The 47,999-nt window shown below is 46.6% G+C and carries 50 protein-coding genes, 3 tRNA genes and 2 pseudogenes; 46 read left to right on the plus strand and 9 right to left on the minus strand.

Features of this window, described 5'->3' with window-relative positions; translation table 11 throughout:
- From Q0G26_RS09800 to Q0G26_RS11485, 7 genes and pseudogenes are all read left to right on the plus strand, one after another.
- On the plus strand, positions 1-1,990 hold a 1,990-nt coding region (locus Q0G26_RS09800), incomplete at its 5' end, for an ATP-binding protein (protein WP_293830229.1).
- Positions 1,990-2,598 carry a hypothetical protein gene (locus Q0G26_RS09805; protein ID WP_293830231.1) on the plus strand — a complete coding sequence of 203 codons (609 nt, stop codon included), beginning with the start codon at positions 1,990-1,992 and terminating at the stop codon, positions 2,596-2,598. The genes Q0G26_RS09800 and Q0G26_RS09805, both read left to right, overlap by 1 nt.
- Positions 2,591-3,220, plus strand: coding sequence for an HNH endonuclease (locus tag Q0G26_RS09810; RefSeq protein WP_293830233.1), 630 nt, complete (start codon positions 2,591-2,593; stop codon positions 3,218-3,220). The genes Q0G26_RS09805 and Q0G26_RS09810 overlap by 8 nt, the downstream gene beginning before the upstream one ends.
- Before the next feature lie 170 nt (positions 3,221-3,390).
- Complete coding sequence (locus Q0G26_RS09815) at positions 3,391-4,464, plus strand: NAD-dependent epimerase/dehydratase family protein (protein ID WP_366517769.1); 1,074 nt, start codon at positions 3,391-3,393, stop codon at positions 4,462-4,464.
- Positions 4,465-4,492: 28 nt separating this feature from the next.
- The gene (locus Q0G26_RS09820; protein ID WP_293830237.1) at positions 4,493-5,728 is read left to right on the plus strand and encodes a nucleotide sugar dehydrogenase; all 1,236 of its coding nucleotides are present in this window, start codon (positions 4,493-4,495) and stop codon (positions 5,726-5,728) included.
- Positions 5,729-5,951: 223 nt separating this feature from the next.
- Positions 5,952-7,226, plus strand: a complete 1,275-nt coding sequence (locus tag Q0G26_RS09825) for a hypothetical protein (protein ID WP_293830239.1) — start codon at positions 5,952-5,954, stop codon at positions 7,224-7,226.
- Between the two features lie 158 nt (positions 7,227-7,384).
- Positions 7,385-7,609: pseudogene (locus Q0G26_RS11485) on the plus strand (hypothetical protein).
- 62 nt (positions 7,610-7,671) lie between these two features.
- On the opposite strand, the gene Q0G26_RS09830 reads toward Q0G26_RS11485, so the two are convergent.
- A complete protein-coding gene (locus Q0G26_RS09830) occupies positions 7,672-8,580 on the minus strand; it encodes an Rpn family recombination-promoting nuclease/putative transposase (protein WP_293830241.1) in 909 nt (302 codons plus the stop codon).
- 466 nt (positions 8,581-9,046) lie between these two features.
- Between Q0G26_RS09830 and Q0G26_RS09835 the strand changes: the two are divergent.
- Positions 9,047-9,337: pseudogene (locus Q0G26_RS09835) on the plus strand (UDP-N-acetylglucosamine 2-epimerase); the annotation flags it as partial.
- A gap of 155 nt (positions 9,338-9,492) precedes the next feature.
- Here Q0G26_RS09835 and Q0G26_RS09840 read toward each other — a convergent pair.
- Together Q0G26_RS09840 and Q0G26_RS09845 are read right to left on the minus strand one after the other, a co-directional pair.
- A complete protein-coding gene (locus Q0G26_RS09840) occupies positions 9,493-9,735 on the minus strand; it encodes a DUF2442 domain-containing protein (protein ID WP_293830245.1) in 243 nt (80 codons plus the stop codon).
- A 14-nt stretch (positions 9,736-9,749) separates the two neighbouring features.
- Positions 9,750-10,004 (minus strand): DUF4160 domain-containing protein, encoded by a 255-nt coding sequence (locus tag Q0G26_RS09845; RefSeq protein WP_293830247.1) that lies wholly within the window; start codon positions 10,002-10,004, stop codon positions 9,750-9,752.
- Positions 10,005-10,401: 397 nt separating this feature from the next.
- On the opposite strand from Q0G26_RS09845, the gene Q0G26_RS09850 reads away from it, so the two are divergent.
- From Q0G26_RS09850 to Q0G26_RS09860, 3 genes are all read left to right on the plus strand, one after another.
- Positions 10,402-11,883 carry a capsule assembly Wzi family protein gene (locus Q0G26_RS09850; RefSeq protein WP_293830249.1) on the plus strand — a complete coding sequence of 494 codons (1,482 nt, stop codon included), beginning with the start codon at positions 10,402-10,404 and terminating at the stop codon, positions 11,881-11,883.
- Between the two features lie 72 nt (positions 11,884-11,955).
- Positions 11,956-14,082, plus strand: a complete 2,127-nt coding sequence (locus Q0G26_RS09855; RefSeq protein WP_293830251.1) for a RecQ family ATP-dependent DNA helicase — start codon at positions 11,956-11,958, stop codon at positions 14,080-14,082.
- 2 nt (positions 14,083-14,084) lie between these two features.
- A complete protein-coding gene (locus Q0G26_RS09860; protein ID WP_293830253.1) occupies positions 14,085-15,314 on the plus strand; it encodes a DNA-processing protein DprA in 1,230 nt (409 codons plus the stop codon).
- A 685-nt stretch (positions 15,315-15,999) separates the two neighbouring features.
- On the opposite strand, the gene Q0G26_RS09865 is transcribed toward Q0G26_RS09860, so the two are convergent.
- Positions 16,000-16,953, minus strand: a complete 954-nt coding sequence (locus tag Q0G26_RS09865) for an L-lactate dehydrogenase (RefSeq protein ID WP_293830254.1) — start codon at positions 16,951-16,953, stop codon at positions 16,000-16,002.
- Between the two features lie 118 nt (positions 16,954-17,071).
- Positions 17,072-17,281, minus strand: coding sequence for a DUF1858 domain-containing protein (locus Q0G26_RS09870; RefSeq protein ID WP_021719814.1), 210 nt, complete (start codon positions 17,279-17,281; stop codon positions 17,072-17,074).
- Between the two features lie 237 nt (positions 17,282-17,518).
- Between Q0G26_RS09870 and mraZ the strand changes: the two genes are divergently transcribed.
- From mraZ to Q0G26_RS10030, 32 genes are all read left to right on the plus strand, one after another.
- Complete coding sequence (mraZ, locus tag Q0G26_RS09875) at positions 17,519-17,950, plus strand: division/cell wall cluster transcriptional repressor MraZ (protein WP_021719813.1); 432 nt, start codon at positions 17,519-17,521, stop codon at positions 17,948-17,950.
- A 14-nt stretch (positions 17,951-17,964) separates the two neighbouring features.
- Positions 17,965-18,897, plus strand: a complete 933-nt coding sequence (gene rsmH, locus Q0G26_RS09880; RefSeq protein ID WP_293830257.1) for a 16S rRNA (cytosine(1402)-N(4))-methyltransferase RsmH — start codon at positions 17,965-17,967, stop codon at positions 18,895-18,897.
- Between the two features lie 45 nt (positions 18,898-18,942).
- Complete coding sequence (locus Q0G26_RS09885) at positions 18,943-19,347, plus strand: septum formation initiator family protein (protein WP_293830259.1); 405 nt, start codon at positions 18,943-18,945, stop codon at positions 19,345-19,347.
- 165 nt (positions 19,348-19,512) lie between these two features.
- The gene (locus tag Q0G26_RS09890; protein WP_293830261.1) at positions 19,513-21,000 is read left to right on the plus strand and encodes a UDP-N-acetylmuramoyl-L-alanyl-D-glutamate--2,6-diaminopimelate ligase; all 1,488 of its coding nucleotides are present in this window, start codon (positions 19,513-19,515) and stop codon (positions 20,998-21,000) included.
- Positions 20,994-22,358, plus strand: a complete 1,365-nt coding sequence (gene murF / locus Q0G26_RS09895) for a UDP-N-acetylmuramoyl-tripeptide--D-alanyl-D-alanine ligase (protein ID WP_293830262.1) — start codon at positions 20,994-20,996, stop codon at positions 22,356-22,358. The genes Q0G26_RS09890 and murF overlap by 7 nt, the downstream gene beginning before the upstream one ends.
- 25 nt (positions 22,359-22,383) lie before the next feature.
- Entirely contained in the window at positions 22,384-23,346 is a 963-nt protein-coding gene (gene mraY / locus Q0G26_RS09900; RefSeq protein ID WP_293830264.1) for a phospho-N-acetylmuramoyl-pentapeptide-transferase, read from the plus strand.
- Between the two features lie 86 nt (positions 23,347-23,432).
- A complete protein-coding gene (gene murD, locus Q0G26_RS09905) occupies positions 23,433-24,806 on the plus strand; it encodes a UDP-N-acetylmuramoyl-L-alanine--D-glutamate ligase (RefSeq protein ID WP_293830266.1) in 1,374 nt (457 codons plus the stop codon).
- Positions 24,803-25,906, plus strand: a complete 1,104-nt coding sequence (gene murG, locus Q0G26_RS09910) for an undecaprenyldiphospho-muramoylpentapeptide beta-N-acetylglucosaminyltransferase (protein WP_293830268.1) — start codon at positions 24,803-24,805, stop codon at positions 25,904-25,906. The genes murD and murG overlap by 4 nt, the downstream gene beginning before the upstream one ends.
- Before the next feature lie 13 nt (positions 25,907-25,919).
- Positions 25,920-27,314, plus strand: coding sequence for a UDP-N-acetylmuramate--L-alanine ligase (gene murC, locus Q0G26_RS09915; RefSeq protein ID WP_293830270.1), 1,395 nt, complete (start codon positions 25,920-25,922; stop codon positions 27,312-27,314).
- Positions 27,304-28,251: a D-alanine--D-alanine ligase gene (locus Q0G26_RS09920; protein WP_293830272.1), complete on the plus strand. Its 948-nt coding sequence runs from the start codon at positions 27,304-27,306 to the stop codon at positions 28,249-28,251. The genes murC and Q0G26_RS09920 overlap by 11 nt, the downstream gene beginning before the upstream one ends.
- Before the next feature lie 35 nt (positions 28,252-28,286).
- A complete protein-coding gene (locus tag Q0G26_RS09925; RefSeq protein WP_293830274.1) occupies positions 28,287-29,075 on the plus strand; it encodes a cell division protein FtsQ/DivIB in 789 nt (262 codons plus the stop codon).
- 50 nt (positions 29,076-29,125) lie between these two features.
- Positions 29,126-29,824, plus strand: a complete 699-nt coding sequence (locus tag Q0G26_RS09930; RefSeq protein ID WP_021719802.1) for a DUF881 domain-containing protein — start codon at positions 29,126-29,128, stop codon at positions 29,822-29,824.
- Positions 29,821-30,153, plus strand: a complete 333-nt coding sequence (locus Q0G26_RS09935; protein ID WP_293723366.1) for a small basic family protein — start codon at positions 29,821-29,823, stop codon at positions 30,151-30,153. Before Q0G26_RS09930 ends, Q0G26_RS09935 begins: the two co-directional genes overlap by 4 nt.
- Positions 30,154-30,264: 111 nt before the next feature.
- On the plus strand, positions 30,265-31,335 hold the full coding sequence (ftsZ, locus tag Q0G26_RS09940) for a cell division protein FtsZ (RefSeq protein WP_293830276.1): 1,071 nt from the start codon (positions 30,265-30,267) through the stop codon (positions 31,333-31,335).
- An 18-nt stretch (positions 31,336-31,353) separates the two neighbouring features.
- Complete coding sequence (gene nrdR / locus Q0G26_RS09945; RefSeq protein ID WP_293830278.1) at positions 31,354-31,821, plus strand: transcriptional regulator NrdR; 468 nt, start codon at positions 31,354-31,356, stop codon at positions 31,819-31,821.
- A gap of 11 nt (positions 31,822-31,832) precedes the next feature.
- Positions 31,833-32,084, plus strand: coding sequence for a hypothetical protein (locus Q0G26_RS09950; RefSeq protein WP_293830280.1), 252 nt, complete (start codon positions 31,833-31,835; stop codon positions 32,082-32,084).
- Positions 32,085-32,208: 124 nt separating this feature from the next.
- Positions 32,209-33,030: a peptidoglycan editing factor PgeF gene (gene pgeF, locus Q0G26_RS09955; protein WP_293830282.1), complete on the plus strand. Its 822-nt coding sequence runs from the start codon at positions 32,209-32,211 to the stop codon at positions 33,028-33,030.
- Positions 33,031-33,166: 136 nt separating this feature from the next.
- Positions 33,167-33,913 carry an alpha/beta hydrolase gene (locus Q0G26_RS09960; protein WP_293830284.1) on the plus strand — a complete coding sequence of 249 codons (747 nt, stop codon included), beginning with the start codon at positions 33,167-33,169 and terminating at the stop codon, positions 33,911-33,913.
- A gap of 49 nt (positions 33,914-33,962) precedes the next feature.
- Positions 33,963-34,523: a peptidylprolyl isomerase gene (locus Q0G26_RS09965; protein WP_293830286.1), complete on the plus strand. Its 561-nt coding sequence runs from the start codon at positions 33,963-33,965 to the stop codon at positions 34,521-34,523.
- A gap of 53 nt (positions 34,524-34,576) precedes the next feature.
- Entirely contained in the window at positions 34,577-35,563 is a 987-nt protein-coding gene (locus tag Q0G26_RS09970; RefSeq protein ID WP_366517770.1) for a PhoH family protein, read from the plus strand.
- On the plus strand, positions 35,553-36,059 hold the full coding sequence (ybeY, locus tag Q0G26_RS09975) for an rRNA maturation RNase YbeY (RefSeq protein WP_293830290.1): 507 nt from the start codon (positions 35,553-35,555) through the stop codon (positions 36,057-36,059). The genes Q0G26_RS09970 and ybeY overlap by 11 nt, the downstream gene beginning before the upstream one ends.
- A 56-nt stretch (positions 36,060-36,115) precedes the next feature.
- The gene (locus Q0G26_RS09980; RefSeq protein ID WP_293391813.1) at positions 36,116-36,523 is read left to right on the plus strand and encodes a cytidine deaminase; all 408 of its coding nucleotides are present in this window, start codon (positions 36,116-36,118) and stop codon (positions 36,521-36,523) included.
- Between the two features lie 63 nt (positions 36,524-36,586).
- The gene (era, locus tag Q0G26_RS09985) at positions 36,587-37,456 is read left to right on the plus strand and encodes a GTPase Era (RefSeq protein ID WP_268257877.1); all 870 of its coding nucleotides are present in this window, start codon (positions 36,587-36,589) and stop codon (positions 37,454-37,456) included.
- Positions 37,457-37,585: 129 nt separating this feature from the next.
- A complete protein-coding gene (locus tag Q0G26_RS09990; protein ID WP_293830292.1) occupies positions 37,586-38,350 on the plus strand; it encodes a hemolysin family protein in 765 nt (254 codons plus the stop codon).
- On the plus strand, positions 38,343-39,104 hold the full coding sequence (gene recO, locus Q0G26_RS09995; RefSeq protein ID WP_293830294.1) for a DNA repair protein RecO: 762 nt from the start codon (positions 38,343-38,345) through the stop codon (positions 39,102-39,104). The genes Q0G26_RS09990 and recO overlap by 8 nt, the downstream gene beginning before the upstream one ends.
- A 25-nt stretch (positions 39,105-39,129) precedes the next feature.
- Positions 39,130-39,363 (plus strand): hypothetical protein, encoded by a 234-nt coding sequence (locus tag Q0G26_RS10000; RefSeq protein ID WP_293830296.1) that lies wholly within the window; start codon positions 39,130-39,132, stop codon positions 39,361-39,363.
- A 536-nt stretch (positions 39,364-39,899) separates the two neighbouring features.
- Complete coding sequence (locus Q0G26_RS10005; RefSeq protein WP_293830298.1) at positions 39,900-40,091, plus strand: hypothetical protein; 192 nt, start codon at positions 39,900-39,902, stop codon at positions 40,089-40,091.
- A gap of 51 nt (positions 40,092-40,142) precedes the next feature.
- Positions 40,143-40,346, plus strand: coding sequence for a hypothetical protein (locus Q0G26_RS10010; protein ID WP_293830300.1), 204 nt, complete (start codon positions 40,143-40,145; stop codon positions 40,344-40,346).
- A gap of 96 nt (positions 40,347-40,442) precedes the next feature.
- Positions 40,443-40,598 (plus strand): hypothetical protein, encoded by a 156-nt coding sequence (locus tag Q0G26_RS10015; RefSeq protein WP_293830302.1) that lies wholly within the window; start codon positions 40,443-40,445, stop codon positions 40,596-40,598.
- A gap of 480 nt (positions 40,599-41,078) precedes the next feature.
- Positions 41,079-41,255: a hypothetical protein gene (locus tag Q0G26_RS10020; RefSeq protein ID WP_293830304.1), complete on the plus strand. Its 177-nt coding sequence runs from the start codon at positions 41,079-41,081 to the stop codon at positions 41,253-41,255.
- 128 nt (positions 41,256-41,383) lie between these two features.
- A complete protein-coding gene (locus tag Q0G26_RS10025) occupies positions 41,384-41,620 on the plus strand; it encodes a hypothetical protein (RefSeq protein WP_293830306.1) in 237 nt (78 codons plus the stop codon).
- Between the two features lie 79 nt (positions 41,621-41,699).
- Entirely contained in the window at positions 41,700-41,903 is a 204-nt protein-coding gene (locus Q0G26_RS10030) for a hypothetical protein (RefSeq protein ID WP_293830308.1), read from the plus strand.
- 301 nt (positions 41,904-42,204) lie between these two features.
- Here the strand turns inward: Q0G26_RS10030 and Q0G26_RS10035 are convergent.
- From Q0G26_RS10035 to nadE, 4 genes are all read right to left on the minus strand, one after another.
- Positions 42,205-42,281 (minus strand) — tRNA-Arg (locus Q0G26_RS10035).
- 9 nt (positions 42,282-42,290) lie between these two features.
- Positions 42,291-42,364, minus strand: a tRNA-Gly gene (locus tag Q0G26_RS10040).
- Positions 42,365-42,369: 5 nt separating this feature from the next.
- A tRNA-Pro gene (locus Q0G26_RS10045) sits at positions 42,370-42,446 on the minus strand.
- 119 nt (positions 42,447-42,565) lie between these two features.
- The gene (gene nadE / locus Q0G26_RS10050; RefSeq protein WP_293830310.1) at positions 42,566-44,458 is read right to left on the minus strand and encodes an NAD(+) synthase; all 1,893 of its coding nucleotides are present in this window, start codon (positions 44,456-44,458) and stop codon (positions 42,566-42,568) included.
- 97 nt (positions 44,459-44,555) lie between these two features.
- Here nadE and ybaK point away from each other — a divergent pair, with 97 nt between their 5' ends.
- From ybaK to larB, 3 genes are all read left to right on the plus strand, one after another.
- Complete coding sequence (gene ybaK, locus Q0G26_RS10055; protein ID WP_293830312.1) at positions 44,556-45,041, plus strand: Cys-tRNA(Pro) deacylase; 486 nt, start codon at positions 44,556-44,558, stop codon at positions 45,039-45,041.
- A 156-nt stretch (positions 45,042-45,197) separates the two neighbouring features.
- Entirely contained in the window at positions 45,198-46,688 is a 1,491-nt protein-coding gene (gene thrC / locus Q0G26_RS10060) for a threonine synthase (protein WP_293830314.1), read from the plus strand.
- 135 nt (positions 46,689-46,823) lie between these two features.
- Positions 46,824-47,567: a nickel pincer cofactor biosynthesis protein LarB gene (gene larB, locus Q0G26_RS10065; RefSeq protein WP_293830316.1), complete on the plus strand. Its 744-nt coding sequence runs from the start codon at positions 46,824-46,826 to the stop codon at positions 47,565-47,567.
- Positions 47,568-47,999: the final 432 nt, after the last annotated feature.

The following is a 47,999-nucleotide window of genomic DNA, read 5'->3' on the forward strand; positions in this document are numbered from 1 at the left end:
AATGTTAAAAATTATTGATGATGGAATTGGTCTCAATGAAAATGATATTCGTAAATTATGGATGCATGTTGGAAAAAGTGAAAAAAAATATGATATATTAGATGCTAATAATCATCAACGTGTCTTAGCCGGTTCAAAAGGTGTTGGTCGTTTTGCGATGGCTAGGATTGGTGGCAAGATTTCTATTTATAGCAAAAAAGAGAATAGTGAAGCGATTATTTGGGAAACAGATTGGAACGTTTCTCAAATCAAAAAAGATATTCATAATACAACAACAGGAACGACTATAATTATTGAGCAGTTAAGAGAGAAGTGGGGAAAATCGAAAATAAATAACTTAGTTGATTATTTATCTAGAACATATAATGATAATGCTATGAAAATTTTTATAGAGCATTCTGATTACAATGGAATAGTTTCCTCATACTTACCTAAAGCAGAGTTAGGAATTAATTGTCTGTCTTATATTAGAATTAAATATGATAGCATTAATCATATTTTAACTACGGACATTGATTCAGATGAGTTCGAAAATAGCGCTCAGCAATATTGTCCTGGTGTTAATTTGAATAGGCAAACTATAGTAACTAACATCTTCAATGAATTTGATGGATCCAAAGAATATGATTTAAATGATGATGAACTAAAATCTAGATTAACAGATTTAGGGGATTTTTCAGGTGAATTTCTTTTTTCTGTAAAGCCCAATCGACTAGAAATTGAGAAATTCTTATATAAACATCGTGGACCTCAACAAACCATCTCCGGTGGTGTGGTGCTGTATAGGAATGCTTTTAGTATTGCATTATATGAGGGAAAAAAAGATTGGCTCCAGTTTGGAAAAAGGTCTAGAATTTCTCCGGCTGCAGCATCCCATCCAACAGGAGCTTGGCGTGTACGCGAAAACCAAATAGCTGGAAAGGTTGAAATTGATAAAGAACGGAATGCTGTACTATTGGATTTATCTAATAGACAAGGTTTAGACGAGAATATATACTATGAGTTATTTGTTAGAATAATTCTTACGGGAATTGCGGAATTTGAACGATATAGGCAAGGTATTATACGCCTCATTGATAAAAAAAATAAAAAGGAATCTAAGGTTGTAGAAACGCCTGTATCTGATAAGATTGCAAAAAATCCTAAAGCAATTCCGCAACTATCAGAGAAAGAGACGCATCAGCTTATAGCTGAAATAAAAACATTCAGACAAGAACAACAAGTGGCACGTCAAGAAAAAGAAGACGTTGAAAAACAATATAAATATGATGTGCAAATTCTAAATGTATTGGCAACTGTCGGGCTTAAAGCATCGGCGATTGCACATGAAATGAAAAATGATCGTAATATAATTTCAGGAAACATAGATTCTATCATTACTGCTTTAAAGGATTACGAGATGTGGGAAAAACTTAATTCTCCGGAATGTACAGATAAAGCTTATAAAAATGTTCCTGATTTACTTAATAAAAATAAAGAAAAATGTATCAAGATTTTACGCTTTATGAATATCATGCTTTCTCAAATTGAAAAGAATCAATTTAATCCTCAGACATATTGTGTAAAAAGTATATTGGATAAAATAAATAATACTTGGAAAACAGATTATGCTTGGGTTGAGATTCACTTAGATGTAGACGCAAATATAAATTATTTAATATCTGAAGATGTTTTTCAAGTAATTTTTGATAATTTAATATTAAATAGTATACAACAGAATGACAGAAAAGATCATTTGGATATTTATGTAAAGGTTGCACTAGATAATAATATCTTGCATTTATCTTATTCGGATAATGGAAAGGGACTTGATAAAAAATATAAAGATAATCCTATGAAAATATTAGAGGTTCATGAAACAACAAGACAAAATGGTCATGGACTTGGAATGTGGATTGTCAATAACACAATAAAAATGGCCAAAGGAGAGATAAAAAATATAGATGGTAGTGATGGATTTCAAGTAACGTTTACTATTGGAGGTGTATAATGGTGAAAAAATATCGGCTGGTGTACATTGATGATGAAATGGAAATATCACTTAGTCATTATTTAGATAAACATCTTAAGGATGAATTAGATGGTACTATTGAATTAGAATGTGAAGAAATTAAATTTGATCCAAGTTTAGGATATAATAGTTTAATAAATGATATAAGAGTAAGAAGAGCTAATATAATTTTGATAGATTCAAGACTTTTTGAGGATAGAAATGCATCAAAAGGTAAGTTTTCTGGTGAGGAGTTTAAATTTATAATAAAACGGTCGTATCCTTATATTGAAGTACTCGTGATTAGTCAAAACAAAATGGATGCGTCACTTCAAATAATACCAAAGTATAATTGTGATTGTGGTATGTCGCCAGAAGAATATTATGATGCTAATTTACTACAGCATATAAAGAATGCAATTGCCCAAGTAGATCTTTACAGAACATTAGCTAATTGCTTTGAAGAAAATGATAATTGGGAACCACTAATAAAAGAAAGAGCGATAAGTAACCTTAAGGGAACTGAATCATATACTGAATTGACGAAAGAGGATATTGATAGACTTGTTATTGGATTTAAAGAATTAACGGAGAAAGTAAATGGATGATGATTACAGATTAACGAAGAGTTGTGAATCATTTGGTAATATAAGTGAGAAAAAGAAAGTATTAATGAATGAAATCAAATCTGCTCATCCTAGAGCTAAAGATATTCATAAGATAGTTTCAGAGAATGCTAGTGAGTTTAAATCTAAATTTCTAAAAGTTTATTGTTATCGGTGTGCTTATTGTGGAACTTCAATACGAATAAATGTAAAGTCACAATTTGAAATTGATCATTTTATTCCTAAAACCTCAAAGAGATTTAGAAGTGAAACTGATGCTGGATTTATTGGAAATCTTGTTTTAGCTTGTCATACTTGCAATCATAACAAAAGCAACTTTGAGTTATCGGAGAGTTCTCAAGAAATATTAAATCCGGATCTTGAAAAAATTAAAAAGATTTACTATAGAGATAACATGTTTTATATAAGAGTTTCGCAAGATGCTTCCCAGGAAGCGATAGATTTTTATAAGAAATTAGAACTTGGAAGAGAGACTTGTCGAATAGATTATTTGTTGTTAAGTATGATGGAATTACGTGATAAAATAGAGAACAATGATAGTTTAAAATGTCAGCTAAATGAAAAGATAGATTTCTTATGTATGAAGCGTAATATCATGACATAGAATTTGGGCTATTTGAATTATTAATTTAATGTATAATTCAAAATTAAGAATAATGTATGGCAAATATCTTAAAACATATATAACAATCGCTTACTAGTAGAATTTTTGTAAGTATTATAATAGTATTGCCGCAATATCAAACAGTATTCTGTATGCTAACAAAAGGAGATATGTATATCATGCAAACAATCTTAGTAACTGGTGCTGCCGGCTTCATTGGCAGCAACCTCGTCCTGGAGCTGCTGCGCTCCCTGTCACCGGTGCAAATCATCGGTCTGGACAACATGAACGACTACTACGACATATCCATCAAGGAATACCGTCTGGAGCAGATTGCTGCCACCGCTGCCGAGCACAGCGACTCACAGTGGACCTTCATCAAAGGCAACCTGGCTGACAAAGCACTCATCGACAAAATATTTGCCGACTACCAACCGGAAATAGTAGTAAACCTGGCAGCACAGGCAGGCGTGCGCTATTCCATCACCAACCCGGATGCCTATATCGAAAGCAACCTGATTGGCTTTTACAACATACTGGAAGCCTGCCGTCACTCCTATGACAACGGCGCCAAGGGCGTAGAGCATCTTGTATATGCTTCCAGCTCCAGCGTATATGGCTCCAACAAAAAAGTGCCGTATTCCACCGATGACAAGGTAGACAACCCTGTATCGCTGTACGCTGCCACCAAAAAATCAAATGAGCTGCTGGCACATGCCTACAGCAAACTGTACAACATTCCCTCTACCGGACTGCGCTTCTTCACCGTATATGGTCCTGCAGGCCGCCCGGACATGGCCTACTTTGGCTTCACCAACAAGCTGTTGGCAGGAAAAACCATTGAAATCTTTAACTACGGTAATTGCAAGCGTGATTTTACCTACGTAGACGATATCGTAGAAGGCGTAAAGCGCGTAATGCAGGTACCGCCTGAGCGTAAGGTAGGCGAGGACGGACTGCCGCTGCCGCCGTATAAGGTATATAACATAGGCAACAGCCATCCCGAAAATCTGTTGGACTTTGTGACCATCCTGCAGGAAGAGCTGTTGCGCGCAGGAGTACTGCCTGCTGATTATGACTTTGAAGCACACAAAAAGCTTGTACCCATGCAGCCTGGTGATGTGCCTGTGACATATGCCGATACAACGCCGTTGGAGCGAGACTTTGGCTTTAAACCGAGCACACCGCTGCGCGAAGGACTGCGCAAATTTGCTGAATGGTACAAGAAATTTTATAACTGCTGATTATATAAATAAAAGGAGTATGATGAACATGAAAATTGCCGTTGCTGGTACTGGTTACGTTGGACTTTCCCTGGCTACGCTGCTTGCGCAGCACAATGAAGTAAAGGCCGTTGATATTATCCCGGAAAAGGTTGAACTGATCAACAACAAAAAATCCCCGATTCAGGATGATTATATTGAAAAATATCTGGCTGAAAAGGACCTCAACCTTGTTGCTACGCTGGATGCAGAAATGGCTTATAAAGACGCAGAATTTGTTATTATCGCTGCACCGACCAACTACGACAGCAAAAAGAACTTTTTCGACACCAGCGCTGTAGAAACAGTAATCAAGCTGGTTATGCAGTACAACCCCAATGCCATTATGGTAATCAAATCCACCATTCCCGTTGGCTACACCAAAAGCATCCGTGAAAAAACCGGTAGCAAGAACATCATCTTCAGCCCGGAATTCTTGCGTGAAAGCAAGGCGCTGTACGATAACCTGTATCCGAGCCGCATTATCGTGGGCACTGACCTGGAGGACGAGCGCCTGGTGAAGGCTGCGCATACCTTTGCCGGCCTGCTGCAGGAGGGTGCAATCAAAGAGAACATCGACACCCTGTTCATGGGCTTCACCGAAGCAGAGGCTGTTAAGCTGTTCAGCAATACCTATCTGGCACTGCGCGTTTCCTACTTCAACGAGCTTGATACATATGCAGAAATGAAGGGACTGGATACCCAGCAAATTATCAACGGCGTTTGCCTTGATCCGCGTATTGGCAGCCATTACAATAACCCCAGCTTTGGCTATGGTGGTTACTGCCTGCCGAAGGACACCAAGCAGCTGCTGGCTAACTATGCAGACGTACCGGAAAACATCATTGAAGCGATTGTTGAAAGCAACAGAACACGTAAAGACTTCATCGCTGAGCGTGTGCTGGAAATTGCCGGTGGCTATGAAGCTAATGCTGAATATGATGCACAGAAGGAAGGCAAAGAGCCTGTAATCGGCGTATACCGCCTGACCATGAAATCCAACTCCGACAACTTCCGTCAGAGCAGCATTCAGGGCGTAATGAAGCGTATTAAGGCTAAAGGAGCGAAGGTTATTGTTTACGAACCTACGCTGGAAGATGGCACTACCTTCTTTGGTAGCGTTGTGGTAAACGACCTGGAGAAGTTTAAGGCTGAAAGCCAGGCGATTATTGCAAACCGCTATGATAGCTGTTTGGATGATGTGCAGGAAAAGGTATATACTAGAGATTTGTTCAGAAGAGATTAAATGGAATAAAGTGAAACACCGCCAAGCGTGCGCTTGGCGGTGTTTGTTGTTGGTGGGGGAGAGGGGAAGATGACTGTTAGTGCTTGCGTGATTGTAATCGCAATGTAATGGTGCTATAATTAAATTATGTACTGTTGTTTGGTAAATACAAGGTATGGTTTTTGGAAAAGTATTAGAATGCATTGATAAAAGAATTTTGTAAACGATTGGAGGATACGTAAACATGCAAAGTCATAAAGAAAAAATTAGTACGCACAGAGTTTATAATACGCTTGACGATTTCTTGGCTCAACTTAGAGAAGCATTGGGGGAAAGTTCTTATTCGCAAGAAGTTATAGAGGAACTTAATCGGGAAGTGCTCATTTACGAAACAATAAGACATAAATTGAATTCTGAGGATAAACAGTGGTTTTCTGTTAACTTTTTGGATAAAATCAGCGGAACAATAAATGATCTCCAAAGAGAATTAAATAATTTTAAATCTTCTAAGAACGAAGATTATATAAATAACATGATGTTATATACTGACGGTGTCTTAGATTTATTTAGGGGTACTGTAATAAGTGAAAGAGAAGAATGCGATATAACAAGAAAATATATATCAGATATGCAGTATGCTGTAGGAAAATTAAATACTCAAGTACATACTACTCAAGCAAATAGCATAGAATTAGAAGAACTTGTAGAAAAACAGAAAAAAGAAATAGAGAGTTTAAAGAATGATATCATTCAGAAAGAAAATGATTTTAAAGCTAATAATGAAAGGCGTCTTACGCAATTAGATGAAAGTATTAATAATTTCAAGAACAGGATGGAAGAAGTTGGTGATAGGCTTAAAGAGAGAAATGAAAGTACATTAACAGAAACTATGACTTCGATTAAGGTGCAACTAGATACTAAAATACAAGAATTTAATAAGTTGTATAAAGAACAGGAAGAAAAACTCTCAAAGTTACGTGAAGCAAAAGATGAGGAACTTACACGATACATAGATACAGCAAAAACTATTGTTGGACAAGTAAATACAACAATGTTTTCATACAAGTATAAACAAGTTGCTGATAATGCTAAAAATAGAGGTCATTTATGGAATGCGATTTGTTTCTTTTCTTTAGTAGCTGCTGCAATTACTGCCTATTATACAATGACATATATGACGGAAAAAATGAATGTAGATTTGTTTTGGTATGGTGCTATAGCTAGGTCCATCGTTATAATGATTGCATTAGCAGCTTCAGGATATGCAAGTAAACAAGCCAATGCTCAAGGAAAAATAGAACGTTATGCTAGGAAAATTGAAATGGAATTAGTTGCGTTTGATACATTTGTCGAAAATATGCCTGAAGACGTAAAGAAAGAATTGAAGTCCGAAGTTGTAAAAAGGATATTTATTAATAGAGAAGATATCATTGATGAAAATATTGATAACAGTAAAGATAAGTCTGAGATTCTTCAGTTAATATTAGATAAAATTAGTGCTTTGGCAAAAAAAGAATGAAAAGAATAGCGAAAAAGCCAACACTTAATTTATATTCTGTAATTCCAATAATTTAATGGTAAATCATCTTCACGGGTATTATTTTGTGCAGATTTATTATTGAGATTAATGGTTGCAGCTAGTAATGTAATATTATTTGAATCAACTTTAATGTATAAATGTATAAAGAGTATATTTTTGTATTACTTGTTGGTTTATTAAAGAGTACGGATTATATTGATGTTAGATTTTAAAAAAATCCTGTCATCTATCGCTATAGCTATATAAAAATCGGACAAGCACATGTAGAAGAAATGAAAAGGTTAGCCATAGTCGGTGAGGGATTAAATTCTTATATAGGGAAGAATTTTGGGAAACCAGGTTTGTTTGATAAAATTTACTAATACAGTATAAAACAAATACCGCCGCACGCTGATGCGCACGGCGGTGTTAAAACTAAACAATTTTATGCAGACTTGATTTCAGTCTGCAGCTCTTGAATTTTACTCATGGGTAAATCAGTAATCAGCATAATGTCTTGAAGGCTTTTGCCAAGAGCAAGCATACGCTTAGCGGTAGCAAATTTTTCTTGAGCCTCGCCTTCAGCTAAACCGGCAGCTCTTGCTTCAGCTCTAGCTTCATCAAAACCAAGCGATACAATCTTTTTCATAGTGATTTCATCTCCTTTGAGTTTGTTCTGCTTAAGATTATTTGTTGTCTGTTTTAATAATTGTTCATATTCGTCGTTGTCGCTCATAACGCGCATAAGCTGTAGGAGCTCATGTACATGCTTGAGCTGGATAGGGGAGTATTGTGGCTTTCGGCCAAGGCGCGTATCACGCAGTAGCTCAACGAAATTTCGGAACTCTGTTTTGAACTTCATAATCTGCTCGTCACTTAGCCAGGCAAGCTCTACAACGTTAATCTTATAATTGCTGATAAACTTGCTTAGTCTTTCATCACATTTAAAGCAATCGGTGAGCTGTTTAGGGGCAGTCCAGTGCTTTTCTGTACCCATGTAAAGCACGAGCGTAATTACAGGATAAGTTTTCTTAGATTCCTCTGCGTTAAGCTGTGCTCTGTAGGAAGCGCCGTCATAGCAGATGACGCGTAGCGGCATTTTGTAATCGGGATTAGTTTGATTCTCCAAGCCGATTAAAGAGATGTGCAGAGAGTGGTACCGCCACCTTTTAGCTACATCGCGTTCCACCTCGTGGATTTGTTGTTCAACAGTGTAGGTGTCTTTAGCAGTGACGGTTTCAAGCTCGTTTTCCTTAATAACGTCTTCACCGTCATAGAGAAGAACGTTACTGATATCCGCAAAGATATCCTCAAAGTCTTCTAAACGCTTTTGAGTAGTGTCTTTGGTTCCCATAGAAGAACTCCTTTCTTTAATTATAACATATTTGTGCTTGAAAATATATAAACTGACAGTTAGTCAGGATATATCGCGTGCAAGAAATATGCCAAAAAACAAAAACGCAGTACTTATAGCGCTCGGAATCTCCGAGCACTATAGGTACTGCAGCTTAATTCTAACGACGTAAGTCGAGAGGTCCTGCTTATTTAGTTGTAAATGTTACATTTGTAGTTGAGTATACAGGAGAAATCATATAAAGTCAAGTAAAATTCTGACAATAATAGCTGAGGTGACAACTAATGAACCCAAAACTTCTTATAGTAGGCGCGGGTGGCTTTGGCCGCGTGACGCTGGAGCACGACAGCAGGCAGTTGGTGCAGCAGTCGATGGCGTGGAGGTAGTAGGCGGCAGCAGCGATTTGCAGCGCCTGCATATCCCCATCTTCCATATGGAAGCAGGAAAACGCTGCAAGGACGAGTGCCTGCCGGAAGAAAGCAGCTTCTTCACCAGTGTGGGGCATCCGTTCCCGGCGGTGTGCATCCGTACCTCTACGGAGCGCCCGGAAGCGCTGGACAAAGGCTGCTTTGTGCTCGCAGGCATTGACGAAAAAAGCCTGCTGCAGGCTGTAGATACAGCGGTGCAGATGAACCTTGATGGCGATGACGGACTGCCGGTGCCTGATTATGTAGATGAGAACGTATCTACTAAGGTTGTGAAGATTATCCAAAGCTACACAGGTGTGGTTAATAAGATGGTCTGGAGAAAAGGGTAAGGGGAGCAACTTAGAGTTAAATATCGTGCAATAGAAAAAGCGCTTGCCAAATGGCAGGCGCTTTTTGAACAGGCGGAGCTTACTGCTCCTTAGCTAACAGATCCTTGAAGTACTGGTGTTCTTCGGGTGGAGTTTTTAAAATATTCATGGCTTGGTCAGTAGCCGTTTTCCCAAAGTTCCTCACAGCTCAAATCAAGCTCATCATTCCAACTGATACCATAACCACCAACATCAACCTTAACCAAGTTAAAAAGACCGTTGGTATATTCTAAAGCTTTAAAGGGCTGCCATATTTTCCAAAGCGGTTTTACATCATAATACTTGCAAATACCATTAATAAAGTCAACCTTTAAAATAAAATCTGGCATTGCTTTTACATCTTGAACTTTATGAAACATGGTAGCACCTCCTGTTATTTTAATGGTGGCAGTTTAATAAATTCCTGTGTTTCCCAAATATGCATCAGCGCAGTTTGGTGCAATGCAGCCCACTCTTTGACAAGCTCCAGTGCTTTAGGTGGTAAATCTCCTTCTAGCATTTTTAATGATTTGATTTCGATTTCGCCTGTGTATTCACCGTATATGACGTGAAAATGTGGTTGGTTGTGTTCTTTTCTTTGAAAATACATCTTGATGTACATACCGTAAAAAGAAGATATTAACGGCATACTGTTTTTTTCCTTTAATTATAATATTTGCTTCAGTACAATACAACATGAGGTGCTTAAGAAAAAAAGCAGTACACATAGCATCCAAAATTTTCGGATACCGTAGGTACTGCTAAATACTACCGACATGAGCCGGTAGGCCCTGCTTATTTTGTTGTAAATGTGAAGCTAAGCTAAGTATAAATAAAAGGACAGCAGAAGTCAAGTGAAGATTCTGAAAAATCACATAACATATGACGAGGTTGCAATATACAGGTTTAGCCAGCAATATATAAAATAATCTTGAAAGATAGAATCTAGTTTGCTACAATATATTACTGTAGACTGTTTTCAATAAGCAAGCGATATAATATACACTTGTAATGAGCAAATTTATAAGCATAGGAGATGCTGCCTGATGAAAAAAATACTTAGTGCAATAGCAATTGCCGCGGCCCTTGGCTGCAGCTGCGCCGCAGCCAGCCCGCTAGTTACGGCTGACGTGCCGCTTGATAGCAGCTATTACGGTTATCTTGATAAGCTGGAGGGCATGGGTTATATTCAGGACATGCCTGCCAACACCAAGCCTTACAGTCGCCTGGACATGGCCAAATGGGTGCTGCAGGCTGACGCGATTGCCAAGAGTAAACCATTGCCGCCATACCTGCAGACCAGGCTGGATGCAATGCGTGAGGGCCTGGCAGAAGAGATTGCCTACCTGCAGGGTGCAGGCAAGATTAATAATGTGAAGCTGCGCGGCGCCAGTGTTGACCTGTCGTACCTGCAGCAGGATAGTGCTGCCTATAAGTATAACAATGCCAAGGCACAGTGGCAGCTGCTGAACCACAATAACAATGGCTATCTTTATGGCGATGGCTTTAATGCTGTGGGCGCGCTGCACATCAGCGGCAGCCTGAACAAGGACCTGGCTGTGGGCGTTACGCCGCGCTTTAGCTGGGATAAGGACGAGCATGGCGATGCCAGCCTTGTTGAGGGCTATGCCAAAACGCATTTGGGCGTGTGGGGGATTACTGCCGGCAGGCAGCCGATGTCCTGGGGCGTAGGGCGCGCAGGACAGCTGGCCTTTGGCAGCAATGCAACGCCGCAGACAGCAATTAAGCTGAATTTGCTGGAGCCGCACACCTTTGAGCATGGTGCGTTGAAGTTTTTGGGCAAGGCGAATGTCAATGTTTTTGCCAGCAGGCTGGAGGGTAACAGGGTTGCAACTTCCGGTTCGGCGCTGGAAAAGGACCATGCAGCTCTTGTTGGCATGCGTGTGGATTTTATGCCGACGGATACGTTTACAATTGGGCTGGAGCGCATGTCGATGCTGAAGAAGTTTAATAAGCATTGGCTGCTGGGCGATAATGCTGATGCTGCCGAAAAGGATAATTGGAACGATATGGCTGGCCTTGATTTTAAGTATCGCTTCCCGGGCGTGCAGGTTTATGCTTCGCTGTATGGCGAGGACCAGGCGCATGCCTTCCCCTGCGAAAATGCTTATAATGTGGGCGTTTACTTCCCACAGCTGGTGCCGGACGGCAGCTGGGATTTGCGCGTGGAGGCTGCCAAAACTAATGATGCCTGGTATGGCCATTGGGTGCTGAAGAATGGCTGGACGTATAAAGACGCTATTTTGGGCGATTGGCTGGGCGCGGATGCGAAACGCGTTTATGCGGAGGTTAACCATTATCTGGCGGATGGCGGCAAACTGGGACTGAGCTATACTTGGGCTGATATGCAGCAGACGGCGCAGTATGATGGCGGGCTGCAGGAGGTGGAGCTGAGCTACAGTAAGAGCCTGCAGAAGAATTTGCTGCTGCATACTGCTGTTGGCTATGGCAAGCTGGTGGACGATACCAGTAAGCTGGTGGCTGTTGGCCTGAGCTGGGAGTATTGAGCCTGGAGCATGTAAGAGTTTAATATACGCTTTTCTTGTTCCCTGATAATATTAGTTTGCGAGGTATAGTTTATGTATACTGAAGATTTAATCACCAAAGAATTTAAGAAAGTTTATGGAAAAGATGCTAAGTTGCATGAAGGTCAGTTAGAGGCGATAAAGGCCGTTCTTGATGGAAATAGGGTATTGGTTGTGCAAAAAACTGGCTGGGGAAAAAGCTTAGTGTATTTTTTGGCTACAAAGATACTGCGTGCTCAAGGCAAGGGGTTAACCTTAGTATTTAGTCCTTTGCTTGCACTGATGAACAACCAGTTTGAAGCAGCAAGAAAATTTTTTCCTGAAGATGAGTCCATTCGTTTATATAATTCTTCGGTAGGCAGTGACTACAAAAGGAAAACTATAGAATTATTAAAAGAAGACAATGTAGATATTCTCTTTGTTACTCCGGAAAGTCTTACTAATAATGATTTTATGGAAAATGTTATGGGTGAGATTAAGGAAATAGGTTTTTTGGTTATTGATGAAGCTCACTGCATATCTGACTGGGGACACGATTTTAGACCAGACTATATGAATATAGTTAAAATAGTAGATAATCTGACAAGCAATGATCCAGTTTTGGCTACGACAGCTACCGCCAATGACAGAGTTGTTAATGATATTGCGTCACAGCTGCGATATAAAAATAATACTAAGAAAAAGATGCTTATTTTGCGCGGCAATCTGCAAAGGGAATCATTGTATATCCAGGTGATAAAAATACCCGATTATAAAGGAAAGTTAGCCTGGTTAAAAGAACATATTTATGATTTACAAAAGCATGTTGGTATAATTTATTGTGCAACTATAAATGATTGCCAATTAGTAGCAGGCTGGTTGAGAAAATGCTTTCCTGATAAGCGTATAGAAATATATAATGGACAAGTAGATAAACATTTGAGAATAGATTTAGAAACCGATTTTCTGGGTGATAAAATTGATATCTTAGTTGCTACAAGTGCTTTTGGTATGGGGATTGATAAGCCTAATATTGGCTTTGTAATACATTTTAGTAAGCCCAAAAATGTTATTGAATATTATCAGCAGATAGGCAGAGCTGGTAGGGGGAAGGAGATTCCTTTGGCTTATGCAGTGCTTTTAGCATCGCCTAACGATGATGATGTTAATAAGTTTTTTATTCGTAGTGCTTTTGCTACTAAAGACCAGATGATGTCCATTTTTGATTCTATAAAAAAAGCTGATGGTATTTCGAAAGATGATGTTATAAAAGAAGGAAAGCATACGAGTGGATTAGTAGATAAAGTAATAAGATATCTTGTAGCGCAAGATGCAGTGATCAAATATTTTGATTCTGAATCGAGAACTACAAAATATATAGTTAAAGACAATGATTGGCATCCCGATGAAGAGCATATTAATCAATTAACACAACTGCGTCATATGGAATTAGGAGATATGAATGCTTACATTGCCAGCAAGCAATGTTATATGCAATATGTAACCGCTTTATTGAATGATAAAGCATCAAAGCCGTGTGGGCATTGTGCTTTTTGTGAATCTGGGCAGTCTTTGTCAGAGGAATATTCAGCTAGTATAGCATCAGAAGCTGAAGATTTTATTGATAGCTTTGATTATGATGTTGCTGCAAGAAAGAAATGGGCAGTAACTAATAAATTTATTCCAGCAAACGAGAGAATTTGTGGCGATAAAATTTTTGTCTTAACAAAGTATGGTACGGGTAATTATGGTAAGCTTGTCAGAGAAGGCAAATATGAATCTGATCCAGCATATTTTGCAGATGAGCTTGTTGTGGCAGCAGCCAAAAAGCTTAGAGAAGTAGTTCGCAATGAAGACATAAAATACCTTATTCCCATTCCGTCGCTCAACCATCCTTCTTTGGTAAGCAGCTTTACAGAGCGTTTAGCCAAAAAGCTAAATTGTCAATATCTGGATATATTGGGTAAAACTAGTAAAGAAGAACAAAAAAATAAGCACACTTCAGTTCAACAGCAGAAAAATATTGAGGATAGTGTTTTTATAAAGGATAATACTTTGTCAGATGCTAATGTACTTTTAATAGATGATATGGTAGATTCCAAATGGACGATTACTGTTGCTGCCAGCAAGCTGGTTCGTGAGGCTGGTATGGCTAAAGTATTTGCTTTTGCCTTAGCTAATTCACAGAATAGTGAGGATTAAAAATGTCTAATTTAAGCGATAATGCTAAAGTTACAATATTGTTATGTTCTTCACTTGCGCTGAAGGATGATGTGAAACCGTTTACTGCTATTCAGTGGTATAATCTGAGTGTCAAGATATATAAATCTGAGCTGAAGGAACCTGCTGCCTTGCTTGGTTTAAGTGCAGATGAGCTGATTGCTAAACTTGCTATTTCTGAAGCTGATGCTTCTAGAATAACTGTGCTTCTGTCAAGAAGTATAAATGTTGCTTTTGAGTTGCAGAAGCTTGAAAGTAAGGGGATTAATGTTATTACTAAAAGTGATGATAATTATCCCAAGCGTCTGATAAAAGTTTTGGGAGGGCGGTATGCTCCGCCTATGCTTTATTATAGCGGTAATTTGGAACTGGCTAAAAATGATTGCATTGGTATTGTAGGCTCTAGAAATATTGATGACAATGGTAAAACAGTGTGTGCTACCATAGCCCAAAAGGCTGCACTGGCAAATATAACTGTTGTTTCTGGCGGAGCTAGGGGTGTTGACAGTACATCGCGTACCGTAGCATTAAAAAATGGAGGAGCTTGTATTGAATTTTTAGCTGATTCTATGGCTAAAAAAATAGTGCAGGGAGAGTACATAAAACCAATTTTGCAAAACAGGCTGTTAGTTTTTTCTGTCGTAAGTCCAAATCAAGGTTTTTTGGTATATTCAGCTATGGATAGAAATAAGTACATTTATGCAATGGCTAAAAAAACCTTTGCTATAGCTGCTGATTTAAATAAGGGTGGAACATGGACGGGTGTAATGGAGTCCCTAAAAAGAAAGTGGGGACATCCTTATGTCTGGGATACTGATATCTATCGTGGTAATTCGGAATTGATAAAAGCTGGTGCAACTCCTTTTTCTAATCCTAATGAACTTGATTTTTCAAATTTGGAGCAGGATGAAGCTGTTAATAAATTAACTATGGATAATTTATTTGCAGAACCATCTGATACAGAAGCTTATCTGGTCAGTGATAATTCTTCGGAATATAGTAAGGAGAAGGCATTTACCAGTGATGCGATTTATAAAGCTGCTTTGCCAATAATTAAAGCTTTCCTTAAAAATGAGCATAATTCGAAAGAAATAATTGAAGCATTAGATATTGTTCCTAAGCAAGCAGAGGCGTGGTTAAAAAAAGCTGTTGCTGAAAAGCAGGTTATCAAATTGACAAGGCCGGTAAGATATATTGCTGCAGAGGATAATTAAAAGTCACAACGCAATGCAGTAGACAGTAATTGAGCTGTAGTTGCTAACCTTTGGATATGCTTGCTGTTGGCCTGAGCTGGGAGTATTGAGCCTGGAGCATGTAAGAGTTTAATATACGCTAAAACGTGAAAACACCGACGTCTGCCGTACCAGGGGTACGACGGATGCCGGTGTTTTTTGCTTATTTACATGTAAGTGTCGCAATTAAATATCGCGCTGCAACCCTTCCGTCTGCTCGCAAAGCTCGCAGCCACCTTCCCTTTCAGGGAAGATATATCAGACCTGTGGAAGGCTAAACTTCGCAAATCTGTTTAACTTCTATATGCTCCCTGCAAGGGAGCTGGCATCGCCGTAGGCGATGACTGAGGGTTGTGCCCCTCGGGGAAGGTGCCGAGCGTGTCGCAATTAAATATCGTTCCAGTCAGTAGCAATTTTCCCATGCCTTAGGGCATAACGCAAATTTCGTGCGGAACCAGGACGAAGCTTCGGTAAAATTTGTCAGATGGTAACAGAAAGTTACGTACCCTTGCTTCTATGGTTCCAAACACTCATTTGCTAAAATTGCTATTCCTTACACGATATGTTAATTGCTCGTCATGGCTTTTTGCTAGCCTTCTAGCCTCTCCTAGGGGAGAGGTGGCATCGCGAAGCGATGACGGAGAGGGGGAAGCGAGAGCGCAGCGCCTTACAGGCTCGCCGCTCTCTCCAAGAATCCACGCAGAATGTCGCAGGAAGCGGTAAACTTAGTTTGCTCCTCTTCCGTCAGCGGCAGCTCTAAAATATCTTCAATACCCTTTTTGCCGATTACGCAGGGAACACCTGCAGCAACGTCCTTCTGGCCATATTCGCCGCTAAGTATGGTGGAGCAGGGCCAAATCAATTTTTCGTCATGGAAGATGGCCTTAATCAGCATGCAGGCAGCGTTGGCAATGCCAAATTCCGTGCAGCCCTTGCCGTCGACTTCAATGTCGCCGGCTCTTTTAACCTGCAGCTGCAAATCCTCCAGGCTGAGTGCTGCCAGCTCCGGACGTTCAGCGCGCAACTGGGCAAAGCTCTTGCTGCCGATGCGGATGGCAGACCAGACAACGAAGCTGGAATTACCATGCTCGCCCATGCAGAAGGCCTGAATAGATTTGCGGCTGTAGCCTGTAGCGGCGCTGAGCACGCGCAGCAGGCGGTAGCTTTCGAGGCTGGTGCCGGTGCAGAAGCAGCGCTGCGGCTCCCAGTTCATCTTGCGGCGGATATGCTCGCAGATGATGTCTGCCGGATTAGAAATGCTGATCATAATACCCTTGAAGTCAACCTGCTTAAGGTGGCTGATAACCTCGTTGGCCATCTTAATGGAATCGTCAAACATATCAAGGCGTGTTTCGCCGGGACGACGGCTGCGGCCGAAGGCCATTACCAGAATATCTGCATCGTTCAGCTCGCTGTATTCACCGGCGCGGATGATGGCATCACGGCCGCAAAGTGCGCCGCTGACGCAGTCATCTAAGTCCAGCGCCTGTGCTGCAGCCTTTTCCTTGAGAATATCAATGAGCACAATATCGTCAGCCTCACCGGATTGGATGAGCGCCAAAGCAACATGGGAGCCAACGTGACCGGCTCCGACGATTACAACCTTACGAGTTTTTAACATAACTAAAACCTCCTTATGAAAACAGGGAACCGTCCCCACTTATGCTGGAGATAGTTCCCTCATTTTTTGCTATACCGTAATAAATATGCCGTTGGCGTATTTATTACATTGTGCTATATTATTTGTTTGCTTCTGCTTCAGCAATAACCTTGTTGATATCTTCGATAAGAGCATCAACATCAATGCCGTGAGCGCCAGCGCCCTGACCGATGGTTTCGAAATGAGCAGCCATGCAGCCGATGCAGCCCAGACCATATTCAGCGAAAACCTCCATGATTTCAGGATGGTTTTGAACGGCTTCAATAATGCCGGTATCTTTAGTAATCATTGTATAAATCTCCTTCTTTTAATAAAAATTGTACACAAAATCCGTACTCATTCATTATATCATCTGTGCCTCTAAAAGCCAAATTTATTACGGAAAATTTTTTGCGAAATCAGCTTGACAGAGTTCACATTTTTTTAATTATTTTTTTACATTGAGCTGTGAAATACTTGCGTTTACAGCCGATAAACGCTATAATGGAGAAAAGTGGTGTAATGTGGGTGAAAAGGGGGCGATATCATGCTTTTGGGTGAATACGAACATACCATAGATGCAAAAGGTCGTCTTGCTATGCCTGCAAAGCTGCGTGAAAGTCTGGGCGGTAAGTTTATCATCACCAAGGGCCTTGATGGTTGCCTTTTTGTGTACGATATGGAGCAATGGCAGAAGCTGGAGCAAAAGCTGTCCGCCTTGCCGATGAGCCGCAAAACAGCGCGTGATTTTACCCGCTTCCTCTTTGGCGGTGCCTGCGAGGGTGAATGCGACAAGCAGGGCAGGGTGCTGCTGCCGGCAAACCTGCGTGCTCATGCCGGTCTGGAAAAGGATGCCGTGATTGTTGGCGTTGGCAGCAGAGCCGAAATCTGGGACGCCGGACGTTGGAACAAATATAATGAAGAAAATGCTGAGGATGTGAGCGAGCTTGCCGAGCAGCTTGCTGATTTAGGCATATAAGATTGGTGTTGGCTATGGAATTTAAGCATACAAGTATCCTGCTCGCTGAGAGCGTGGAGTTTTTAATCACAGATAAAAATGGCATTTACGTGGACTGCACCATGGGCGGTGCCGGTCACACCAGTGCCTTTGCCGCTCAGCTGGAGGCTGGTGGCCTGATGCTTGGCATTGACCAGGACGATGATGCGATTGCGGCAGGTTCTGCGCGTTTGCTGAACAAGTTTGCCTGCAAAACCGCTGTTGCCAAGTCTAACTTTGAAAACTTTTCCCAGGTATTGGATTCCATGGGCATTGATAAAATTGATGGTATCTTTTTTGACTTGGGTGTTTCCAGCTACCAGCTGGATACACCGGAGCGTGGCTTTTCCTATATGCATGATGGCCCGCTGGATATGCGCATGAACAAGGAAGCACGTCTTGATGCAGAGTATATCGTCAATCACTACAAGGAAGAAGAGCTGGCCGACATCATCCACCGTTACGGTGAGGAACGCTGGTCTAAGCGCATTGCCCAGTTTATTGTGGCAGCACGCAAGGAAAATCCGTTGACCACTACCTTTGAGCTGGTGGATGTAATCAAGAAGGCTATCCCCAAGGGAGCAAGGCTTGACGGCCCGCACCCGGCGAAGCGCACCTTCCAGGCGATTCGCATTGAGGTGAACAACGAGCTGGGAATTCTGGCAGATACGATGGAAAAAGCTGTGGACCGCTTGAAGAGTGGCGGCCGTATCGGCGTTATTACCTTCCATTCACTGGAGGACAGAATTATCAAGCAGACCTTTGCTAAGCTGGCCAAGGGCTGTACCTGCCCGCCGCAGCTGCCTGTATGCGTGTGCGGCAAAAAGCCGCTGCTGCGTAAAATCGGTAATATCGTTCCCTCCAAGGCCGAGGTTGAAGAGAATCCGCGCAGCCGCAGTGCACGCTTGCGTTACGCAATCAAGATTTGACAGATAGATTAAGATAGATGTGATGTTTGATGAAGGGTGATTTTGATGCTTGCTAGAAAATATGACAATTACGCCTGGCAAGAGCAGCCTGCTGAGCAGTACGAGGCCCCGCAGCCTGTCCGTCGCAGAAGACGTAAACCTGATAAAATGAAGCTCATCCGCAATGGACTGTTCAAGATTATGGCAGTTGTCATTGTGGCTTATTTCGCTATGGTTCTGCGCAGCGAGGCTATGGTGCAGTGCAGCAATGAGCTTGTCAGCCTGCAGAAGCAGGAGGCGCAGCTGATTAACCAGAACAACGAGCTGAGAATTGAGGTTGAACAGCTCAAAGGTCCGGAGCGTATTATCGGCCTGGCAGAGCAGCGCCTTGGTATGAGCGTTGCCCGCAGCAACATCTATGTTAAGGCTGGCGAGGCTGCAAAAAGCAGCAATTCTTTGGCTACCAAATAACAAATATACATAGCCATTCACTGTATATTGTGATATAATTTGAATGGGTTTTTGGGAGGCAGCCTTTTGGCTGCCGTTTCAATTTAAATTCTCCGGTACAAGAAATCTAGAAGAAATTTATGCTTTTGCCGTTATGCTGCAGAAGCTGAAACAGGAGGTCAATAAATGGAAAAGCAATTAGCTTCTCTCCTTGCATTACTGCCGCAGGCTGAAGTCCTTGGCAGTGCTGATAAAGTAATTACTGATGTAACTGCTGATTCCCGTGCAGTTGTGGCCGGCAGCCTTTTTATCTGCCTGAAGGGCGCGACTGTGGACGGACATAAATTTTTGGCGATGGCTGCTGCAAAGGGCGCTGTTGCTGCGCTGGTGGAGGACGTGCCGGCTGAGCTGCCGCAGGGCATTACCTTGATTAAGGTTGCTGATACGCGTGAGGCGATGGAGTTGGTAACGCCGTATTTTTATGATTACCCCGGCCGCAAGCTGAGAATGATCGGTGTGACCGGTACTAACGGCAAAACCACCTCTACCAACATCATTCGCCTGATTCTGCGTAAGGCAGGCTACAAGGTAGGCCTGATCGGCACTATCAATATTATGATTAACGATGAGATTACTGAATCTCACAACACTACTCCGGATGTAGTTGACCTGCAGAAGACACTGTATGCTATGTGCTGCGCCGGCTGCGACTACTGCGTAATGGAGGTTTCCAGCCATGCGCTGGCACTGAAGCGTGTTGCAGGCATTGAATATGACTGTGCTGTGCTGACGAATATTACCCAGGATCACCTGGACTTCCATAAAACCATGGAAAATTACCGCGATGCCAAGAGCCTGCTCTTTGAGCACCTGACTGACGGTAATAAGCCGAACAAAAACGCTGTCTTCAACATGGACGACGCCAGCTCCGCAATTATCCGCGAGCGCACTAAGGCTAACGTGCTGACCTACGGCGAAGGCCATGACAATGACATCTATCCGCTGAGCTTTACCGTAGAACCGAAGCATATGCAGCTTTTGCTGCACACTCCGGTGGGTGAAATGGACCTGGAGCTGAAGATTACCGGCGAGTTCAACGTGTATAATGTTATGGGCGTTATCGGCGCAATGCTGGCAGAAAAGATTGATAAGGAAATCATCTGCTCCGTGCTCGACGGCTTTGACGGCGTTCCCGGCCGCTTCCAGCTGGTTGAGGCAGGTCAGCCTTATACCGTCATCGTGGACTATGCGCATACTCCCGACGGCCTGGAGAACGTGCTGAAGACTGCACGGTCCATTACTCGCGGCAAGCTGTGGGTGGTGTTCGGCTGCGGCGGTGACCGCGACAACAAGAAGCGTCCGCTGATGGGTGCATTGGCGCTGCAATTGGCTGATAACATCGTCGTTACCTCCGATAACCCGCGTACTGAGGATCCGGAGCTGATTATCGACGAAATCTTTACAGCACTGCAGGACGTGCCTGCAGGCAAATGCGTTACCCGTCTGAGCGACAGACATGAGGCTATTTGCTATGCGCTGGCCCACGCTGCTGATGACGATGTAATTCTGATTGCTGGCAAAGGCCACGAAAATTACCAGATTTTGAAGGACAGAACTATTCACTTTGACGATAAAGAAGTTGTAATGGAATACTGGAGTGATAAAAAATGCTGAAGGCCAGTGAAGTTTTAGCAGCCACCAAGGCTGTTTGTGCAGATTTTGAGTTTAGCGGCGTAACCACCGATTCGCGTGCGGTGAAGCCGGGAGAATTGTTCGTAGCGCTGAAGGGCGATAATTTTGACGGCCATGATTATTGTGCCAAGGCTGTGGAGCTGGGTGCTGCGGGCGTTGTTGTTTCCCATGAGGTTAGCGGCCTGCCTGCGGGCGTTGCTGTGTTCATGGTTGATGATACCCTGCTTGCCTACCAGCAGCTGGCGCATGCCTACCGTCTGCGTAAGCAGGGCCTGAAGGTTTTTGCTATCACAGGCTCCAACGGCAAAACCTCTACCAAGGATTTGCTGGCTGCCTGCCTGAGCTGCAAATATAATGTTGTCAAAACTCAGGGAAACTTCAATAATGAAATCGGTCTGCCGAAAACATTGCTGAGCATTCAGCCGGATACGGATATTGCCGTTGTGGAGATGGGCATGCGCGGCCTGGGCCAGATTGCTGAGCTGTGCCGCATCGCAGAGCCTGACAGCGGCCTGATTACCAATGTGGGCGAAACCCACATGGAGCTTTTGGGCAGCATGGAAAACATCGGCAAGGCCAAGAGCGAGATTGTGCTTAATCTGCCGGAGGATGGCTTTGCTGTGCTCAACGGCGACAATGAATACGTGCTGGCGGCAGCAGGCAAGACCAAGGCAAAAGTTGTTTACTTCGGCTTGGGCGAAAACTGCGACTTCCGCGGCAGTGATATTGTGACTAACGGTGCAGGCACTACCTTTACCTGCACGCACAAGGCTACGGGCGAGGCTGTGAAGGTGAGCCTGCAGCTGATTGGCGAGCATAATGTTTATAACGCGCTGAGCGCTATTGCCGGCGCCTTCTGCTACGGCGTGCCGATGGCAGCCAGTGCGCAGGCACTGGCAACTGCCCGTCTTACCGGCAGCCGTCAGGAAATAATTTATATCGGCGACATTACCTTTATCAACGATGCTTATAACGCCAGCCCTGCTTCCATGGAGGCAGCACTGAAGACCTTGGCTGAGGCGAAGAAGGCAGCGCATGGCAAGGCACGCACCATTGCTGTGCTGGCTGACATGCTGGAGCTGGGCGCTATCAGTGAGGACGCGCATCGCCGCGTGGGCCGCTGGGCGGTAGAAAACGGTGTGGACTTTGTGCTGACCTATGGTCCGCAGGCTGCTTATATTGCGGACGAGGCTGCTAAGCTTGGCGGCAACAGCAAGCATTGCGCTGACCGTCAGGAGGCAGCAGATACTCTGCGCCAGCTGGCTAATGCAGGTGATATTATCCTGCTGAAGGGCAGCCATTCCATGCAAGTTGACAAGATGCTGGAGCTGTTCAAGTAAACTTTAGAGAGTGAGATTTTAGTAGATGTTGAAATTAATCGGAATTCCTGTGACTGCGTTTATCGTGTGTGCCTTAATTGGCCCGGTGCTGATTCCTTATCTGCACAAGCTGAAGTTTGGCCAATCCATTCGCGAATGCGGACCGGCAAGCCATATGGCAAAAAGCGGCACGCCGACTATGGGCGGCCTGATGATGCTGGCAGCGCTGGTAGTGGCTTTGCTGTGGGGCAAGTTTACTCCCCATGTGATTATTGCCCTGGTGCTGACTGTGGGCCATGCAGTTATAGGCTTTATAGATGATTACATCAAGGTTGTAATGAAGCGCAATCTGGGCCTGACAGCGAAGCAAAAATTTTTGCTGCAGTTCATTCTGGCCGGCGCTTATGTATATTTTGCTGAAACCCATATTCGCAATACGGAGCTGTGGGTTCCCGGCATCAACGCTGTTATTGACCTGGGCTGGGGTTATTATGTGCTGGCCTTCCTGCTTTTGGTTGGTACAACCAATGCCGTAAACCTGACGGATGGTCTGGACGGACTGGTATCCTTCGTCAGCCTGCCGGTTACCATGGTTTTCGCTTTTATTGCTTACATGCAGGGCATGCTGGATTTGAGCGGTTTTTCTTTGGGGCTGACCGGTGCCTGCCTGGGATTTTTGCTCTTCAACCGTCATCCCGCCAGGGTATTTATGGGTGATACAGGCTCCTTGGCACTGGGCGGCGCTGTAGCTGCACTGGCACTTTTGACACGCACCGAGCTGCTTTTGGTTATTGTGGGCGGCATTTACGTTGCCGAAGCACTTTCGGTAATTATCCAGGTTACTTACTTCCGCTTTACCGGCGGCAAGCGTATCTTCCGCATGGCGCCGCTGCACCATCACTTTGAACTGGGCGGCTGGGCCGAGGTTAAGGTTGTGCGTGTGTTTACAGCAGTAAGCTGCCTGTTATCTGTCATTGGTCTGTGCCTGTGGCTGAATGCATTTGTATAAAATTTTTCCGGCTATATCCTTTTGGCGCATTTTTGCGCTGAAATGGCTATAGCCTACATATGTTTATGAATAGAGGGTGTTTTTTGATGACTAAAAAGAATGCTGTAATCGTTTATGGCGCTGGCATCAGCGGCCGTGGCGCAGCGCAGGTGCTGGCGGACAGAAAGCAGCAGGTATATTTATATAACGATATGGACTGCACCATTGAGCCGCAACTGCTGCAGCTTTTAGAGAGCGCTGGCGGCGGTCTGGCAATCGGACAGGAAGCGTTTGAGCGCCTGCTGGATATTGCAGGTGTGCTGGTGCTGTCACCTGGCATTGCCTGCGACAGCAAAAATGTGCTGCTGGCAGAGCAGCGCGGACTGGAGGTCATCAGCGAGGTAGAGCTGGGCTACAGGCTGTACGGCGGTCATATTGCCGCTATCACCGGTACGAACGGCAAAACCACCACCACTACTATTGTGGGCGAAATGCTCAAGCGTCTGCCGGTGCCTTCTGCTGTAGGCGGCAACATTGGCCTGGCGCTGTCTAAGGAAGTAGAAAGCCTGCCGCAGGAAGGCTGGCTTGCTGCTGAGCTTTCCAGCTTCCAGCTGGAAAAAGTCAGCAGCTTCTGCCCCGATATCGCAGTTGTGCTGAACCTGACTCCGGATCATCTGGAGCGCCATCATACGATGGAGGCCTACGGCGAGGCGAAGAAGAATATCTTCCGCCAGCAGGGACCGGCGCAGGTAACAGTGCTTAATTACGATGACGCCATCGTGCGCACCTGGGGTGATGATACCAAGGGTCGCCTGTGCTGGTTCAGCCGCAAGGAAAAGCTACAGCAGGGTGTATATATGCAGAATGGTGACTTTATCATCGGCTGGGACGGCAAAGAGGAGACTGTGTGCAATATCAGCGAGCTGCATCTGTTCGGCGGTCACAATGAGGAAAACGTGTTGGCAGCCATTGCCTGCGGCTTCTTCGCCGGAGTGAGCATCAGCGATATGGCGGACGTGCTGCGCAACTTCCACAGCATTGAGCACCGCATTGAGTACGTCGCTACTATCGACGGCGTACCGTATTATAACGATTCCAAGGCTACCAACACCGATTCCACGATTAAGGCGCTGGAGGCCTTTAAGGACGGTCACATCATTTTACTGGCAGGCGGTCACGATAAGCTGACACCGCTGGAGCCGATGATGGAGCTGGTGAAGGAAAAGACGGACGCCCTGATTCTGCTGGGCGCTGCCAAGGAGCGCTTTAACAAGGCTGCTGTTGCCTGCGGTGTGCCCAACATTGTTTTGGCCGACAGCTTTGAAGACGCAGTAGCCAAGGCGCATGCGCTGGCGCATAAGCCGCAGGTAGTGCTGCTTTCCCCGGCCTGCTCGTCCTTTGATATGTTCAAAAATTATCCGGAACGTGGTAACTACTTTAAAAAGCTGGTACACGAGCTGGAGGGAGGTAACGTTAAGTGAAGGTAATTCTTTCCGGCGGCGGTACGGGCGGACACATTTATCCGGCCCTGACCATTGCGGACCAGATAAAAAAGCTGCAGCCTGAGGCGGAGGTAAGCTTCGTAGGCACCAGGCAGGGATTAGAGAAGGATATCATTCCCCGCTATGGCTACAAGCTGCAGTTTATTGAGGTAGCAGGCTTTAAGCGCAGTCTGAGCTTCGACACCCTGCGCAGTGCGGCCAAGCTTTTTGCAGGCCTTTATGATGCCTACAAAATCATCAGCGACGAAAAGCCTGACCTGGTGATTGGCACCGGCGGCTACGTCTGCGGTCCTGTTGTCTTCATGGCAGCGCTGAAGGGGATTCCCTGCTGCATTCAGGAGCAGAACGCGATGCCCGGTGTGACCAACAAGATTTTGTCACGCTATGTGCGCAAGGTCTTTTTGGGCTATGAGGCGGGCCGCAAATATTTCCATGGCAAGGCAGAGCTGGAATATACCGGCAACCCTATCCGCAGTGAAATTTTGCAGCATACGCGCGAGGAGGCCATTAAAGAGCTGGGGCTGGACGCTAAAAAGAAGACAATTCTTGTTTCCGGCGGCAGTCGCGGTGCACGCACCATCAACAACGCTATGCTGGAGGCAGAGTTGGCACTTTCCGGCCGACCGGAGGTGCAGGTGCTGCATGCAACCGGTGATGTGAATTACGAAGCCTATATGGCGGAAATCAAAAAGCGCGGCGGCGTGGCTGATAACATTATCATCAAGCCGTATCTGCATAATATGCCGGTGGCGCTGGCTGCCGCAGATCTGGCAGTGTTCCGCGCCGGAGCGATTGGCCTGGCGGAGCTGATGGCGAAGGGAGTGCCGTCACTGCTGGTGCCTTATCCGTATGCTACAGCAAATCACCAGGAGTTCAATGCCAGAGCGGTAGAAGCGCAGGGTGCAGCCAAGGTTATTTTGGACAAGGACCTGACCGGCGACACCGTTTTGGAATTTATCGAGCATTTATTAGTGCACGAAGAGGAATTGCAGCAAATGCAGGCGGCAGCCAAAAAGCTTGGCAGACCGCAGGCTGCAGAGGTTATAGCCAAAGAGGCTGTGGCCTTGACTAAACAATAAGGGAGGGCCTCGAGTGGCTGAAAACAAATTAGCAAACCTGCATAACATACATTTTATCGGTATCGGCGGCGCCGGCATGAGCGCAATTGCTTATGTCCTGATTAAGCGTGGCTATGATGTGAGCGGCTCCGATCTGAACGCCGGCCATATGTCGGCACATCTGGCAGAGGAGGGCGCTATGGTTTATATGGGCCATGCTGCCAGCCAGGTAGACGATGCTGAGGCTGTAGTTATTTCTACAGCGATTCACCAAAATAATCCGGAGCTTGTGGAGGCACGCAGACGCGGTATTCCCGTGCTGCACCGCAGTGATGTGCTGGCAGCAATTATGAACGCTGACGACGGCGTAGCTGTTGCAGGCGCTCACGGCAAAACTACTACCAGTGCGATGATTTCCTGCATTGCGGCCGAAAGCGGCATTGATCCGACTGTTATCATCGGCGGCGAGGTAAGCAGCCTCGGCGGTAACGCACGCAATGGCGCAGGACGTTTCGTAGTAGCGGAGGCAGACGAGAGCGACGGCTCCTTCCTCAAGCTGTATCCGTATCTGGCAGTAGTAACTAATATTGAAGATGACCATCTGGACCATTACGGTACAGAAGAAAATATATATCAGGCCTTCAAGCAGTTTGTCGGCAATATCAAGGAGGGCGGCAAGGCGATTCTTTGCTTTGACAATGCCAAGGTGCGCCGTCTGGCTGGCGAAACTGATAAAGAGGTCATTACCTATGGTGTTGAGGGCGAGGGTGCTGACTACACTGCCCGCGACATTTCCTACGGTGTTGACGGCACCAGCTACAAGCTTTACTACAAGGGAGAATTTGTGACCGAGGTGCATCTTGTTGTCCCCGGCAGACATAATGTGCTTAATTCCATGGGTGCTTTTGCTGCTGCACATGAGATGGGCATTGCTACCGACAAGATTCTTGCTTCCCTGAAAAAGTTTGGTGGTGCTAAACGTCGTTTTGAAACCAAGGGTAAGGTCAATGGTGTGTGGGTGGTAGATGATTATGCCCACCATCCGACAGAAATCGGCGTAACGCTGAAGGCTGCCAGACAGACGAAGCCTGAGCGTTTACTGTGCGTGTTCCAGCCGCATCGCTACACCCGCACCAAGCTGCTGTTCTCCGAGTTCTGCGAATGCTTTAAGGATTGCGATGAGCTGATCCTGACCGACATTTATGCAGCCAGCGAGGAAGCCATCCCCGGCGTAAGCAGCATGCATCTGGCGGAGGGTATCAAAGCAGCGACAGGTCAGGAGGTGCTGTATATCGGCAAGCTGACCAAGGCTGAAGAATATCTGGAGCGCGTTGTACGCGCCGGCGATCTTGTTATGACAATTGGTGCCGGTGATGTATTTAAAATTGGTGAAGAATTAGTTAGGGAGTTGGAAAGAAATGCAGATTAATAAGCAAGATGTTGTTGCTGTTGTTTTGGGCGGTCCTTCCTCTGAGGCCGAAATTTCGCGTGTTACCGGCGGTGCTATCGCCAATGCGCTGCGCGAAAAGGGCTATAATGCCAAAGAGTTGGAGCTGGAGCCTGCTAATCTGATTAACGAGCTGCGCGCAATGAATGCCAAGGTAGTATTTAACGCAGTGCATGGCATGTACGGCGAAGATGGCCGCCTGCAGAGCATTCTGGAGGCAGCAGGCATTCCCTATACCGGCTGTGGTGTGCTGGCAAGCGCTGTTTCTATGGATAAATCTGCTACGAAGCGTTATCTGCAGTCTGCAGGCATTCCTACTGCACCCTGCATGATTATCAACAAGCGTGATGCAGGCAATCTGCAGGAGCTGGCAGAGAAAATTATTTCCGAGTTCGGTCTGCCTGTAGTTATCAAGGCAGCAACCCAGGGCTCCAGCATTGGTGTTGTTATTCCCAAGACTGCGGAGGAGGTTGTTCCTGCGCTGGAGGAAGCCTTCAAGTATTCCGAAAACGTGCTGGCAGAAAAGTGCATCAAGGGCAAGGAGCTGACCATCTCCATTATGGAAGAAAATGGCGAGCCGAAGCCGCTGCCGGTTATCTGGATTGCACCGCATTCCGGTGCCTATGATTTCCATTCCAAATATACTAAGGGTGCTACGGACTACCATTGCCCCGCACCGTTTGATGAGGAAACTACCGCTTATATCCAGAAAATAGCTGTAGCAACCTACAAGCTGCTGGGCCTTTCCGGCGTAGCGCGTGTAGATGCAATGCTGGGTGATGCAGATGGCGTTGCTTATGTGCTTGAGGCCAACACTGTGCCCGGCATGACCGCAACCAGCCTGGTTCCGAAGGCTGCTGCTGCTGTAGGCATCAGCTTCCCGGATTTGTGTGAGAAAATTTTGCTGAGCGCTAAATAATACAGCGCTTCGCTAATGAATGAAGGAGGTGCAGCATGGATTCGTCGCAAAGCTTTCGCGAGCAGGTGCGCAGGCGCCGACGCCAGAAAATATGGCGGCTGGTAAAACTTGTGTTATTTACGGCGGCCTCTGCTGCCGCCTGCTTCTATGGCTGGCGCTTTCTGCACAGTCCATCCTTTGCCTTCGGCAGTGTCAGCATTCACGGCACCAGCCTGCTGACGGAGGCGGATGTTATTTCGCTCGCCGGCTGTGGCAAGGGACCGCTGAACCTTTTCAACGCCAGCACATCGCGCGTGCGTGAAGCACTTTCGCATGATGTGCGCTTCCAAAATGCGGAGGCAGCCTACCGCTTCCCGGCGACGCTGCAGGTGAGCGTTGAGGAGCGTCAGCCGGCGCTTTATGTAGCCAATTCGTATCGCAGCTACCTGAAGCTGGATTACAATGGCATTGTCATCAGCGTGACGACGACCATTCCTGATGCCAAGGCACCGGTGCTTGCCGGTGTGAAGTGCGGCAATCTGTATCTTGGCGACAGGGTGGAGGATGAAGGCGTGCTGCAGATCCTGAAGTTTTTGCAGCAGCTGACGCCGGAAGCACAGCAGCGTATTGGCGAAATTGCTGTTGATAACAAGCAGGAGGTCAAGCTGCAGCTGAGCGGCTGCTTCCCGGTGCGTCTGGGTAAAGCGCAGGGGCTTGCGCAGAAGGCGCCGCTGTTTATGACAGTGTTTAATGAAATTAAAGATAAAAATATTAAGGCTGAATATATTGATTTGACCTTTGCCAAGCCTTATATCAAGCTTCTGCCGAAGCAAGGCGCCGTTTAAAGGGAGTTGACTGCATTTGTTGCAGTGATTGTCACAGTGAGGGAGAAAAAATGAAAGAAATTTTGACTATGGATTTAAAGGGCAAGCTCTTGATTGCCGTGGTATTCATGGTGTTGGGCTTTATGCTTTCGGTACAGTACAAAGCTACTGAGCGTCAGCGCTCGGTACGAATGGACCGCGTTGAGGATTTGTCTGAACGCCTGAGGTCTATGGAAAGCGAAAACAAACAGCTGCAGCTGGAGCTGGAAACCTTGCGTGCAGGTGCTGCCAAGGATCCGGCAGATGAGCGCATGAAGCTGATGGCCGGAACTACTGATGTAGAGGGCACAGGCATTGAGATTTTGCTGGACGACAGCAACATTGCCAAAAAGTCCAACGAAAATCCCAATCTGTATATTATTCATGATGAGGATTTGCTGCGTGTGCTCAACGAGCTGCGTGCTGCCGGTGCGGAAGCGATTTCGCTGAACGACCAGCGCATCGTAGCGATGAGCGAGGTGCGCTGTGCAGGCCCGACGATTTCGGTCAACAATGTGCGCAGTGCTCCGCCCTATGTAATCAAGGCCATCGGCGCTCCCAAAACGCTGAGCAGCGCGCTGCGTCTGCGTGGCGGTGTTGTTGAAACCTTTGAGTTCTGGGGCATTCAGGTAAAAATCAAAACGGTAGAAAAGCTGCATATCCCGGCGCTCAAATCGTCGCGCAGCTTTGAATATGCCAAAACGGTGGAAGGGAAGGAGGCAGCAAAATGATTGCATTTGCTATTGCAGGCCTTGTGCTTGGCCTGATGCTTGGTGTTTACTGTCCCTTCAGCGTGCCGCCTGAATACGCCCGCCTGCTGGCTGTAGCCGTTATGGCAGGCATGGACGCAGTGCTTGGCGGTATGCGTGCTTCGTTAGAAGGCAATTATGATGCACAGGTCTTTATATCCGGCTTTTTCATTAATGGTATTCTGGCAGCCTTTTTGTGCTATGCCGGCAACTTGATTGGTATTGATTTATATTTGGTAGCAGTCCTGATTTTTGGCATGCGTGTCTTCCAGAATATGGGCATTATCCGTCGCCTGTATATGGGTAAATAGTGCTGCAGAAAAAAATTCTGCAATAAGCAGGAAAATGGCAGGCGTATGTTGAAGAATAAACAGTAGAATTTATAGCAAAAAAGCTACCCAAAGCTAAGGGGGACGTAAAATATGTTTGATGACGTAGAAACAACCTTTGAACCATTAGCCAACATTAAGGTAATCGGTGTTGGCGGCGGCGGCAATAATGCCGTTAACCGTATGATTGATGCAGGCGTAAGCGGCGTTGAATTTATTGCTGTGAACTGCGATAAGCAGTGCCTGATGCTTTCCAAAGCAGAAAAACGCATTCAGATCGGCGAAAAGCTGACTAAGGGCCTGGGTGCAGGCGCTAATCCTGAAATCGGCGAAAAGGCTGCCGAAGAATCCCGTGACCAGATTCTGGAGGTCCTGAAGGGTGCAGATATGGTATTTGTTACTGCCGGTATGGGCGGCGGCACTGGTACCGGCGCTGCGCACGTTGTTGCAGAATGTGCCAAGGAAATTGGTGCACTGACTGTCGGCGTTGTAACCAAACCCTTTGGCTTTGAAGGTCCTCGCCGTATGAAGCAGGCAGAAACCGGTATCGTTAACCTGAAGGAAAAGGTTGATACCCTGGTTACCATTCCTAATGACCGTTTGCTGCAGATTATTGAAAAACGCACCTCCATGCTGGAGGCATTCAAAAAGGCCGATGACGTTCTGCGTCAGGGCGTTCAGGGTATTTCCAACCTGATTGCTGTTCCTGGTCTGATTAACGTTGACTTTGCCGATGTGAAGACTGTTATGTCCAACGCAGGCAGCGCACTGATGGGTGTTGGTACTGCCAAGGGCGAAGGCGGCGGCAAGGCCGCAGCCGAAGCTGCTATCAAGAGCCCGCTCTTGGAAGCATCTATTGATGGTGCCCGCGGCGTACTGATCAACATTATCGGCGGCAAGGAGCTGTCCCTCTTTGACGTCAACGAGGCTGCTAATATTGTCAATGCAGCAGCAGATCCGAACGCTGTTGTTATCTTCGGTGCTGTTATTGACGAAAGCCTGAATGATGAAATCCGTGTTACGGTTATCGCTACCGGCTTTGAGAAAAAATCTCCGGTTACCAAAAATACTGTTGGCGGTCCGGCATCTATCAACCGCAACAATGGCGGCGTGATCAAGAGCTTCTCTGATCCTAACGAGATTCCGCCATGGCTGCGCCACTGATGAAAGGAAGGCAGTAATATGAAGTGCCCGTATTGCTCTCACAGAGACAGCCGTGTTATCGACAGCCGCGCTGTTGAGGAAGGCTGCTCCATTCGTCGCAGACGCGAATGCCCAAATTGCGGCAAACGCTTCACTACGTATGAAAAATATGAGGAAACTCCGCTGGTTGTCAGCAAGAAGGACGGCCGTCGCGAGCTTTTTGACGGCAAAAAGCTGTTGGCAGGCCTGCTCAAGGCTTGCGAAAAACGCCCTGTTCCTTATGAAAAAATCAAAGAGATTGCTGACAGCATTGAGCGTGAGCTGCGAATGAGTGCTGATGCTGAGGTTCCCAGCGCCCAGATTGGTGAGCTGGTGATGAAGCATCTGGAGCAGACGGACCAGATTGCCTACGTTCGCTTTGCTTCTGTATATCGTCAGTTTGCTGATGTACGCAACTTTATGCAGGAGCTGGAGCGCATCATGCAGAACACCAAGGAAGAAAAATAGAGGTGCAGACGATGAAACGTTATTTGCTTCTTGCTTTGACAACTGCTATGCTAGTGGCTGGCTTCAGCGGCTCGGCGTTGGCGCAGGAAAGACTCTTTACTTTTTCCAACAACAATAACGGAGCTGTGAAAGAGGTAAATTATTATTTGGATAATGGTGCCAAGGTTGTGTTTATGGACACTGCAGCCAAGGCTACGGACAGCACAGTGATTATCACCGTAGTGCTGGAAATACCCGATGGTACTGCACCGTATCAAAAGTAAATAGCAAAATGGTGCCGCAGGCACTTATAAAAGGAGACGGCGACAGCCGTCTCTTTTGGTATAAGCGTAATATTGCAGCTAGAACTTAGCTATAAATTAGAGTGCTTTTAAGGGGGACTTTAGGATGCAGAATTTTATCATTACGCAAAAAAATAATCTCTGGTGGGGTTCGTTCCCACGTTTGACGCAGGCTGGCTTTGGCAATGCCTGCAGCTGCCGCCTGCATGGTGCAAGCACCGTCGCTGAGGGAACGTTGAACCTGGCGCTGCATGTGGGTGACGAGGTGGAGCTGGTGCTGCAGAACCGCCGCCAGTTTGCGCAGGCTTTAGGTTTGGACGCAAGCAGATTTACTACCTGTGAGCAGGTGCATGGCAGCAAGGTCGTTGTGGTGGACGAAGCATTAGTTGGTGCCGGTGCGACTACGCTGGCTGATACCATCAAGGAGACGGATGCGCTGGTGACGAATTTGGCTAATGTGCCGCTGCTGCTGTTTTTTGCTGACTGTGTGCCGCTGCTTTTTGTTGATGAGCGCCAGGGCGTGTGCGCTGTAGCGCACGCCGGCTGGCGCGGTACGGTGGCGCAGATTGGCCGCAAAACAGTGGAGACGATGCAGCAAGCCTTCGGCTCCCGTCCCGCAGATATCGTTGCGGCGATTGGTCCGTCTATCGGCCAATGTTGCTATGAGGTGGACGACTTTGTGCGCAGTAAGGCTGCAGGCTACGAGCAGTTCTTTGCGCCCAGAGCAGAAAAGCCGGGCAAGTATCTGCTGGACTTATGGGGTTATAACCGCGAGGTGCTGCTTAACGCAGGTCTTAAGGCGGAAAATATCCTTACTGCCGGCGTCTGCACAGAGCATAACCACGAAATGTTCTGCTCCTACCGTGCGGAGCAGGGCAAAACAGGGCGCATGGGCGTGTGCCTGTATAAATTTGCTAAAAATGTGTAAGCGCTGAGTGACGATGATAGTTTTGGCAATATGTCAGCAAAAGAATCTCGCGGCTCGTTGAGCGGTACGTCTGCCAAAAAGATGTGCAGTGTGAATGGCACGTGCTAAGAATAATTGAAGAAAAGAGTGAGTGAAGATGCTTAAGGATACCTTTACTTTTGCAGGACCATTAGGGGAAATAGAATGTCTTGTGGAACCGAACCGCAGTGACAATAATGCCGTTCTGGTGATGGCGCATGGCTTCCGCGGCAGCCGCGACAGCGGCGGCCGCGCTGCAGGCGTGGCGCAGCAGGCTGCTGCGCACGCTGCTGTAGTGCGCTTCAACTTTACGGGTACGCAGATAATTTCGCGTCAGGTGGAAGAGCTGCACGCCGTACTGGCGGAGGTACGCCGCAGACAGCCGGGCTGCAGACTGTTTCTTTTGGGACGCAGCCTGGGCGGTGCTGCTTCTATTATCACCGCAGCGCAGGACGGCGCTCTTGCTGGCTTAATTCTGTGGGCGACGCCTAACGACCTGCGCTTTACCTTCCGTTACGTGATGACGGAGGACGAATACCGTCGTCTGGATAGCGGCGAAACGCTGCGTTTTAACGATGAGCGCGGCGAATGCGCCCTGACACCGGATTTTCTGACAGACTTTGACCAGTACAATCTGCCGGCATTGCTGCAGAAGGCGCAGCCATTACCCGTACTTGTGCTGCACTGCAGCGCTGATGAGGTGGTGCTGGCAGAGCAGGGACAGCGCAACGCCGCAGCCATCGGCGAGGCGGCAGAGCTGCATATCTTTGAGGGCGGCGACCACAGCTTTACCGAATACAGTGAGCAGGCAGGCGCACTGCTGAGCGATTGGCTGGGCAAACGCTTGAAATGCGGCGCTTGTTAGTTGTATAATATACTTGAGGAAATATATCCTTTTCCAGAGGAGGAGAAGCATGAAAAAATTATTGATAGTCTGCCTGATGCTGGTGTGTGCGCTGGCGCTCACAGCCTGCGGCCAGGCAAAGCAGGAGCAGGCGCCGAAGGCAGAGCCTGCGACAGCTGTTTTTAGCACGAGCATGGGCGATTTTGAGGTGAAGCTGGCAACAGATTATGCACCGGAAACGTCGAAGAATTTTATTACGCTGGCCGAAAAGGGCTTTTATAACGGCCTTGTCTTTCATCGCGTAATCGATAACTTTATGATTCAGGGCGGCGACCCTGCCGGCAATGGCACCGGTGGCCCCGGTTACACTATTAAGGACGAGTTCAGCAGCAAGCTGTTGCATGATGGCCCCGGTGTTATCTCTATGGCGAACCGCGGACCGAATACCGGCGGCAGCCAGTTCTTTATCACCCTGCGTGAAACTAAATGGCTTGACGGTAAGCACGCTGTTTTCGGCAAGGTAAGCAAGGGCATGGATGTTGTTTATAAAATCGGCAAAACAGCAACAGATTCCAATGATAAACCGTTGGAGCCTGTAATCATTAAGAAGGTTACGATAGAAAAACGTTAACACCCCTTTTAAAACAGGTAGGAGGAAATTGCTTGGCTAGTGAAGAAGAAAAAATGCAAGGTATACTGGAAACCGTTGACCAGCAGGAAATGGTTGGTATTTGCGGACGTAATGATGAATTTCTGCGTTTAATCCGTGGTGCTTTTGACTGTACAATCGTCGCGCGCGGTAATCAGATTACAATGAGCGGACGTGCCGAAGAGGTGGCACAGCTGGAACAGCTGCTGCAGGAGCTTTTGTTTTTGTACCGTCAGGGATTGCCGCTGACAACGCATGATGTACGTTACAGCATGTATATGGTGAAGGCGGGTAAGCTGGAAAGCCTGCACCGCATGTACGCTGATACGATTATCGTCAACAACCGCGGCCGTCAGGTGAAGGCCAAAACCCTGGGACAGTGGCAATATGTGGAAACAATCCGTCATAACTATATCACCTTGGGCATCGGACCTGCAGGCACAGGCAAAACCTATCTGGCGGTGGCGCTGGCAGTAGCGGCACTGAAGAAAAAAGAGGTGGAGCGCATTATCCTGACGCGTCCTGCGGTGGAAGCAGGCGAAAAGCTGGGCTTTTTGCCGGGCGATATGCAGGATAAGGTAGACCCGTATCTGCGTCCTCTTTATGATGGCCTGTATGATATGCTGGGAACAGAAACCTTCCAGAAGTATCTTACCAAGGGCACTATTGAGGTTGCTCCGTTGGCCTACATGCGCGGACGCACGCTGAATGATGCCTTCATCATTTTGGACGAGGCGCAGAACACTACGCCGGAGCAGATGAAAATGTTCCTGACGCGTTTCGGCTTTGGCAGCAAGATGGTCATTACCGGTGATATTACGCAGATAGATTTACCGGGTGGCAAGAACAGCGGCCTGAAGGACGCATCACGTATTTTGGGCAATGTTCCGGGAATCGGCGTGATTAAGTTCAGCGAGCAGGACGTTGTGCGTCACGAAATCGTCGGCTCAATTATCAAGGCTTACGAACGCTTTGAAAAACAAAAAGAAAAATATAACGGAGAAAAACAGCATGATAATTAATTTGGAAAATGACCAGCAGAAGCTAGAGCTTTCCGCGCAGGTGCTGGAACGTCTGCAGGAGGGCTTGCAGGCAGTAGCACGCTTGAATGAGCTGCCGGAGGAGTCCGAGGTGGACGTAACTATTGTCGACGATGAGGAAATCCATGCGCTGAACCGTGAGTACCGCGGTATGGATAAGCCTACCGATGTGTTGAGCTTTGCGTTGGACGAGGACTGCGTTGATGAAGAGGAGCCGGAGCTGATTGGCGGACCGGAGGAGCATCTTTTCGGTGATATCATCATTTCGGCGGAAACCGCTCTGCGTCAGGCAGAGGAATACGGCCACGGCCTGGAGCGTGAAATGACGTATCTGGCAGTACACGGCATGTTCCATCTGCTGGGCTATGACCATATGACGGAGGAGGATAAGGCTGAAATGCGTGCGAAAGAGGAGGAAGCTCTGCGTGCGATTAATCTTTCCGAAGAATATTTTGACCATCCCACTGGTATTCATTGATGCTTAATGCTCAATAATTAATAATTAACCTGTAAAAATCATAGGAGGTGCTTTCCATGAAAGACGTAAAACTGAATGAATTATCCCCGGCTTGGCGCGAATTGTACGATGCAGCGGTTGCTGCCCGTAAGAATGCTTATATTCCTTATTCCAACTTTGCTGTAGGTGCGGCAGTACGCTGTGCCAACGGAAAAATCTACGGTGGCTGTAATGTGGAAAACGCTTCCTACGGACTTTGTGTCTGCGGCGAGCGTAACGCTATTTTCCACGCTGCCTGCGCCGGTGAGCGCGAGATGGTAGAGCTGTGCGTAGTTGCGGATACCTCCGGCCCCGTTTCTCCCTGCGGTGCCTGCAGACAGGTAATGCGCGAGTTTGGTATCCAGACCGTAATTTTGGCAAATATGAAGGGTGACTTTAAAATTACTACGGTAGAAGAACTGCTGCCGTATGGTTTTGAATTATAATAACAGGAGCTGATTAAGATAAAGAAGGTAAACAACGAAGAAGCTAAACATTATGCCGGCTTTGTGGCTATGGTGGGCCGTCCGAACGTAGGCAAATCCACTTTGACAAACAGTCTGATCGGCGAAAAAATCGCCATCATGTCCGACAGACCGCAGACTACCCGCAACAAGATTATGTGCATTATGAATACGGATAATGCGCAGATTATGTTTCTTGATACACCGGGCATCCACAAGCCGCAGCACAAGCTGGGCGAATACATGGTGCGCACTGCTGAAAGCACGCTGCAGGAGGTTGACGTTGTCCTCTTCGTAGTAGATGCAACCGAAAAACGTGGCGCAGGCGAAGATTATATCCTGAACCTGCTGCAGAAGGTAAAAACACCGGTAATCCTGGTGGTAAATAAGATTGACAAGCTGGCAGATAAGCAAAAGCTGTTCCAAATTATGGAAGGCTACAATAAGCTGTATAAATTTGCGGCGATTGTACCTGTTTCCGCTCTGAATGACAGCGAATTCCCCGGCCTGGTGCAGGAAATCACCAAGCATCTGCCGGAGGGACCGGCGTACTTCCCGGAGGATATGATTACCGACCAGCCGGAGCGCGTGATTGCCGCTGAAATGATTCGTGAAAAGGTATTGCGCCTGACGCGTGATGAAATTCCCCATTCCGTAGCGGTTGAGGTGGACGAATTCAAGGAGCGCGACGAAGAGAACGTATATATCAGAGCAACAATTTTTGTAGAGCGTGAATCACAAAAGGGCATTGTTATCGGCGCTAAGGGCAGCCTGCTGAAGAAAATCGGCCAGCAGGCGCGTGCTGATATCGAAAACCTGCTGTACTGCAAGGTCTTTTTGGATTTATGGGTTAAGGTTAAGGCTGACTGGCGTAACAAGGATAAAGCCTTGAAGCAGCTTGGCTACAAGGAGTGAGGACTTATCAACTTTTTTCGGAAACTGATTGATTTCTGGCACAGGCTGCCGCTTGCCTGGCATTATCTGCAAACCGGTACCTGGCACAAGGAGGGCAGCGCCAGCAGTGAGGACGAGCTGCGCCAGCTGGTGAGCGCCAGCGAGCGCCACGGCCAGATTGACCATGTCGAGAGCAGCATGATCGGCAATGTTTTTGACTTTGCCGACCGTGTGGCGCGCGAGGTCATGGTGCCGCGTCAGGATATGGTGTGCCTGTTTTTAGATGACACGCTGGCCGAAAATATGGCTGTTGTGCGCAGCAGTCATCATACACGCTATCCGCTCTGCATGGAGGATAAGGACCAGGTGGTGGGTACGCTGCATGTGCGCGACCTGCTGAAGCTTAAGCCGGGGCAGACTACCTTTGACCTGCGTCGTCTGATGCGTCCGATTGTTGTTATCCCGGAGGCTATGCCGGTGCCGAAGGCCTTGCGACTGATGCAGCAGCGTCATGTGCAGATGGTGCTGGTGGCAGATGAGTATGGTGGTACTGCAGGCCTGATTACGATGGAGGACCTGGTGGAGGAAATCGTCGGTGAGATTCAGGATGAGCATGAAGCGGCTGAACCGCCTGATGTACAGCCCTTGCCTGATGGTAACGTTGAATTTGACGGCATGGTGCTGCTGGATGATGTAGCAGAGCAGCTGTCCATTGCATTTGCTGACCCAGAGGAGGACACCATCGGCGGTTACGTCTTCGGTCTGCTGGGACGCAAGCCTGAGATTGGCGATACTGTGGAGATTTCCGGCTACAGCTTCAAGGTGCTGCGCACGGATGGCTTCCGTGTAGTGCGCGTGCTGGCTGCGAAGCTGCCGCAGGCGCCGGAGCAGAAGGAAGAGCAGCACGATGAATGATTCGCAAAGAGTGCTTTTGGCAGATGATGCGCTTGTTTTACATGTAAAAAACTGGCAGACCGCAGATAAGTATGCGGTCTGCTTTACTAAGGAGCATGGCAAGGTGCGCTTTATCGCCTATGGTGCCCGTTATGAAAAAAATGTACATGGCAGATTGCTGCAGCCCTTTGCCAATCTGCATATTGAGGTGCAGCAGGGGCAGAAGGTAGACAAGCTGCGCAGCTGCGAGCTTTTGCAGCTGCCGAAGTCAATGGATATGCAGCAGATGGCTTATGCGGCGGTGGCGTCGGAGCTGACTGCCGTGCTGACGGAGGACAGGGTGCCGCAGCCGGAGCTTTATGAAATGCTGGGTGCTGCCCTGGCGGCGCTGCTGCAGCGCAATCCGCGTCTTGTTGTTTTGTCCTATGCTATAAAGCTGCTGGCGGCTACGGGCTTTGCGCCGCAGCTTACGCATTGCGTGCATTGTGGTGAGGCTGTGACGGCGCAGGAGGATGCGTGGTTCAGTCCGCTGCAGGGCGGGCTTATCTGCAGCAGCTGCAGGAGCAGCTATAACGGTGATGGCCTGGAGCCGTGCAGTGCGGAAGCACGCGAGCTGTGGCGGTGGCTGGCGCAGCTCGATTACGAGCAGCCGGCGCCATTTAGGGTGCGAGGCGGCGCGTTGATGGAGCTGGAAAAAATTCTCTTCAAGTTTATCTTCTTTCAGACGGATAAGCCGTTGAACAGCTTAAACTTTTTGAGTCAGCTGCAGCTGTGAGGCTGTGTAGAAGAAGGAGTAGTGTATGACTGAAGAAATAAAAACTAAAGGAACCTGGGGCGGTGCTCGTCCTAATACAGGTGGTGCGCGTCCAGGTGCTGGACGTAAGAAGCTTGAAGGAGATGCTGTAACCAAGCAGGTACAATTCCGCCTTACTGAAGAGCAAGCTGTGACAGTAAAGAAGATTGTCAAGCTGCTTAAGGCTGGCGAGATTTCTTTGGAAGATTTAGAGAAGGTTGCTGCTGCAAAGCAGCAATGAGCATAAAAAAGCGTGGACGCAGGTCCACGCTTTTTGTTTTTGGGGGAGAGTGTGTATTTTTGTAGGCGTTTTAAAATTAACAGCCGATATACTGCAGCGAAAAATCTTCTGCTGCTGAGTTAATTATATTGCTATTATTTAATAATGCAAGATAAGATTTGTTAAGTATCAAGAAAAGATATTCAAGTAAATTGTAAAAATTGGAGCGATATGTTAAAATAAAAGCAAGACAGAAGGTTGAGGATAATCTTCGAGTAAAAATAATAGAAACCATGAACGCGAGCGGAGGGAAGAGCAGAAAAACTAACATATGAAAAGTAAGAAACCAAAGAAAGTAGTGGAGATGATATGTAAATGAAGCTTACGGATATATTTATGATTTGCTTGGTGTTGTTGACTTATAATAGAAATTACAGATTCAAAAAAGAGATTATGGTATGCGCAGCAGTATACTATACTTGCAGATTAGTGCAATTTATGTTTTAAGTGTTAGTGAAAAAATGTGTATGATTATATAACAGATAGGAGATTACTTAATGAAAAAGCATGTGATTTTATTTTTGGTATTTGAATTTTTGGCGATAGGACTGATGCTCAGATCTATTTTGAACGTAGTAACAGACGAAAAAAGCGCTGTAACCTTTGCTGTTGGCTGTGTGTTTGCTTGGTTCGTAAAGACGAACTGGGAAATTTTTAAGAAGGTAAAGCAGATATATAAGCAGGCTTAAACGGAAACTGCAGCAAATATTTTTGAGCTGCTGTAAAGCGTGGTGTTCAAGATGAAAAAGGCTAAAAAGATTAAAGAGGTGAAAGCCGTAGCTATGAAACCGCGAGAATGGTCAGATAAGGTTATCAGTATGGAAAAGCAACTCGAACCGTATTTTGCCAGATTAGGTGGGATTCGTGATGATGCACCGGAAGAAATCAAAGAGTTATTTGAAGAATATAAAAAGCAGGTATTAGAAGAAGCATGGCTTTTATGAGATAAGCAACTGGCAAATGAAAAAGGCAGATGCTAAAAGCAAATAAAAATTTTTTTAATAATTTAATGATTTCAAGCGGTTATGGGGATTGTTATTATGAAATTTGAATTTAGTGATGAAGTTGAAAAATTATACGAAGAAATTTCTCCGTATATTGTGGGATGTGGTAAACTCGCGGATAATGCACCAGATGATATCAAGGAGAAGTTAAAGAGGTATAAAAAATTATTGACAGATTATGCATGCTACTAATTTAGGTATTTAATAAGAGTTTAGCATACGGTATGAAGATAGCTAAGGCTGAATTTGAATACACAAAAATTTGAAAACTTGTGCTTATACAAGCTGGTAGCAATGATGGACTGATGGCAGCAATGGCAAGATAACTTGGAAGATTTAATGATTGTCTGTTACGCTTTGCCGGTTTATCAGATGCATATGGTTAAGAAGGCACTACGTTTTCAGGATTTAGTAAAACGACGTAAAAACGCAATGAGTTTGCTGATATGTCGCATGATGAGCTGTTGACGTTCGCCAGCGAATAAAAGAGCCCACTCAATGAGCAGGCTTTGATTTATTCGTTTTACTGGTTGCAACGAGGATAAGTATCTAAGGGATAAAGATGAAAAGCTCGCATTCTAAACTAAAGAAAATCCCTTGAAAAATACTTTGGAAAGATATAATGTTAATTTAGAGAATTAGCTATTTATCTTGTGGTAAGTAGGTGGTTGAATGAAGGTAAAATGGATAGCTCAAAGTGATTTTCCTTTTGGTACACAGGGAAAAATTTATGATGTGCTCGATGTTGCTATTAAGGGGCCTAAAAAGAGAAAATGGTATCAAATTAATACAGATATGGATGAAACTTATTATGTTCCAGCCAGCTATTTTGAAATCATCGAGGAGTAACTTATGAGGGATTTTGACACGATTTGCAAAATTCTTACAATACTCGAAAACTTCATGAATGGCTATGAATTTGACAAGCGGATTTTCTTTGAGATTTCATTTGGATCGTTATTATCGGAGGCTTAAAATTGCTACAAAAACTAATTGAATTCTTTGAACGAGAAACAGGCATGACTCTTCAAGAAGCGTATAATTTATCGCCGGAAGGACAAGAAGCAATTTTTGACAAAATGGTAGAAATTGAGCTTGAAGAACTCGGGGATGAAAATGATGAGAACTCTCCAATAAGTGAGCGCTGTGCTTTGGCTTGTAAATGGCAAGATATCATGAATGGTTCAAAAATTTCATTTCTTAAGCATAGTTAGATATTTTTCTGGCTACTCTTTTATTTGAGTTAAAACTATGAGCACATAATACAAGGACTGAAACTAGAGCTTGCTTACGATGCAGGCCTTATATGTAAAATGTCTTGCAGAACAAGCTCCTGAAACAGGCGGTATCCGTGGATACGAAGTTGGTAAAAACATTGTGGTTCGCTATGATTCGTATAACAATGACTATGTAAAAGTTGATGTTTTTACTGGAGTTATTACTGTGTTTAAGCCTACAAAGAAAACTATTTACTATGAAAAGTGTAGCAAGGCGTAGGGAAACAAAAAATGAAACACTTATGTCCTGTATATTGTCAATATGAATTTACGAGACGTAGTGCGAATCCACTTGATTGCTGCTTCTTAGGCTGCAAAGTATACGGATGGATTGATGATGCAGTGTAGGAACTAGAACCAGATTATGGTGGTGGGGAGTTAGGGTTTTCCTAAACCGGGATTGTGTCGAATGGGCTGATAAACACAAACAATAAAAAATTTAGTTAACTGCTTGCTTAGCACAGGTGTTTTTTTACACACAAAAATACCCCGCAACCTGCATGATTGCGGGGGTTCTTTCATGGTGATCCAGGAGGGATTCGAACCCCCGACCCACGGCTTAGAAGGCCGTTGCTCTATCCAACTGAGCTACTGAACCATATTAATTTGGAGCGGGCGATGGGAATCGAACCCACAACATCAGCTTGGAAGGCTGAGGTTTTACCACTAAACTACACCCGCGCAAATGGTCGGAGTGGCAGGATTCGAACCTGCGACACCCTGCTCCCAAGGCAGGTGCGCTACCAAACTGCGCTACACCCCGAATACAAAAGGTATTATACTATTTAATTAAACAGATGTCAAGAGAAAATATATAGTTTGTTAATCATAAAGCAGAAGAAAAATATAAAAGCATATTTTTCTTCTGCCGGATAAGCTTTTTTACTGCAGCAGTTCTTCCTTCAGTTCGTAATATTCACGTGAGAAATAGGGCGTGAGCTGTGCTTCGCGGTGGTCATAGCCAAAGGCGCGTTTAGTGAGCGACAAAACAGGCGGTGCCTGAATGCGTTTGGCAACAGCAAAGCCTGCGAACAGCTTCCACCAGCGTTCCAAATCAGCAATCAGCGCAGCGACGTCGGGGCAGGCTTCGTCAATCGCTTCCTGTGTGCAGCCAAGCTCTGCCGCCAGCGTGCCTGCCTTGTACCAGCGCAGGATATCTGCCGGTGTAGTTTTGTGCCAATTTTCAATAAAGGCGCGCAGCAGATAATCGTGATAGCCATAAACCAGCGGGTCGCCGCCATTGCCTACTGTCTGCGCGTCTGAAAGCTCGGCACTGGGGCGTATGCAGAAGATGGCTTCGGGGATTACCTCGCGCTTGTAGACTTCCTCATTCAGATAACGCCCCAAGGCATATACCTGGTGCTTCCACAGGTCACCAATCATGGCCATAGCGCCGCAGATGTCGCCGTAGAAGGTGGCGTAGCCAATAGCCAGCTCTGCTTTGTTGGAGTTACAGCTGAAGGCGCCGCCGAAGGCTGCAGAGGCAGCGGCAATGACACGTGCACCGCGGTCGCGGGCCTGGATATTTTCTTTAATCAGTTCGCTGAGCTGCAGATTGAAGCTGTTGCCGTCTGCCAGATGGGTGATGGGAGTTTCTTCCAACTGCTTGACTGTCAGCTCATAGCTTTCGTTGATGGGCATTACGGCGTAGTTGGCGCCTAATGCTTGCGCCAGCTGCTGCGCGCTGTTGCGCGTGGCAGCTGAGTTGAAGCGTGAAGGCAGGTTGAGCAGCAGGATATTTTCCGGTCCCAGGATATCCGCATACATGACGGCGGTTACGGCGCTGTCGATGCCGCCGGAAAGACCGATGGTCATGCGTTTGATACCGCATTGCTGCAAAAATCTGGCGGTGCCGTAGCGCAGGGCGCGGTAAACGGATTCCGGTTCCTGGGGCAGCACGGCCGGAGGGCAGGTGGGGATAAGGCAGTTTGCTTCTGTATCCCAGGTCAATTCCAAAAAGGTGTCCTCATACATGGGCGCGGAGCTAACCAGACTGCCGTCGCCGTTGTAGGCGGAAGTGCAGCCGTCGTAGGTGAAGATGTTCTTGCCGTTATTTTGGATACCGACGTTGTTGCAGTAGATGAGCGGAATGCCTGCGGTGCGTGCCTGCGCACTGAAAAGGCGGTTGCGCTTACGGTTTTTGCCCAGCGTATAGGGCGAGCAGGAAAGGTTGCATAAAAGCTGTGCTCCATTGGCTGCCAGCGTTTGCGGTACGTTGAGATGATAGTTTTCCGTCCAGCCGTCCTCGCACAGCATGACGCCAAGGCGCAGGCTGGTGCCTCGAATGACAATTTCCAATGGCTGCAGTGCTTCGCTGACGCTCGCACCTTCTTCAGCGCAGAGCTTCTGCAGGCTGTAAAAATGACGGCAGTCATCAAATTCGCGGTAGTTGGGCAGCGAGTTCTTGATGAAGAAGTTGCGTCCCTGATAACCGCCAACGAGCCTGCCGTTTTGGCAGGCAAAGGCGGCGTTGTACTTGCGCACGCGTCCGTCTTCATTGAGCTTACCGGGCTCGGTGGCAACGCTACCGAAGATTACGCAGATATTTTCAGTGGCTGCGACGATTTTTTCGGCATAATAGGCGCAGTCATCCAAAAAGGTCTGCTGCTCCCAGATGTCGCCGATAAGATAACCGGGAAGCGCCATTTCCGGCAACAGCAGGATATCGGCTGCAAAGCTACGCGCTTTTTCGATAGCGTCAATGATTTTCTTATAGTTTACATCAGGACGGCCGGGAGTTATTTCCAGCTGTCCGCAGATAATTTTCAGCTTCAATTTATTGTCCTCACAATTTTATTTGCATTTTACATTACTATAGTGCTATTATAACAGAGATGAAGTAATTTCTCTAGCATAGAGGGGGTTTTTCCTGATGAAACATAACAAAAAAACTAATGCAGCCCGCCGCCTGGACGAGCTGAAGATAGAATATCGCCTGCTGGAATATCCGGTAGACGAGGAGCATCTGGATGCTGTGCATGTTGCCGCAGAGGTTGGCATGCCTGCATCACAGGTATTCAAAACACTTGTGGTACGCGGTGACAAGAACGGTATTATGTTTGCCGTGATTCCGGGTGACGGTGAGCTTGATTTGAAAGCTTTAGCTAGAGCCAGCGGCAATAAGCGTGCTGAGCTGGTGCACCTGAAGGAGGTGCTGCCGCTGACAGGCTATATCCGCGGTGGCTGTTCACCCTTAGGCGCGAAGAAGAATTATCCTGTATATATGGACGAGACGAGCAATAACTGGCCGGAGATTGCTATCAGCGCCGGTCAACGCGGTATGCAGATTATTGCAGCACCTGCTGATTTGCAGCGTGCTACCTCTGCGACAGTGGCGCCGCTTATTTTTGCGGAGTAACTCTTGTTCCTTCTTTTAAAATGTGCTATTATAATCTTGATAACCTATTTGCACAATTGTGTTTGGAAGAAATACGGCTGTGCTGGCCTGTAGACGTATAGTTAACGCTGCAGGCAGTATGATGTCAAAAACTATAGAAGAAAGTAGGTTGAATTTATGTTATATGTTAGTACACGAGGGAAAACTGATTTAGTTTCTGCTGCGCATGCGATTACCCGCGGCCTGGCAGCAGATGGTGGTTTGTTTGTGCCGCAGAATATTCCTGCGATGCGTATGATTGATATAAAGGCGATGGAGCGCAAGCCTTACACTGAGCGTGCGATTGATGTGCTGCTGCAGTTTCTGACTGATTTCAGCGAGGACGAGCTGCGCGAGTGTGTGAATGCTGCCTACGCGCCGGAAAAATTTGGTGATAATCCTGTGCCGCTGGTGCAGGTGAATGATAATACTGCTGTGCTGGAGCTGTGGCATGGTCCGACGTCCGCTTTTAAGGATATGGCGCTCCAGCTTTTGCCGCATCTTCTGACACGTTCGATGCAGAAGACGGGCGAGACGAATAAGGTTGTTATTCTGGTTGCAACCTCCGGCGATACAGGCAAGGCTGCTTTGGAGGGCTTTGCTGATGTTCCTGGTACGCAGATTATTGTTTTCTACCCTAGTGAGGGCGTGAGCGATATCCAGAAGCAGCAGATGATTACCCAGGCTGGCAAGAACGTGAAGGTTTTTGGCATTGAGGGTAATTTTGATGATGCTCAGCGCGGCGTGAAGGAAATTTTCGGTAATACTGCGCTCAGTGATGAGCTGGAAAAGAAGGGCTATACCTTCTCTTCTGCCAATTCTATTAACTGGGGCCGTCTGGTGCCGCAGATTGTGTATTATTTCAGCGCTTATGTTGATGCGATTAAGGCAGGTAAGATTACTGCCGGTCAGCCGATTAATTTTGTTGTTCCTACCGGTAATTTCGGTGATATTCTGGCCGGTTATTATGCTAAGCTGATGGGCCTGCCGATTGACAGACTGCTGTGCGCTTCCAACAGCAATAATGTCCTGACTGATTTTATCAATACCGGTGTTTATGATAAGCGCCGCGAATTTTATAAAACTGTTTCTCCTTCGATGGATATCCTTGTTTCCAGCAATCTGGAGCGCTTGCTGTACAGTGTGACGGAGCATGATGCTGCGCGTGTGGCAGATTATATGAAGCGTTTGAATACCGAAGGTCATTATGAGATTGACAGCGATGATCTGAAGCAGATTCAAAGCCAGTTCTTCGGTGCCTGGGTTGATGAGCTGGAAACGAAGGAGGCTATCGGCCGTATCTATAATGATCATCATTATTTGATGGATACGCATACTGCCGTTGCTTGGCGTGCGATGGAAAAATATCGCTTCCTGACCAGTGATGAAACCTATACTGTGGTGCTGTCTACCGCAAGTCCGTATAAGTTTGCTGATAGTGTGCTGGCGGCGCTTGATGACGCGCAGCCGCAGAGCAGTAATCCTTTTGAGCTGCTGCAAAAGCTGCATGCCGATACTGGTACGGAGATTCCGCCGCGTATGCTGGCGCTGGAGAACCTGCCGGTGCTGCATTCCGAGGTTATTCCTGCGGACAAGATGGAGCTGGCGGTTGTGAAGAATCTGGTGTAATTGTGGCTTGATGCGGAGAGTACTTGCGTTGTGGGTATGTTTTCGCTATAATATAACCGAAATTTAATATTTATATATGCAAGACTTAGTCTGCCGGGCGGCGGACTAAGTCTTTGTCATAAAAGGAGGTATAAAGTGGACTCCAGGAGTGTACTTGAACAGGTGCGCAGTGGTGAGCTGTCTGTGGCTGAGGCTGAGCGTTTTTTTAATCGTAAGGCGTATGAGAATTTAAATTATGCGCGTCTTGACACTTCGCGTGAGCAGCGTACCGGCTTTGCGGAGGTTGTATATTGCAGTGGTAAGCCTGATGCTTATCTGGCGGATATTTTTGAGCGTCTTTTGGCGGAGCAGGGCGAGGTTTTTGGTACGCGGGCGACGCCGGAGCAGTTTGAGCTGGTGCGGCGACGTTTGCCTGATATTGTTTATGACGAGGTGGCGCGGACGCTGAAGCAGGAGCGTCCGGATAAGGTGCGCTGTGGCTGCGTTGTTGTTTGTACTGCGGGTACTGCTGATATTCCGGTGGCGGAGGAGGCGGCGCAGACGGCGGAGTTTTTCGGGACGCATGTGGAACGTCTTTATGATGTGGGTGTGAGCGGGATTCACCGCCTTTTGGATAAGGTTGATTTGCTGCAGCAGGCGAATTGTGTGGTGACGGCTGCCGGTATGGAGGGCGCGCTGGCGAGTGTTGTTGGCGGGCTGGTGCGTAATCCGGTGATTGCGGTGCCTACTTCTGTCGGGTATGGGGCTAGCTTTCATGGGTTGAGTGCGCTGCTGACGATGATTAATTCTTGTGCTAATTGTGTGTCGGTTGTGAATATTGATAATGGGTATGGTGCGGGGATTATTGCGACGCAGATTAACAGGCTGGCGTGTAAATGAGTTGGCGTGTGCGTCGCAATTAAATATCGCGTTGCAACCCTTCCGTCTGCTCGCAAAGCTCGCAGCCACCTTCCCTTTCAGGGAAGATATATCAGACTTGCGGAAGGCTAAACTTCGCAAATCTGCTTAACTTTTATATGCTCCCTGCAAGGGAGCTGGCATCGCCGTAGGCGATGACTGAGGGTTGTGCATCGCCCCCTTTAGTCGCTTACGCGACAGTTCCCCCGAGGGGGAACCGAGTCTGAAGCTATTAGTCTTGCCTGCCCCTTGGGGAAGGTGCCGAACGTAGTGAGGCGGAAGGGGGCGTAAGCGTCGCAATTGATATATCGCGTTGCAACCCTTCCGTCTGCTCGCTAAAGCTCGCAGCCACCTTCCCTTTCAGGGAAGATATATCAGACTTGCGGAAGGCTAAACTTCGCAAATCTGCTTAAC

It is taken from the genome of uncultured Phascolarctobacterium sp., assembly GCF_934190775.1.
In the GTDB taxonomy this organism is placed as follows: domain Bacteria; phylum Bacillota; class Negativicutes; order Acidaminococcales; family Acidaminococcaceae; genus Phascolarctobacterium_A.

Excerpts from the sequence above, each read along its gene's own strand:
- Q0G26_RS09805 (WP_293830231.1), top strand. The coding sequence starts at position 1,990 with ATGGTGAAAAAATATCGGCTGGTGTACATTGATGATGAAATGGAAATA.
- Q0G26_RS09810 (WP_293830233.1), top strand. The coding sequence starts at position 2,591 with ATGGATGATGATTACAGATTAACGAAGAGTTGTGAATCATTTGGTAAT.
- Q0G26_RS09815 (WP_366517769.1), top strand. The coding sequence starts at position 3,391 with ATGTATATCATGCAAACAATCTTAGTAACTGGTGCTGCCGGCTTCATT.
- Q0G26_RS09820 (WP_293830237.1), top strand. The coding sequence starts at position 4,493 with ATGAAAATTGCCGTTGCTGGTACTGGTTACGTTGGACTTTCCCTGGCT.
- Q0G26_RS09825 (WP_293830239.1), top strand. The coding sequence starts at position 5,952 with ATGCAAAGTCATAAAGAAAAAATTAGTACGCACAGAGTTTATAATACG.
- Q0G26_RS09830 (WP_293830241.1), bottom strand. The coding sequence starts at position 8,580 with ATGGGAACCAAAGACACTACTCAAAAGCGTTTAGAAGACTTTGAGGAT.
- Q0G26_RS09840 (WP_293830245.1), bottom strand. The coding sequence starts at position 9,735 with ATGTTTCATAAAGTTCAAGATGTAAAAGCAATGCCAGATTTTATTTTA.
- Q0G26_RS09845 (WP_293830247.1), bottom strand. The coding sequence starts at position 10,004 with ATGCCGTTAATATCTTCTTTTTACGGTATGTACATCAAGATGTATTTT.
- Q0G26_RS09850 (WP_293830249.1), top strand. The coding sequence starts at position 10,402 with ATGAAAAAAATACTTAGTGCAATAGCAATTGCCGCGGCCCTTGGCTGC.
- Q0G26_RS09855 (WP_293830251.1), top strand. The coding sequence starts at position 11,956 with ATGTATACTGAAGATTTAATCACCAAAGAATTTAAGAAAGTTTATGGA.
- Q0G26_RS09860 (WP_293830253.1), top strand. The coding sequence starts at position 14,085 with ATGTCTAATTTAAGCGATAATGCTAAAGTTACAATATTGTTATGTTCT.
- Q0G26_RS09865 (WP_293830254.1), bottom strand. The coding sequence starts at position 16,953 with ATGTTAAAAACTCGTAAGGTTGTAATCGTCGGAGCCGGTCACGTTGGC.
- Q0G26_RS09870 (WP_021719814.1), bottom strand. The coding sequence starts at position 17,281 with ATGATTACTAAAGATACCGGCATTATTGAAGCCGTTCAAAACCATCCT.
- mraZ (WP_021719813.1), top strand. The coding sequence starts at position 17,519 with ATGCTTTTGGGTGAATACGAACATACCATAGATGCAAAAGGTCGTCTT.
- rsmH (WP_293830257.1), top strand. The coding sequence starts at position 17,965 with ATGGAATTTAAGCATACAAGTATCCTGCTCGCTGAGAGCGTGGAGTTT.
- Q0G26_RS09885 (WP_293830259.1), top strand. The coding sequence starts at position 18,943 with ATGCTTGCTAGAAAATATGACAATTACGCCTGGCAAGAGCAGCCTGCT.
- Q0G26_RS09890 (WP_293830261.1), top strand. The coding sequence starts at position 19,513 with ATGGAAAAGCAATTAGCTTCTCTCCTTGCATTACTGCCGCAGGCTGAA.
- murF (WP_293830262.1), top strand. The coding sequence starts at position 20,994 with ATGCTGAAGGCCAGTGAAGTTTTAGCAGCCACCAAGGCTGTTTGTGCA.
- mraY (WP_293830264.1), top strand. The coding sequence starts at position 22,384 with ATGTTGAAATTAATCGGAATTCCTGTGACTGCGTTTATCGTGTGTGCC.
- murD (WP_293830266.1), top strand. The coding sequence starts at position 23,433 with ATGACTAAAAAGAATGCTGTAATCGTTTATGGCGCTGGCATCAGCGGC.
- Q0G26_RS09920 (WP_293830272.1), top strand. The coding sequence starts at position 27,304 with ATGCAGATTAATAAGCAAGATGTTGTTGCTGTTGTTTTGGGCGGTCCT.
- Q0G26_RS09925 (WP_293830274.1), top strand. The coding sequence starts at position 28,287 with ATGGATTCGTCGCAAAGCTTTCGCGAGCAGGTGCGCAGGCGCCGACGC.
- Q0G26_RS09930 (WP_021719802.1), top strand. The coding sequence starts at position 29,126 with ATGAAAGAAATTTTGACTATGGATTTAAAGGGCAAGCTCTTGATTGCC.
- Q0G26_RS09935 (WP_293723366.1), top strand. The coding sequence starts at position 29,821 with ATGATTGCATTTGCTATTGCAGGCCTTGTGCTTGGCCTGATGCTTGGT.
- ftsZ (WP_293830276.1), top strand. The coding sequence starts at position 30,265 with ATGTTTGATGACGTAGAAACAACCTTTGAACCATTAGCCAACATTAAG.
- nrdR (WP_293830278.1), top strand. The coding sequence starts at position 31,354 with ATGAAGTGCCCGTATTGCTCTCACAGAGACAGCCGTGTTATCGACAGC.
- Q0G26_RS09950 (WP_293830280.1), top strand. The coding sequence starts at position 31,833 with ATGAAACGTTATTTGCTTCTTGCTTTGACAACTGCTATGCTAGTGGCT.
- pgeF (WP_293830282.1), top strand. The coding sequence starts at position 32,209 with ATGCAGAATTTTATCATTACGCAAAAAAATAATCTCTGGTGGGGTTCG.
- Q0G26_RS09960 (WP_293830284.1), top strand. The coding sequence starts at position 33,167 with ATGCTTAAGGATACCTTTACTTTTGCAGGACCATTAGGGGAAATAGAA.
- Q0G26_RS09965 (WP_293830286.1), top strand. The coding sequence starts at position 33,963 with ATGAAAAAATTATTGATAGTCTGCCTGATGCTGGTGTGTGCGCTGGCG.
- Q0G26_RS09970 (WP_366517770.1), top strand. The coding sequence starts at position 34,577 with ATGCAAGGTATACTGGAAACCGTTGACCAGCAGGAAATGGTTGGTATT.
- ybeY (WP_293830290.1), top strand. The coding sequence starts at position 35,553 with ATGATAATTAATTTGGAAAATGACCAGCAGAAGCTAGAGCTTTCCGCG.
- Q0G26_RS09980 (WP_293391813.1), top strand. The coding sequence starts at position 36,116 with ATGAAAGACGTAAAACTGAATGAATTATCCCCGGCTTGGCGCGAATTG.
- recO (WP_293830294.1), top strand. The coding sequence starts at position 38,343 with ATGAATGATTCGCAAAGAGTGCTTTTGGCAGATGATGCGCTTGTTTTA.
- Q0G26_RS10000 (WP_293830296.1), top strand. The coding sequence starts at position 39,130 with ATGACTGAAGAAATAAAAACTAAAGGAACCTGGGGCGGTGCTCGTCCT.
- Q0G26_RS10005 (WP_293830298.1), top strand. The coding sequence starts at position 39,900 with ATGAAAAAGCATGTGATTTTATTTTTGGTATTTGAATTTTTGGCGATA.
- Q0G26_RS10010 (WP_293830300.1), top strand. The coding sequence starts at position 40,143 with ATGAAAAAGGCTAAAAAGATTAAAGAGGTGAAAGCCGTAGCTATGAAA.
- Q0G26_RS10015 (WP_293830302.1), top strand. The coding sequence starts at position 40,443 with ATGAAATTTGAATTTAGTGATGAAGTTGAAAAATTATACGAAGAAATT.
- Q0G26_RS10020 (WP_293830304.1), top strand. The coding sequence starts at position 41,079 with ATGAAGGTAAAATGGATAGCTCAAAGTGATTTTCCTTTTGGTACACAG.
- Q0G26_RS10030 (WP_293830308.1), top strand. The coding sequence starts at position 41,700 with ATGCAGGCCTTATATGTAAAATGTCTTGCAGAACAAGCTCCTGAAACA.
- ybaK (WP_293830312.1), top strand. The coding sequence starts at position 44,556 with ATGAAACATAACAAAAAAACTAATGCAGCCCGCCGCCTGGACGAGCTG.
- thrC (WP_293830314.1), top strand. The coding sequence starts at position 45,198 with ATGTTATATGTTAGTACACGAGGGAAAACTGATTTAGTTTCTGCTGCG.